Origin of the sequence: Marinobacter sp. MIT930201 (genome assembly GCF_047122665.1) — a bacterium.
In the GTDB taxonomy this organism is placed as follows: Bacteria; Pseudomonadota; Gammaproteobacteria; order Pseudomonadales; family Oleiphilaceae; genus Marinobacter; species Marinobacter salarius.
In genome coordinates, this window is the sequence record NZ_CP138916.1 from 1 (window position 1) to 57,671 (window position 57,671).

Sequence of the window (57,671 nt, forward strand, 5' to 3'; positions counted from 1 at the left end):
GAAGTTCGTGGTTGGAAATGCCCATTACCTCGTCTCCTTCTTTTCGCAGAGTGGTTAGTCAGGATGCCATTCATCATCGGGAGTTGTGAACCGTTAAAACGGTATAAAGCAGCTCCCTATAAATCCGAATCAAGCCGCTCCAATCCGAGAGTAGCTTTAAACTCAAGATACTCGTCACGATAGACAATGGCACCGAGAGCCATCGCAGCCTTGGTGGCCATGCGATCAAAGCTCTCCCGGATCAGTCGTGGGATCCTGGCTTTTGGTCTCACGCTGGCCGTTTCAATCAGCACGGCGCCCATAACGAGCAGTGCATCAATTCGACGGTTATCACGGTCGCCATCCATTATGTGGCGGGCGACCGATTGCGCATCATTCAATATCACCTTCTCGTCGTCGTTCAGTGTGGCGCCGTCGAACGCCATAAAGCTTTGAAAACGACGTGCCCGCTTCAGCATGAAGGCCTCGCGCACTGCAGGGTCCGGTTTGCCGGAATCCGGTTTGGTGTTGAGAAGTCCGTGAAGACGGAAATCCACCTCCCCCGCTTCCCGTTTTTGTTCGAAGACGTGCTTGATATCTGCTCGCGCGATATCGGACGTGGTTTCCAGGGCCTCGGCGATCACGGCATCGAACGTGGTTTTCTCGACCACATCCAGGACGCGCCGAATGGTATGGATAGATTTCATAAGCTCCGGCCACAGGCGCGGGTCCGCCTGGCCAGGTTCGTCCGGCATCCTGCTTTCGAGGGCCCGGGCACAGAAAAACGCCTTTTCAACGTCACGAATCGCAATGCCCGGTTCGTTCGCAATCCATTTGACGCCATAGTCATTGAGGTCTTCAATCAGGCTTGAGGTGAGAATAAGCAGGTAATACTTCATACCAAGGGGAAGGTCTGTCATCAGCAGCACTCCTTCACAACAAGAGTTCCTGTCTACAGGTATAGCTGATTACAGGCTGAGTACCAGCTTTTCCGGGGTATCTCCCGCTCATCTTTGACAAAACGCTAATAGCTGGGGGCGATCAATACGGTATAGGATGATTGAAAGAATCTGAGTATTGATCCGTTCACCTGAGGAAACTAGCACATGACGTACGCGCGAATTGTCGGCACGGGCTCCTATCTGCCTGAGAATGTCATGACAAACGAAGACATGGAGAAAATCGTCGACACCAGCGACCAGTGGATTCGTGAGCGTACCGGCATTGAGCAGCGACACATCGCTGTAGAAGGTGAAACCACCGTCGATCTTGCTGAAAAAGCATCCCGCAGGGCCATTGAAGCCGCCGGACTTCAGCCTGCCGACATCGACCTGATTGTGTTCGCCACATCCACCCCTGACAAGATCTTTCCCAGCTCGGCGTGCATTCTACAGGCGAGACTCGATATCCATGGCTGCCCGGCTTTCGATATCCAGGCTGTTTGCAGCGGGTTTGTCTATGCGCTATCGGTTGCTGACAAGTTCATCAAAACCGGCAGCAGCAAGAAGGTTCTGGTGGTTGGCGCAGAGCTGTTCTCCCGCATTCTGGACTGGGAAGACCGAGGCACCTGTGTGCTGTTCGGTGACGGTGCCGGCGCCGTAGTGTTGGAGGCCAGCGAGGAAACCGGCATTCTCTCGACCCACATCCATGCTGACGGCAAATACGAAGACCTGCTCCACGTACCCTTTGGTATTGGCGATGGCTTCGACCAGGTTCGGGCCGGCAAAGGCCATGTTCACATGAAGGGCAATGAAGTGTTCAAGATTGCCGTGAACACCCTGGGCAGAATTGTGGACGAAACCCTTGAAGCCAACCAGATGAAGAAATCCGATGTGGACTGGCTGGTACCGCACCAGGCGAATTTGAGGATTATCGCGGCCACGGCTCGCAAGCTGAACATGTCCATGGACCAGGTGGTGGTGACCGTCAACAAGCACGGTAACACCTCTGCTGCGTCAATTCCGCTGGCGCTGGACGTTGCCGTTCGCGATGGTCGCATCCAGAAAAATGAGGTGCTTCTGTTGGAAGCCTTTGGCGGCGGGTTTACATGGGGTTCTGCGTTAATCCGGTTCTGACCATCTACCGCAAGTCGCGTCAGACGTATACTCTACCCGGTATCCGAATTCCCATAATAACGTCAAAGGGAAGATTCCGTGAACGAGAGTGTCCGCAGTACCACACCGTCTGTGATCATCATTGGCACCGGTTTTGGCGGCCTGTGCATGGCCATCCAGCTCCGGAATGCCGGAATAGAAACCTTTACCCTCCTGGAAAAGGCGTCCGGGGTTGGAGGCACCTGGCGAGATAATACCTACCCCGGTGCGGCCTGTGATGTTCAGTCTCACTTGTACTCCTTCTCCTTTGAGCCCAAACACGACTGGTCAAGAAAGTTCGGATTGCAGCCGGAAATTCTTGATTATATGCAGCACTGCGTTGAGAAATATGATTTGGCGGGGCATATTCAGTTTAATAACGAAGTCGCCAGCGCGGTTTTCAACGAAGCCACCAACACCTGGACCGTCACCACTACCGACGGAGAGTCTCAGACAGCCGATATCATTGTTACCGCTACCGGCCAGTTGAATCAGCCAGCATGGCCAAATATTCCCGGCCTGGATACCTTTGCAGGCACGACGTTCCATTCCGCCCGTTGGGACCATAACTACGACCTGAGTGGCAAGAATGTTGGCGTGATTGGCACCGGTGCCAGCGCCATTCAATTCGTGCCGGAAATAGTGCCAAAGGTAAGAGCTCTCAGCCTTTTCCAGCGCTCCGCTGCCTGGGTGCTGCCGAAACCCGACCGACCGTTCTATAAATGGGAGCAGGCACTGTTCCAGAAGGTTCCGGCCTGGGACCGCATCTACCGCTCTCTGATCTATTGGAAGAATGAAAGCCGCGCCCTGGCGTTCACCCGCTTTAACAGCTTGCTCGAGCTTTTTGCCTGGCAGGCAAAGCGCTTTGCCAAACATCAGGTTCGCGATCCCGAGAAGTTCAGGCATCTGATTCCGGACTACAAGATCGGCTGCAAGCGGATACTGATTTCCAACGACTGGTATTCAGCCGTTGATCAGTCTCACGTCGAGCTCGTCACCACTGGTATAGAACGTGTCGTGGAGGAAGGCCTGATTACCACCGACGGCGCTCTGCACCGGTTGGACACGATAATCCTGGGGACCGGATTTGCGGCTTCGGATTTCCTGTCACCGATGGAGATCAGCGGCCGCGACGGCGTGTCGCTCAACCAGGCTTGGGCCACTGGGTCGGAGGCCTACAAAGGCATCACGGTGTCCGGGTTCCCCAACCTTTTCATGCTCTACGGGCCCAACACAAACCTCGCCCACAACAGCATTGTGTACATGCTGGAGTCCCAGGTCCGGTATGTGCTCGGTTGCATCAATACATTGAGCGCAACACCCGGCACGGCTATGGATGTAAAACCAGATCGGCTTCGAGCGTTCTCTGAGGGCGTTCAGACAAAACTTAAAGACAGCGTTTGGGAATCCGGTTGCCATTCCTGGTACCTGGACAGCGATGGCAAGAACACGGTGAACTGGCCCGGTTTCACCTTCACTTACCGCAAGGCCACGGGAGAGGTGAACCCGGACGACTACGAGTTCCTGCAACCTTCCGTTTAGCCTTTATTTGCTCCCTCCAGGCTCGTCCATTTGACAGCCCGGACATATTCATAGGATGATTGGGTCATCATTTATCAGGATCTTAAACATGCACCTTGCCAGAATCTCCAAGGGCTCTCTCGTCGAAACCGCCATCGAAAGCCTGCGCCAGGCCATTGAAAAAGGCCACTGGGCGATTGGCGAACGGCTGCCCGTTGAAGCGCAACTGTCGGAGTCCCTCGGCGTCAGCCGTAACACCGTTCGTGAAGCGGTCAGGGTCCTGGTGCATGTCGGCATGCTGGAGACACGTCAGGGGGATGGCACCTACGTTCGAGCCACAAAGGATGCGGGAGAAACCCTGCGGAGAATCAACCGGGCCCAGTTAAGAGACAAGCTCGAAGTACGGATCATGCTTGAAACCGAGGCTGCAAAGCTCGCTGCAGAGCGTCGGGACGCACAGGACCTGGAGAGAATGACGCTCGCCCTGGATGAACGGGCGAAGGCCGGTGACGATGTTGAAAGCCGAATCCGTCACGATCATGCCTTTCATACGGCGCTGGTTGCAGCGTCACACAACCCTGCCCTGTCAGAGCTGTACGACTATTTTGCCCATGCGGTAACACAAACCATTGAACTGACCGAACTCGATTCAGAACTTCCTGAACCTTCCCAGGAGGACCATGAACTGCTACTGGCAGCGATTCGACGACAGGACACCGTGAGGGCGGAAACGCTGTCGAGGGCTTTACTGCAGCCAAGCCTTAAAGCCCTGGGGAAAAGTCGTCCATGAAATTCAGGCTCGATACCTTCACGCTATTGCTTTTGGGGGCGATTGTCCTTGCCACGTTCCTGCCGGTGCGTGGTGATGCCGCCAACGCCCTGGCAACTGCAGGCACTGTGGCCGTGGCACTCCTGTTTTTTCTGCATGGCGCGGCGCTTTCACGTGAACAGATCGTGGCCGGGGCCACCCATTGGCGCCTGCACATCATCATTACCGCTTTCACCTTTGTTTTCTTTCCCCTGGTGGCATTACCCATCAATGAAATCAGTCGCTTTGCGCCTCAGTGGATGCCGCCTGATCTGGGGCTGGGATTCCTCTATCTCGGTGTGCTGCCGTCGGCCGTTTCTTCCTCGATTGCCTATACCGCCATGGCCAAGGGCAATGTGCCTGCCGCCATCTGCAGCGCTGCCGCTTCCAACGTGTTTGGCATGATGCTGACACCGTTCCTGCTGTTGCTGCTGGTGAGCACATCGGGAGACGGCGGCTTTTCCGTGGCCGAGGCGCTCAAAGACATCGTGCTGCAACTGCTTCTTCCGTTTGCGGTTGGCCACGGCCTGCGTCCCTTGTTGGGTGGTTTCCTGGCACGGCACGAAATGCTTGCTTCCCGCTACGACAAATTCGTGATCTGGCTGATCGTGTATTCCGCTTTTTCCCATTCCGTTGCAAGCGGCCTGTGGCAAAACCTGCCGTTGAAGGCGATTCTGCTGGCCATTGGATTGTGCTTCGCGCTGCTGGGATTTTTTATGGTACTGGCGATGTTTGTGGTTCGCCGGCTTGGGTTCAGCCTGGAGGACGAGGCCGCCGTGGTATTCTGCGGCTCAAAGAAGAGTCTGGCGTCCGGCCTGCCCATGGCCAAGGTGCTGTTCTCCGGGCACCCCGGGTTTGGCATGATCGTGCTGCCGATCATGTGCTACAACCAGATTCAGGTCATTGTGGGAGCCATGCTGGCTCAGGCCTATCGCCGCAGGATTGAGGCCGCGTCAGCCGCCGCCCCCCATACCACTGAATAAGGTTGCCAATACAGCCAGGCCGACGATCCAGCCAATGACCGCTGGCCAGAAGTTAACCATCTGGGGTGGCAGCTCTTCCTGTGGCTGTTGCTCACCCACTGGTTTTTCCGCCTCCATGTCGTCCTCGTCGGCGTCGCGCAAGCTATACCAGTCGAACCACCCTGACAGAAACTGCACAACCGGCGCCGGGAAGCTGCCGTTTTCTGCCATCGGCCGAACCTGAGGCTCCAGCGCGTCGGCAATTTCCTTGCGAACATGAGGCTGATCCGCAGGAGGCTCCCCGAGTATGGCTTTCCAGATCTGCTCATCCTTGCTGCGGCTGGAATCATTCAGCAGGGCTCGAACCTGAATCACCACCTCTCGCACCACCTGTCGTTCCGAGGCATCCAACCCCTCGGCCTCCTGGCTTACCGTCGCAGGGGCATCAGAAACCTGAGGCAGTCCTTCATTGCTGACATCGGATGGACCGTTGTCTATTTGCGGCTCGTCGCCCGTCGCTTCCTTGAAAGCCTGCCGCAGCCGTTCCAGTTCCTCGCCAGAGGCAAACTTTTCCTGCCGCTCATAAGCCGCCCTGATACGGGCATGATCACCGGTGGGCTCGATACCCAATACTTCCCAACAATTCATAGAGTTGTAACTCATTCATCAGACTTTCATTAAATTTTAGAGAGACAAATGTAATCTGGTCACCTAGGATATGAAAAAAGCGTTCACCATAAAAAATCCCACACTCGGCAAAGTATAAAACGACACTCATGCCCGTTACGACCTATCTCATTAAAATTCCGGGGCTTGTTCGCCCTGATACTTATCGCAGTCGCCTGATGTCGGTGTTTGCGGGCACGTTCATTGCCGTTGTTCCGGTGGTAGCGGAGGAAAGCAACGACCAAATCTTCCAGCTGGCAGCGTTTGGTGATTCACCGGAAGCCTTTGAAATGGATTCCAGAATTCCAGAGGTGCTTACCACAACCCGCCTCAGGCAACCGAAGTCACGTGTGCCCGGCACGACCACCATCATCACCGGCGAAATGATCCGGGATCTCGGCATCATGAACCTGGTGGAGGTGTTTCGCCTGGTCCCCGGCATGACCGTCGCGGAGGTCGGCAGCAACAACCCGGTGACCAGTTACCACGGTACTGTACATTATGAGCAGCGCCGATTGCAGGTTCAGGTCGATGGCCGTACGTCATACCGCCCTAACCTGTCCGACATGGACTGGAATACCATGCCGGTTCCCCTGGAGCTGATAGAACGAATCGAGGTCAGCCGCGGCCCAAACAGCGCCGCGTATGGCATCAATGCCTTCCTCGGAACCATCAATATCATCACCCGCGCGCCCGAGGATACGGCCGGCGTTGAAACCCGCGCCATTACCGGTTCCAGAGGCTATAAACGGGTGTTTGGTTCCGTCGGCAACGTCTCAGGTGACTATAACTGGCGACTGGCCTACGAGAAACGCAAATCTGACGGTTTTGACGAGCAAGTAGACGACGACATCTACTACCCTTTCCATGATGGCTATGACATCAACACCTTTAACTACGACAGCAGTTTGTTCCTGAACAGCCAATACAGTTTGGACCTGCGCGGCGGTGTGGTGGATGGCGTCAATGAGGAGGACCAGATCAAGAACGGTAAGCTCGGCGCCGATGACCATCCTGACATCATCGTCGACGACTACTATCTACAAACCCGCCTGAACGTGACGACCTCCGAAAACCATTTCTATCATGTTCAGGCCAGCTTCCAGAACTATGATCGGCGGCAGCGCTGGAGCATATGCATTCCCGGGGATACCTTTAACAATATTCTTCAGGGAAACAGCTTTGATCTCGAACCCTGCACTGCCAACGAAGTAGACCCTTTCAGGGCAAATTTGAATGAAGACATTGAGGAATCCCGCCTGGAGTTCGAAATCCAGGATACCCTGTTGTTCAACCGGGATCTGAAGCTGGTATCGGGTCTTGGTTATCGTAAGGATACCTATCGATCAGAGACCTATTTCAATGGGCGAGGTAACAACTATCAGTCACAGGTTTTTGCGAACCTTGAGTACTCGCCTTTACGTTGGCTCACCCTGAACGCCGGCGGCAACTGGGAAAAAACCACCACCACGGACGAAGGCTACTTCTCGCCCAGGGTAGCCGCCAACTTTATCCTGGCCAACAACCACACGCTCCGATTTGTCTACTCCGAGGCAGTACGCACACCGGATGCGTTCGAACAGAATCCGGACTGGTCCTATCGTCCCAGGAATGTTCAGCCACCATACGCCTTTCTTGAAGGGCAACGATTCCTGGTCGCGAATCTGGTCGACCCCGCCACGTCGACGTATGGTAAAACACTTGAAGAAGAGCACATAATTTCCCGGGAAATAAGCTATTTTGGCCAGTACTACCTGGGCAGTTCCACCTTGTCACTGGAAGTTCGCTATTTCAACGACAAGCTTCGGGACATGATCAGCGGTATCATCAATGAAGAAGACTGGACCATCGACAACAATGTCGCACTCGATCAGAAAGGCTTTGAAGTAGAGGCGTCACTGGACTTTCCCGGTACAAAACTGAGGATGAGCTATGCTTATCTGGATCAGGACGGCCGCTATACCGGCGCCAATGATCGTGATGCCGGTGACAAACAATATGCCATTGACCTGTTGGGGCGTTTGTCAGTCAGGCATTCAGGAAGTTTTGCGTGGATACAGGATCTGCCTTTCAACCTGACCTCATCGGCGGCATTCTATTTTGCGGATGAATTCCGGCGTTCACAGTTCGAACGTCTGGACCTGAGGCTGGCAAGGCACATTTTCAAAACCGGCTACAGCTATGAGTTTGCCGTTACCATGCAACACTATCTGGATAAGGACACGACGGATCTGAGTCCTGATAACATCATCAGGGATCATAACCAATTCTTCGCTGAAGTCGGCGTAAGATTCTAAAGGCATCACACGGACGATACCCGACCCTGGACGGTATGAAACCAACGTACAACACCAAAATGGGGAAAGAATCAGGCGACCATGCCAGTCGGCGCGCCCTGGGCAGTGCCGTACTGTTCCTGCTTTTCGTGTTGTCTGTGCCTTTTCAGCCTGTTTACGCGCAATCCTCGTCAGGTTCCCAGGTCTATCTGGCCGGTTCCGAGAACTCCGCTCTGAACCGCCGCATGCTCACCCTTCTTAGGGAGGCGCTGGGCAGCACCGTCAACATTCGCTCCTTCAGCAGCGGCCAGACGTCTCAGGACGAAACCACACCCGTTATTACGCTCGGGCCAGAAGCCTTTACTCGAGTCCGGCAAGAGAATCGTGATGTGCCTATCCTGGCTTTGCTTGTGGATCAATCGTTTATCGGTGGATATGCGGGACGCTCTGAAGGTTCGGTTTCAGGCATATTGTACAACCCCCCTTTAATCAGGCAGGCCGTCGCTGGAAAGGAGATCCTGCCTCATGCCACCCGGGTGGCGATGCTTGCCCGTCCCGAGACCGTCGAACTCTACGAGTCCCTGGTTGATAAACTTCCAGCTTATGGGCTCCGGGCGCGAGTATTTGTCGTCAGTTCCGACAACGACCTGATACCAACACTCATTCACGCGCTGAACTACGGTGACTTTATTCTGGCCGCGCCGGACAGCGGTATATACAACCCCCGAACCATCAAGCACATCCTGTTGACGGCCTACCGTCGCAACCGGATTGTCATCGGCCCGAGTCAGGCTTATGTCAAAGCGGGATCGCTGGCATCCACCTACACACCTTTAACCGAGATCTCCAAACTCGCAGCAAAATACATAGAACAATACCGCAGTGATGGTCAGTTTCCCCCGCCCGCCTATCCCGATGTCTTCAGAATTGAGCTAAACGACCAGGTTGCGCGTTCCCTGAACATTCCGCTGCCCGAACGTCAGGAGATTATTAACTCTATTAGCGAGCGGTTGGCTGGGTCCGAGGAGGCGTCTGATGAGTAAGCGTATGGGCAGGCCAGTCCCCCTCACGCGGAAGCTGCTGCTATTGGGTGCCGCTCCAGCAATCGTCATGTTCATCGTATTGATGGTGTTCTTTACGTCTGCTCGGCTTGATGACGCCCGCAAGGACCTGGCTGACAGCAGTCAGATGCTGGCTGACAGCCTTGCGCCGGCGGTTGAATACGCCGTCGTTTCGGGGAACACGGCGTCCCTTGAACAGATACTGTCGCAATCGTTGCGGCGCAGCCGCGCCCAATGGATACGCGTCTCCAACGTGGTCGGCGACGAGGTTGGATTTGTCTCCACGGACGACCCGGGCAATATCAGTGCTGAGGAGACCTTCGACGTCTTCGAATCTGAGATACTGCAGCAACCGCTTGATCTGGGCGAAGATCGCCAGACCGAATGGTTCGAACCCAACTACGGGTTCGGGTCAGGAGCGCTTCGCGTCGGTACTGTTCAGGTGGGCGTCAACAAAGCCCAACTCGCAGCACGCCGGCAGGACATCCTCTGGACATCACTGGCAGTTGGGTTTTCGTTGCTACTGTTTACGCTACTAATCGTCAAACACTCGCTGAACAGTATCGTCTCACCGATCCATGGCCTGTCCCGTCGGGTTGCAAAACTGATTAATCGGGAATACGAGGAAGTTGAGGTAGGCCTTGCCGGCGCTACCCGCGAAACTCGGGAGCTGGAGGAAAGCCTCAATGCTCTCTCCAGGCACCTGAGGAACCTTAAGGCATCCCGGGACGAGACCCTGGCCTCTTCTGAAAAAGCCCGGGAACGGGCGGAAATGGCGAATCGAGCCAAATCCGAGTTTCTTGCCACCATGAGCCATGAGTTACGGACACCGCTCAATGGTGTTCTGGGGATGATTGAACTCGTGACCGATGAGGCCCTGAGCGCTCGGCAAAAGGACTATCTCCAGACGGCGCGGCAGTCCACTGAGGACTTGCTGACGGTCATCAATGACATCCTGGACTATTCCCATATTGACCGGGGTACGCTGGAACTGGATAACCGCGAGTTTGACCTGAAAGAGCTCATCACCAACTGCACCGCCAGCTACCGTCATGTCGCCGAGCAGCAGGGTTTGGCGCTGTCCACCAAGTTTATCGGAGACTGGCCGGATCGTCTGCTTGTGCTGGGAGACTCCCCGCGCCTGCGCCAGATCCTGGCGGGCCTTATCGATAATGCAATCAAGTTCACGGGCGACGGCTTCATCAAAGTACAGGCCAGCTTTTTCTCTCTTGAGGATAACTGCCTGGTGCTCAACTGCACTGTCAGTGATTCCGGCTGCGGCATTCCTGTTGAACGAATTCACGATATCTTTAACTCATTTGAGCAGCTTGATACGGGTGATTCACGCAGTTATGGCGGAACCGGCATGGGGCTTTCGCTGGTCCAGAGGCTGGTTGAGCTGATGGGCGGTCACGTCAAAGTCGAGACCGACATTGGGAAAGGGTCGCAGTTCCGCTTCGAGCTGCCCTTTGAATTGGCAAACCGGGTCGATCATGTTGAGGCCGCGGAACAGGGCCCTGTCAAAACCGGCGGCGAGCAAGCCCGTGCTCTTGTGGTGGAGGACAACATGGTGAACCAGAGGGTCGCCACTGCCCTGCTCCGGCGGCTGGGCTTTGAGACAGACGCAGCGGCCAATGGTGAGGAGGCACTGGACCTGGTTCGAACCAATCACTCTGGCTACGACGTTATCCTGATGGATTGCCAGATGCCGGTGATGGACGGCTACGAAACCACCCGCTGCATCCGGGAATGGGAAAAGAGCAACGGCCAGGGCGGAACCCCGATTATCGCGCTGACAGCGGACGCCCTTCCGGGAACCGAGACCAGCTGTCGAGAGGCGGGCATGAACGATTACCTCGCCAAGCCTGTGAGAAAAGAACACCTGAGAACGGTACTCAGCCGCTGGATACGGGTGTAACCAGCGACTTTTAGCAAGATTACGCGACGGGCTCGCGCATGGTGACGAACTCTTCAGCGGAGGTCGGATGAATACCAATCGTGCTGTCGAACTGCGCTTTGGTCGCGCCAGCTTTCAGGGCAACCGCTATCCCCTGGGTTATTTCTCCGGCATCGGGACCAACCATATGAGCACCCAGCACCCTGTCAGTGTCAGCGTCCACCACCAGTTTCATCAGTGACCGCTCATCCCGCCCACTCAGGGTATGTTTCATCGGTTTGAACTCCGACCGGTAGATACGGAGCTTATGCCCTGCTTCCCGCGCCTCTGCTTCCGTCAGGCCGACCGTTCCGATATTGGGCTGGCAGAAGACTGCCGTAGGAATGCAGGTATAGTCCATCTCGCCCTGGCCGTCTCCGAACAGTCGGCGGGACAGTACCATGCCCTGGGCAAGCGCCACCGGCGTCAGTTGCGGGGTGCCGATAACATCGCCAAGAGCTGTAATCGAGGGCACGGCGGACTGAAAGTGATCGTCCACAACCACATGGCCCGAGGCACTGAGCTGAACCCCAAGCGCCTCAAGTCCGAGGCCATCCACCAACGCACGGCGCCCGGTCGCCGCCATCACAAGACCGGTATTCAGCCGGGAGCCATCGGTCAGGTTGACGTTGTAGTGAGTGTCCTCGCTCTCGATGGATTCGATATTGACGCCAAAGCGCAGGTCCACGCCCTTTTTCCGCATTTCCTGAGCGGTAAACTCACGAACGTCGTCATCGAAGCCCCGGAGGAACAGATCACCGCGATAGAGAAGTGTTGTCTCAACGCCAAGCCCGGCAAGAATACCGGCAAACTCCACCGCGATGTAGCCACCGCCCCAGACCACTGCCTGCCGCGGCAGTTGCGGCAGATAGAACATCTCGTTCGAGGTAAGAACACATTCCTTGCCTGGCACATCCGGGACCACGGGCCAACTGCCGGTGGCAATAGTGATATGCTTCGCGGTATAGGACCGCTCTCCCACTACCACCGTATGGGCATCGCTCAATGTCGCGGTGCCTTCGATAACCGTGACGCCGGCATTGGCCAGCATGCGCCCATAGATACCGTTAAGACGTTCGATTTCGGCGTTTTTGTTGGCAACCAGCCTGGTCCAGTCAAAACTGACCTGATCCCCTGGCACGTTCCAGCCATAGCCCGCAGCGTCCTCGATGTCTTCACCCGCGTGAGAACCATAGACAAACAGTTTCTTCGGCACGCAGCCCACATTCACGCAGGTTCCACCGAGATAGCGCGATTCCACCACAGCCACACGAGCGCCCTTGGCAGCGGACATGCGTGCCAGCCTGACACCACCGGAACCGGCACCCACAATAATAAGATCAAAATCCTGTCTGTCAGACACAGCGTCTCCTGTCTTTTTCGACAATCTGTTCGTTCAACCGGAAACCGCCGCCTGTTCGTCGGGGCGGACCTCACGGAATAGTATGTGGTCCTCAAAGCTTCCCAGGCGAATGGTGCCAAGGCTTCGAAACCCTTCGGACTCGTAGAACGGAAGGTAACGGCTGTTGCCTGTATCCAGGACAAGCCCGCTTCCCCGGGGATTTTCCGCACAGAGCTTCTCAACCGTGGATAACAGCAGTCGCCCATACCCCTTGTTCTGATAGTTCGGGTTCACTCCCATCAATGGCAACTGGTGAGCCAGAGGCTGGGGGAGCATTTCCCGAATTTTCTCATGGTAATCCAGGTAACGACGGGTAGAGGCAAACCCGGCTGTCAGGACCATGCGAATACGCCAGCTAAGCTGCTCCGCGAGGTTCAGCCGGAGCTCCGGCTCGCCAATGAAGGCAACGGCAACAAGTGTATCGTTCACCAGCACACCCACCGCATCCTGATTCAGACCAAAATAGAGGTCAATCAGCTCCCGCACCGTAGCCCGCACACGCTGCTGATAGCCAGGCCGACGATGATCAAACAGGTGCTGGAACGTCGGTTCATCCCGGTACGCATGGACTAGTATGGAAATTGCCTCATTTCGGGCACTTCCGTCGAGTCGAACAATGACTGGCTCCTGGCTATTCTTGTTCTGTGTGCCGTCACTCATCACATATTCTCCAGTGTCTGCCTCAAATCGTTAACGTCAGACGTACGGATACGATCCCTGGATCGTTCTGTCGGTCCATGGACGCTTGATCTATCTGAACACCGTGGCTGGTGTTCAGACGTTCCAGCCAGCTGGCCACCTCAGTGAACGGTGCACCCTCGAGCCAGACGCGAATGGCGTTCTCACCGCTGGGCTCGAAGCGCTGAAGCGAAAGGCCCGATTCGCTGGCACTGCGCGTCACCAGCGCCATAAGTGCTCTACCGTCTACCGGCGTATCAGAACCAGCGCCCCCCTGAGGCGAACTGGCACTGGACAGACGCTCCAATGACTGACGATTAGCCTCAAGCCACGCCAACAGTTCAGTGGCACGCTCCCTAGACTCGACAGCTTCGTTGTGGAAACCCGTAGCGGGGCGCCAGACTCCAAAGTAGAGAATGCCGAGGAGAACGGCCACCGCAAGAACAGACAGAGCCTGCTGGTCCCTGCGAGGCAACTGGTCATACTGGGCGATGAGCTTTCCGACGGCTGGCTGCTCCTTGATCCTGTTTAACATGCCATTATCCTCCGGAAACCGTCAGGCGTCCGCGGGCGCCATTGGATTCATTTACCACCGAGCCGATCTTCGCTTCCAATCCGCGACTGGTCAGGCCGTTTCTCAGGGTGCTGAGCTTGTCATAGCTGTCTGCGCGCACATCGACCACAAGTTCCCCGCGATTCTGGCTGTAATTCACCGAATTGAAGGTGACAGCGCGTGAATCGGGAATCTTCGAGTACTGTTCACCCGTGTACTTCATCAACGTGAGAAAACCGGCGTTTGGCCCTTCCGCCTGAAGTTGACGCAACTGCCCTTCAACAACCCGGCGCACGTTACCGGAATGGGTCCTGGTATCCCCCGGGAAGGCTTCACGATAAACCGCCATCGCCTGCTCCCGGATCTCGTCGGCTTGCTGCTGATAGTAGAATCCCATGCCCACTTCCACGCCAATCTGGATCACAAACCATACGCAGGCCACGGCAACCAGCGGCTTCCATGCGCCCAACGCACTCGATTTGCCCGTGCGGATGCTGTAGGTCCCCTGGCACAGGTTGATCGGCTGGCAAAGGTGATGATGGTGGGAATGTGCCAGCAGTTCCAGCGGCATCAGTTCCAGCGTTTCCTCGCGAACCACCAGGCGCCCTGACGATTTCAGCTCGCTCAGGTCCGCCTGCTGGTGTTCAAATTCCTGCTCAGTTCCATAAATCGTCACCGGCACCTCGGCAACGACTTCATCAGAGGGCGGAAGCGCCAGCGTCTGTGCAAACATCGCGAGATTTCGCGCATGAACACTGAGCCACTCCCCCTGATCACTGGAGAGCATGGCGGAATCGCCATCCAGGCACACCGACCAGCCGCCCTCAGTCAACGGTAGCAAGCTTGAATCCGGGTAGATCGCATCCAGCTTAAGGTGATTCCAACCACTGAACATCATCACCCATTCGGCCATTTGCCCGTGATCTATGGCCGCCACCCGAAAACCTTTCTCCGTGCGGTTACCCAGGGCGAGATGAACACTTTCGATGTCCTGGGCAACCTGCTCCTCAACCGCGTAAGGGAGCGCCTGATGAACAAATCGCGTCTGTTTGGCGGGAATGTCCGCTACGCAGAAAAGCGCCTCATCGCCGGGAATGAGCCCCACCAACAACACGTTATCGAGATCGTTCTGGGTCAGAGTCTGCTCGATGGTGTCTCGTGAATCCGCGGTTCCCCGGGCCTGGGCATCTCCACTGGCATCCACCAGCACCCAATTGTATAACTGGGCTTCCGGGTTGGCGTCGGGGTCCGCGAACGGTGGCCGCGGCCTGACGTAGAGGCGATATGACATTCTGAACAGTTTCCTTTTTCGAAACCCTCTGGGGGTTATCGGTTCTTTTTGTAACGGTTTTCCGGCTCCGGACTTCCCTATTCCCCGGAGATCGTGAACGGTTCCTTGGTTATACGATTCTTTTGCCCGGTGTCACGAGACACGGTCTGCATCTCGCCTTCCGGGCTTCGATAAACCGTGCTGACCAGGTTGGCAACCCGGTTATCGTAGGTAATCCGCGATACTACTTCAAAAAAACGGGTTTGCAGACCGAGGCCCGTGGGTTTCATCCCCCTCCCCGCAAATTCATCCAGTGCCAGGAAGTCCTGTACATTCTCGAAGCGCTCTTCCGTGCGTCTTTCCAGAATAGCGTCTGCCTGAGCCTGTGTCAGTTCCTCATGGAGAGACCTGAGCACTGGTGCCGTCGCAGTGTTGACGTTGACGCCCAACCCCGTCACCGGTAACGCCGTTACGTGTGGTCTCAGTGCCCGATAAGCTTCCTCGGTCATACCATCAATCATGCGAAGCTCGGAAACATCAACAAAGGGTTGATTGCCGGCCCGGTAGGCCGGATCCGCGGAAAGGTACTGACCGTCCTCGGCCCCATACGCGCTGACGGTCTGGTCGTTCGGGTCGATCCAATCCACCAGCGCATCGACATTGACCGTGGTGATTTCGAGCACCTGGAGCAAACGGGCGATTCGATCACGAACAATGGGGTCGACCTGCCCGTTGGCGCTTACCAGGTCGTTGAGATTGATCCTGCCACCGAGATCATCAATCTGGACCTCCGCCACGCCGTTGTCGTCCAGCGGGAGGATGGCGGCATTCTTTGCCCAGAATTCGTCCAGGCTGTCGACCATGAGGTTGTTCTCCTTGTCGTCCTCAAAGTCGCGCACCAGAATCTGGCGGGCAAAGGCTTCCGCACCCAGGGCCACGCTGTGCCCCTGCTGCTGGGCAAGGTAGTGGCTGGCTCGGAATACCCGCACGCTTTGCTGCTGGGTCATGCCTGTTGCCAGCATGACCACAAGCGCCATGGCGAGGAGCACCATGATCAGTGCAACGCCACTCTGGCGACCACCGTGCCTACCAATGAATGGATGCTTAGCCACCCGTCACTCCTGTCCCCGATGAGTCCTGGCCAGGGTTTGGATTCTGATCCTGATCCTGTTGTTGATCATCGTCCTGATCGTCTGCGGCATCGTTGACGCTATTCACCACACCCTGGGCAACGTCGTTGTCAAAATCAGGAAGCGTGAAGGTTCTTACCAGCTCTCCAAAACGTTCATGCTCAATGGTGACCTCAATACCCAGCGGTAAGGGAATATCGGGGCGCGTACCCGGTGTCATATTGGCCATACTCTCTTCATCAGGCCATTCATCCCGCCAGTTTCGCTGATCATCGAGAAAGCGAACCGTGAATTCAGTGACGTTGGACAGCAGAAGAAGGTCCTGGCTGTTGTCTTCCTGCCCCCTGTCGACGGTTACCCAGTACCGCCGGCGCAATTCATCCCCGGTGTATTCCCAGCCCACCCGCTGCAGACTGCTGCGGCGAGTGCCCAGTGGGTTGCGCCAGCCCTGGCGGGTAAGAATCAATGAAAACTCTTCTTCACGGCTGGTCAGCGCTGGACGGAAATCGCCGTAGATGTCCCGGGCGGACCGGTTCACCACCTGGGTAATGTCTCGCTCCAGCAAGAGCATGGTGCGTTGAATATCATCAAACTGTTCCGCGACTTCGTTGACCCGGTCCCTGGACGAGACCACATTGCCCAACACCTGCCATACCCCGAGGCCGATAACTGCGGTGATGGTAACCGCGATAAGCACTTCCATCAGGGTAAAGCCAGCTTGAGCGGAGGGACGAGACCTGTGTTGGGCAATGATCATGGGGGCCGACATCAGTTCTCACCAATAAACGCAGACAGCGTGTGGATCGGGGCGGGCTCAGTTCTGTTGCCGCGATATTGAGCCACGGTCACCTCAACACGAAGAATGGAGGGGTCTTCGGTGGCAAGGACAGCGGTGGTTACCTGCCATTGATACGAGCCGTATTCGATGTCGTCCGAGTTCTCTGAAATAGAAGGCAGATCTTCCTGAAGCCGGATTTCGTTGATGCGATTGTCCGCCACCCAGCCCGCCAGGGTTTTGTCGCGAATTCGCTCATAGCTGGAAATATACTGACTACCCACCTCAGCCGCTGCGGTGGCAATGAGGCCGAAAACCAGCAGAGCCACCAGGACCTCAATCAGTGTGAAACCGCGCTGGCCTTTCATTCTTCTTCGGCCTCCTCGCTCCCGGGATGGCGCCATTCCAGGGGAGAAACGCCATCAGACGCAATGGTGTGCATCCGGGAATCGTCGCGGCCAACAAGGAACTCAATCTCAAAGGGCGTGGTTTCACCGCTGGAGAAAAACACCACATCCGGCCTCAGTTCATCTTCGTCAGACGCCAGGCGTGGGGTATCGCTTTCGATGTATTCAGTCACCGTGATCCATTCCGGAAAGCTCCGTGTCCGGAACATCCGCTCGGCTGGTTGCTTCCATTCGCCACTCACCTCTTCCCAGGCGACGAAACGATAGCTGTCTTCCTCGAGGATCAGGCCCAGCTCAGTATTGTTCAGTATCGCCTGCTCCGAGGCAGTCTGCATCAGCAGGTAGAGCTCGCGGACTTCATTTTCCATCTCGCGATCACGCGAGCTACCACCCATCGACATAACCGCAAGCGCCGCGAGCAGTCCAACCACCACCAGGACAACGAGTATTTCGATCAGTGTGAAGCCCGACTGTCGCGTCCTGGAGAGCACAATCAGTCCCTGACCTTCCATACACTGATGTCGGCGTTATCACCGTCGCCGCCCTCACGGCCATCGGCACCGTACGAGTACAGATCATAAGGGCCTTCCCTGCCTGGGTTCACATACTGGTATGGCGCACCCCAGGGATCTTCGGGAACGCTGTTCAGGTACCCCTCCGGATTCCAGTTCTTCGGCTCGGGGCTGCCACTGGGTTTGGACACCAGTGCCTCAAGGCCCTGCTGGGTTGACGGGTAATGGCTGTTATCAAGGCGGTAAAGGTCCAGCGCGTTCGCGATGTTGCTCATCTGGGTTTCGGCGACGGTCACTCGGGCCTGGTCACTTCGTCCCATGATGTTGGGTGCCACAATGGCTACCAGCAAGCCCAGAATAACCATGACCACCATGATTTCGATCAGGGTAAAACCCCGTTGTGCCACTTGATGTTTCATTGTTTCGCTCTTCATCTGTCCCTATCTCTGGGTTTGGAAATGGGGTTGGCCTGCCGGTCCTGGCCTAGCCAACCAGGTTGCTCATATTCAGGATCGGAAGCATGATTGCCAGCACGATAATCAACACAACCACGCCCATTAACAGCAGCATCATCGGCTCGAACAGGCCCACGATGGCAGCAATCTTGGATTGCAGGGTGTTCTCCTGCATCGTCGCTGTCCGCTCCAGCATGCTGTCCAGCTCGCCGCTGGCTTCACCGCTGGCGATCATGTGCAGCATCATCGGTGGGAAGTACCCCGTCTGGTCGAGTGAGCGATGCAGGGAGCCGCCTTCACTCACCTTTCTTGCTGCATCCCGCAGTTCCTGACGCAGGTGGTCATTTGAGAGCACCTCACCGGCAATACGCATGGCTTCCACCAACGGCACACCGCTGGTGGTCAGAATGCTCAGTGTACTGGCATAGCGTGCGGTGTTGACACCGCGAACCATGCCTGAAAACAGCGGCATATTCAGTAGGCTTTTATGGAAGCGGAGCCGGAACGAGGGTTTCTTCAATGACCACCGGAAAACAACCAGTGCCATAATGATCAGTATCAGCAGATAAATACCGTAGTTGCCCAGAAAATCAGAGACTGCCAGCATGGCGGCCGTCAACGCCGGAAGCTCCTGCCCCTGCTTTACAAACACCTCGATGATGTCCGGCACAACATAGGTCAACAGGAACACCACAATGGCGATGGCCACAACGCTGAGAATGATTGGGTAAATGGCCGCCAACTGGATTTTCTGACGGGCCTCCTGCCGGGCTTCGGTATAGTCCGCCAGCCGGTTGAGCACCAAATCCAGATGGCCGGCGTGCTCTCCCGCCGCAACGGTGGAGCGATAGAGCCGTGGAAATGCCCGTGGGAACTCACCCAGGCTGTCCGCCAGGCTGTAACCCTCCATAACTTTTGCACGTATGGCGATCAGCATGCTGCGAATGCGCGGCCTGGAAGACTGCTGGGCGGCCGCCGAAAGCGCCTGTTCAATGGGGATGCCGGACTGGATAAGCGTCGCCAACTGACGGGTCACCAGAGCCAGGTCCGCCGTTGCCAGGCTGCCCCGGCTGCTCAGTGGGTTGCTCCGCGCCTGTTTCTCCGAGGCCGGCTCCACCGCCAGGGGCGTCAGGCCCCGTTCCCGTAATTGCTGGCGAACCGCCCTTGGTGCATCGGCCTCGACAACGCCCTGTTTCTGTTTGCCGCGACTGTCGAGTGCCTTGTAATCGAATGCTGGCATGGAGTTACCTGCTCCGGTGGGTCACGCGAAGGACCTCTTCAACCGTGGTCACCCCATCCAGGATTTTCTGGACGCCATCGGCATGGATGCTCGGCCCATGAAGTCTGGCTTCGTGTTCGAGATCCAGCTCCCCTGCCCGCTTATGGATCAATGAGCTGATCTCCTCGTTGACCTCAACGACTTCGTAGATACCAATACGGCCCCGATACCCCAACTGGTTGCAGTGTTCGCAGCCCTTGGCGCGATGAATCGTCGGCGGATTGGCCGGGTCCTGCTGCAGGAATTCGCAATGCTCTTCGCTCGGTGTGTAGGGTTCACAACAGTCCTTGCAGAGCACGCGCACCAATCGCTGGGCCACGATGCCCACCAGACTGGAAGAAATCAGGAACGGCTCAATGCCCATGTCCATCAAGCGGGTAATCGCGCCCACGGCGGTGTTGGTGTGGAGAGTCGACAACACCAGGTGCCCGGTCAAACTGGCCTGAACAGCGATTTCCGCCGTTTCCAGGTCACGGATTTCACCGATCATGACCACATCCGGGTCCTGACGCAGAATGGCCCGGAGCCCTCGGGCGAAGGTCATATCCACCTTGGTGTTGACCTGGGTCTGGCCGATACCGGGCAGGTTGTACTCGATCGGGTCCTCAACGGTCAGTATGTTCCGGCTACGATCGTTGATTTCCTGCAGCGACGCATACAATGTTGTGGATTTGCCGGAACCGGTGGGACCGGTTACCAGCAGGATGCCATAGGGCCGATAGATCAGCCGGCGCAGTATTTTAAGATCGCCGCCCGCCATACCAAGGGATTCCAGGCGAATGCTCCCGGCCTGTTTGTCCAGAAGACGCAATACCACCCGTTCACCGCTGGATGAGGGCATGGTGGACACACGAATGTCGACTTCACGTCCGGCAACCCGCAGGGCGATACGACCATCCTGTGGCACCCGTTTCTCCGCGATGTCCAGCTTGGCCATAACCTTGATCCGCGACACCAGCAAGGGCGCCAGCGCTCGCTTGGGCTGTACCACTTCCCGCAGAACACCATCCACCCGGAAGCGAACCACAAGTCGTGTTTCGTAGGTTTCAATATGAACATCAGAGGCGCTGGTTTTGACCGCCTCGGTAAGAATGGCGTTGATAAGCCGAATGATCGGGGCGTCGTCTTCCTGCTCCAGCAGATCTTCGGTTTCGGGCACCGAATCCGCCAGCGACGCCAGGTCCATATCATCGCCAATACCTTCCACCATCTGCATGGCTTCGGCGGAATCATTCTGGTAAGCGGCGTTCAGCGCGGCGTCGAACCGGGCCGGATCAATGGGAGAAAACCTTGCACGCCCCCCGCTGATGCGGTTGGCTTCCGCCAGCGCTGAGTGACCCGCCCCGGGCCGTACCAGGATTACAGGGTCGCCATCGTCGTCACGGGTCAGAATCACACCGTTGCGTTTGGCGAACGTGAAAGGTAGACGGCCCAGCGGAGCATCCTGCGGCTGAAGTTCTGTGTCTGTGTCCACGGTCGTCCTCGTTTTGTTGCCGGGGCGGGAAGAAAAAAGTTCCGGAATCCCTTTCTATTCAATTAATTCAGAAAGGCTACCATAGGATATGGAACCGCTGAATAACTCTATACACTATACTGCCAATAAATCGTTGCAGTCTGATAACCTGTGAGCCTTTTGCCGGCCCACACCTGCTCTTTTCGGGACATTCAATGCTTTTTACCAGTTCAAGGTTACCACTGATACTCACCATCGTCGCAGGCATCGCCATGATCACTGTGACAGCGTGGCAGGGCGTTCGTTTCTGGCAGAATGAAACCAGTGCCGGCGACACCACTTCCACTGCTGACATGACAACGGCGGAAACCGACACCCGGAAGGTGCCAGAGGTAAACCTGGCCTCTTTTGCCTTGTTTGGAGAACCCGGTAAAGAGGCGCCCCAAACGGAACCCGATACTGAAAACCTGCCGGAAACCAATCTGCGGCTGTTTCTTCGCGGTGTGCTGGCCGCCTCGGGCGACTTTCCTGGTAGCGCGTTGATTGAAGACGACAAGCGAAACACCGAAGCCTATCTGGTGGGTGATGAGTTGCCTGGCAATGCGACCCTTCGTTCTGTTCGCCCCAATCGCATCATCATTGAGCGCAGCGGCAAACTCGAGAACCTCTATTTTCCCGAAGATGAAGACAGAACGGGGCTCTCCATGGCTTCCACGCAAACCTCCAACGAACAGGAGGAACCCAGTGGCACGCAAATTCGTTCAACTGGTGTGGACAGACGATCTACCTCCACCAACACAGACACCAGCGACCAACGCCGCGAGGAAATCCGGCAGCGCCTGGAACAACTTCGCGAACGCCTGAGAACCAACAACTGAGGACAGCCATGGAGACGGCCGCATCGAATCCTCGCCGCAGCGGCTCCCTGCTTTCCATGCTACTCATGGTCATCACGTTAACGGTGGCCGCCTTCGAACTCAGCGAACGGCTCATGACCTACGTGCGTTCGGAATTCGGCCAGGAGGCCCAGGACCGGCTGGAAACCTGGCAAAACCTTCACGATATGGCTTCCCGGGCAGCGGTCGACCGCCAGCTCCGGCTCGTGAATTCCTTCTTTAACCGGGTCCGGTTTGTCAGCGACATTGCCCACTGGGGCGAGGAAGACTACTGGGCGACACCTGTTGAACTGCTGACCACCAATGGCGGCGATTGCGAGGACTTCTCCATCGCAAAATACCTCACCCTTAAATCCATGGGCGTTCCCGACGAGCAACTCCGCATCGTTTATGTCAAAGCCCTCAAGCTGAACCAGGCGCATATGGTACTGGCGTGGTATCCCGAGCCCGACGCTGATCCACTGATCCTCGACAACCTTATCAACGAGATCAAACCCGCGTCCCAGAGGCAGGACCTGGAACCGGTCTACAGTTTTAACGGCGACGGTCTGTGGCTGAACCGTTCCAGTGGTGACTCCGAACGAATCGGAGAAGCGAGAAAACTGGAGCAATGGCAGAGCCTCAATGATCGCATGGTGGACAGCCTTCGCTAGACTCACCGCTGTCGGCATAAGACACAAGACTTGTCGCCAGGCGACACTGCGTTAACAGTACCCGGCGGTACAATCTGCCCCACGAGTATTCACACGCACACACATTTACCAACAAGGAACAGCCAACATGCGACGCTGGAACGGCTGGGGAGATGACCAGTTCAATCTTGAATTACCCAAAGAGGGGCGGCGGTTTCTGGACGAGCGCATAGGAAGCGCCTCTCCGTTGGCGGATGTATCTCTGGAACGGGTTTGTGCCCAGGTGCCAGACAGTAGGCTGCCGCCAAATCCGGCCTGTATCGACACGGCCGAAGATCGGGTGCGTCACGCCCGCGGCCAAAGCCTCGCAGACTGGCTCGCCATGCGCAGCGGCGACTTTGGCGTATTTCCCGATGGTGTTGCCTATCCGGAGTCGTCCCTGGATGTTCAGGCTCTGCTTCAGTATGCCGAAGAGAACGATGTTGCCCTCATTCCCTATGGCGGCGGCACCAGCGTGGCCGGCCACATCAACCCCGTGGCCAGTGATCAGCCGGTGCTGACCGTTGATATGGGGCGGATGAACCGCCTGACAGACCTGGACAGGGAAAGCCAGATCGCCACCTTTGGGGCTGGCACCCCGGGCCCCTTGGTGGAGTCACAGTTACGGGCGCTGGGTTATACCCTGGGGCACTTTCCGCAGTCTTTCGAACTGTCCACCATTGGCGGCTGGGTCGCCAGCCGATCCAGTGGTCAACAATCACTCCGTTACGGTCGTATTGAGCAGCTGTTTGCCGGGGGCCGCATCGAAACCCTGAAAGGCACGCTGGACATCCCCACGATTCCCGCCTCCAGTGCCGGCCCGGACATCCGCGAGATGATCCTGGGCTCCGAGGGTAGGATCGGCCTTATCACCGAAGTGAAAGTGCGCGTCACGCCACTGCCTGCCCATGAAAGCTTCCATGTCATGTTCTTCCCGTCGTGGGACAAGGCTCGAACAGCGTGTCGCAAGCTAGTGCAGAACCGCACCCAGCTCTCGATGCTGCGCCTGAGCAACGCCACCGAAACTGAAACCCAGCTCGCCCTGGCGGGTCACCCCGGGATGATTGGCCTGCTGGAGTCCTATCTGGGCCTGCGGGGCGCCAAAGACGGCAAATGCATGATGACGTTTGGCGTCACAGGCAGCAAACGCCAATGCCGGAACGCCCTCACGGAAACCCGGGAACTCTGCCGCGAGTTTGGTGGGATCTACACCGGTAAAAAACTGGGCGAGAAATGGGCCGCCAAACGCTTCACCATGCCCTACCTGCGAGAAGCCCTCTGGAAACTCGGGTATGCCGTCGACACCCTGGAAACCGCCACCGACTGGGACAACGTCGACAAACTCTTAAACCAGATTGAAGAAAACCTCCGTAACCAGCTGAATGAAAAGAAGGAGCTGGTTCACGTTTTCACCCATCTTTCGCATTTCTATACCCAGGGCTGCAGCCTCTACACCACCTATGTGTTCCGGGTGGCCGACAGTTACGAGGAAACCCTGGCCCGCTGGCAAACGCTGAAAACCAGCACGTCGGGCATTATCGTTAACAACCGGGGCACCATTAGCCATCAGCATGGCGTTGGCAAGGATCACGCGCCCTTCCTGCCGGTCGAAAAAGGCGAGTTGGGCATGCTGGCCATCGGATCTCTTTGCCAGACATTCGATCCCGCCGGCTTGATGAATCCACAAACACTGGTTCAGAAGTAATGCCTCTAACGCGCGAACAAAAGCTTGACCAGCTGGCCCGTGGCGACGCCGCCTTCGATGTGGTTGTGGTCGGCGGGGGCATCACCGGAGCGGGCATCGCTCGCGAAGCCGCCGGCAGCGGCTTGAGCACCTTACTGGTGGAGCAACGGGACTTCTCCTGGGGGACCTCCAGCCGTTCTTCGAAAATGATCCACGGTGGTCTGCGCTACCTCGGCAGCGGGCACTTTCGCCTGACACGGGACGCGGTGCGGGAACGGGAGCGCCTGCTGGCAGAGGCGCCGGGGCTAATCGACCCCCTGCGCTTCATAATGCCTCACTACCAGAAACAGTTCCCCGGCCCTAAGCTGTTCCAGCTGCTGCTGCGTCTGTACGACCGACTTGCGGGCAAGCCGTCCAGGCAGCGACTCAGCCCGGCAGACACATTGCAGTGGGTGCCGGGCCTCTCCACCAGCCATCTGACCGGTGCCAGCGGCTTCACCGATGCCGTTACCGACGATGCGCGTCTGGTGCAACGTGTACTCGAAGAAGCCGAGGCCGATGGTGCGATCTGCCTGAACTATATGCAGGCGCAGGCAGTTCTCCGCAACAGTGAGACCAACGCCGTCACAGGCGTTCACCTTCTGGACACCAGCACGGATTCCCAAACGCTGGAAATGACCGTCAACACCCCACTGGTTATTAACGCCACGGGTGCCTGGGCGGACCAGCTGAAGCAGACCGACAGTACTGACACCCGAATACGTCCCCTGAGGGGAAGCCACTTGGTTGTTCCCTATTCGCGGCTTCCGGTGTCCTGTTCGGTGTCGCTGTTTCATCCGGAGGACCGTCGGCCGGTATTCGCCTTCCCATGGCAAGGCACGACGGTGCTGGGGACCACGGACCTCGACCACACAGAGTCGCTGTCCCGTGAGCCGGCCATCAATCGGGAGGAGCTGGACTACCTGCTGCAGATTTCCTCAAGGCTGTTTCCCGCCAGTGCCATCACCGAGCGTGACGTGATCGCAACCTGGGCGGGAGTACGCCCCGTCGTCACCCAATCACCCGTGGTCACTCAAAATAAGGAAACACGAAAACCCTCAAAGGAAAATCGGGAGCATGTAATCTGGTCCGACAATGGTCTGATCAGTGTCTCCGGTGGCAAGTTAACCACCTTCCGGTTGATTGCCCGGGAAGTACTCGAACGGGGGCAAATGCCGAGTTTTCGTCTCAGAAACGATGCGCTGCCGGTATTTGCATCGCCCCCGGACCTCGAACGTCCTGACGCCATCAGCCATCAGAACTGGCATCGTTTACAGGGCTTCTACGGCCCTGCTCTGCCAGAGGTCCTGCGTGCCGGCACTCATGAAACCGTTGCCGGCACCGACACCCTGTGGGCGGAGTTGGCCTGGGCGGCCGCCAATACCGGCGTGATCCACCTGGATGACCTGATGTTGCGCCGCACCCGGCTCGGGCTGGTGCTTCCAGAAGGCGGTAAAGGCCTGCTCCCGGACATACGTTGCCTGTGCAAAGCCATCCTGGCCTGGGACGACAACACCTGGGAACGAGAAGAGACACGGTATCTGGAACTCTGGCGCGCCAGCTATTCGCTACCGGCCACATCTCCGGCCAAACCGGGGGCCAACGGATGAACACGACCGAACCTCTCATCCTGGCTTTCGACAACGGCACACAGAGCGTGCGGGCCCTGCTATTCGACACTCACGGCAACCTCGTCGGCAAGGGCAAACAGGAGATTGAACCCTACTTCTCCGAGCAGCCGGGCTGGGCGGAACAACATCCGGAGTACTTTTGGGAAAACCTCGGTAAAGCGTGCGAACTGCTTTGGAAAAACACCGAAGCCAGGCCGGATCAAGTGGCCGGGGTAACGCTGACCACCCAGCGGGGCACCGTCGTTAATCTGGACGAACACGGAACGCCACTCCGACCAGCCATCATCTGGCTGGACCAGCGACACGCCCGGGTTGAAGGCCCTGTGCCCGGCTTATGGGGCTGGCTGTTCAAGCTGCTTCGGCTGGAGCCTACGGTTGACCGCTTTCGAGAGAAAACCCAGGCCAACTGGATTGCCCAGAACCAGCCCGAGATATGGGCGGCCACCCGGCATTTCCTGTTGCTGTCGGGCTATCTGAACTATCGGCTGACCGGCCAGTTCAGAGACTCCGTGGGCAGTCAGGTGGGGTATATCCCGTTCGATTACAAACGCCACCAGTGGGCCGGTCAGCGGGATTTCAAATGGCGCACCATGCCCGTTCGCCGTGAAATGTTGCCGGAACTGGTCAAGCCCGGCGACAAAATTGGCAATCTCACCGACGACGCAGCCCGGCACCTTGGCCTGCCGGGGCCACTCCCGGTGATTGCGGCGGCATCGGATAAGGCCTGCGAAATCCTTGGGTCCGGCGGCCTGACTCCGGAGGTTGGCTGCATGAGCTATGGCACCACCGCTACTATCAACACCACCAGCAAGCGTTACCTGGAACCGGTGCGAATGATGCCACCCTATCCGTCCGCCCTGCCCGGCCACTATTCCACCGAGGTGATGATTTATCGGGGCTTCTGGATGGTGAGCTGGTTCAAGCGCGAATTCGGCCTGCGGGAACAGAAACTGGCGGAGCAAAAGGGCGTGGAGCCGGAGGCTCTGTTCGACGAACTGGTTCGGGCTGTCCCTGCCGGTTCCATGGGGTTAATGCTGCAACCCTACTGGTCACCCGGGGTTCGCCAACCCGGGCCGGAAGCCAAGGGCTCCATCATCGGTTTTGGCGACGTGCACACCCGCTCCCACATCTACCGCGCCATACTGGAAGGCCTTGCCTACGCCCTACGCGAGGGCAAGGAACGGATCGAGAAACGCAGCGGCGTCCCTATCCGCAGACTTCGTGTGGCCGGTGGGGGTTCCCAGAGTGACGCCGCCATGCAATTGACCGCGGATGTCTTCGGGCTGCCCGCGGAACGGCCCCACACCTACGAAACCTCCGGTCTTGGTGCTGCCATCGACGCCGCTGTTGGCCTGGGGCTCCATCCGGATTTTGAAACGGCGGTGAACGCAATGACCCGAGTTGGTGATGTCTTCCATCCGCAGGCTGACACTCAGAAACTCTATGAGCGCCTGTATCGTGAGGTGTACCTGAAAATGTACTCTCAGCTTCAGCCGCTGTACCGAAAAATCCGCGATATCACCGGCTATCCGGATTAACACAACAAACCGAACAATCTCTTGAATTTAGCCGTCACTCCGGTAAAACTCTGGATCAGCCAAAAAAACAATCACCCGGTTCAGCCCCCAGAGCACAAAGGCAAGCCCGATGTCGGCCTTAGACTACCTTGTACCCTATGACTTCTCGCCGCTCACCATATTGAGTTTCGTGCTCGTTCTGGCGTTCTACGGCTACGGACTGGTCAGGATGCCTGCCGAAGACCGCCCGGGAAGCGGCCGGATACTGGTTTTTGTGGTGGGCGTCATGCTTTGTTACGGCGTGATGCAAACCCGTTTTGATTACTACTCCCAGTACATGTTTTTCGTTCACCGGGGCCAGCACCTGATTCTGCACCACCTGGGGCCGATCCTGATTGCATTGTCCAATCCCCTTCCGGTAATGCGCTTCCTCTACAGCCTGATCACTCCCGGCGTACGACGGGCATTGACGCCGCTGGGATGGGGGTACCGTTTTCTCCAGCACCCGGCGATTGCCTCATTCCTGTTTGTGGGGCTCATCTACTTCTGGCTGTGGCCGCCAATCCACTTCGACGCCATGCTCAGCCGGGATCTTTACTGGATCATGAACTGGAGCATGTTTCTGGACGGCATGCTGTTCTGGTGGCTGATCTTTGACCCGCGATCTCCTGTTATCAGCGACGCCCTGGGCTACGGCAAACGTATCCTGCTACTGGCCCTGGTTGCCATCCCCCAGATGATCCTGGGCGCCTATATCGTGTTTGCGCGAGGTATGGTGTACGACGTTTATGAGGTATGCGGGCGGGCCTGGCCAATGCCGCCAGAAACGGACCAGCTGCTGGGAGGAATGCTCACCTGGATTCCACCCGCGATGATGAGCATCCTCGGCATACTGATTATCCTTCGACGTGCCATGCGTGAAGACGGCAAAGTGTCCCCCAATTCCGAAAACCTGAAGGCCAGCCATTCATGAAAAACCGGTTCTGCTTCCTCAGTCGTAAAACGATGTCCGCCCTGGCTCTCGTCGGGGCCGTAGTGATACTCAGCGGGTGTTTTGGTGGCGATAAGAACTGGAACGGCAAGGACATCAGCGGCCTGATGCCGGAGCTGGCCTTCGAACTGACAGGTACTTCCGGCGAAACGGTGACAGCTTCGCAAACCGACGGCAATATCCGGCTGCTGTTCTTCGGCTTCACGTCCTGCCCCGATATCTGCCCCGCCACACTCCAGAAACTGTCCAGGGCGGTGAAGGATTTGCCGGAGGCGTTGCGAGCGGACACTCGGATTGTCTTTGTCAGTGTTGACCCACAACGAGACACTCCCGAACGTATCGACAGCTACGTAAGCTTTTTCAGCGACCGCGCCATCGGCCTGACCGGCAAGGAACCGGCGCTCAGGGAGCTCAGTAAGCGTTACCGCACGACCTTTGGTTACGACGAGCCAGATGCGGAAGGCAACTACAACGTCTCACACAGTGGCGCCGTGTATGTGTTCGACCGCGAAGGAAAGGCCCGCCTGTTGATCCGTCCAGAGCTAAGTGTGGAGGATATCCGCACGGATCTGGTGGCGTTGGCTGAGGAAAGCTAACGCCACCGGATCACGAGATTACACCGCGTTTCCTCAGACCCTCTATTTCAACGTTAGAAAGGCCGGCAATCTTCTCCAGGACCTGTTTTGACTGTTCCCCCAACAGCGGAGGCGCCGTCCGGTAACTTACCGGCGTCAGCTTCAGCCTGATTGGATTGCCAACCGTCGGGACATCGCCCAGCGATGGATGTTGAACAGACTGTTTCATTCCCCGCGCAAGAACCTGTGGATCCTCAAAGACCTGATCCAGGGTATTCACCGGTCCACAGGGCACTCCTGAACGCTCCAGAACTTGCACCCATTCCTGCGTTGGCCGCATCACCGTGGCCTGCCGCAGCCTTGGAATCAATTCCTTGCGATTCGCCACGCGAGCCCGGTTTGTCGCAAAACGCTCATCGCTTGCCCACTCCGCATGCCCGAGCACATCGCACAACCGGGCGAACTGCTCATCGTTACCGACCGTCAACACCATGTTGCCGTCTGCTGTAGGGAAATCCTGATACGGGACAATATTGGGATGGGCGTTACCCATCCGCCCTGGCGCCTGCCCTGTGGCCAGGTAATTCATCGCCTGATTGGCCAGGCAGGCCACCTGCACATCCAGCAGCGCGGCCTCCACATACTGCCCCTCTCCCGTACGGTCACGGTGACTGAGCGCGGCGAGCACACCGATCGTGGCATACAGCCCGGTCATAATGTCCGTCAGTGCTACGCCGACCTTCATCGGCCCGGCGCCGGGCTCGCCGTCCGGTTGCCCGGTGATACTCATCAGCCCGCCCATGGCCTGTATCAAAAAATCATAACCGGGCCGGTTCGCGTACGGGCCATCCTGGCCAAATCCGGTGATAGAACAGTAAATGAGTTTCGGGTTGATTTGCTTCAGGCTGTCGTAATCTAGGCCATAGCGCTTGAGGCCACCCACTTTGAAGTTTTCAAGAATGACATCCGATTCTGCGACCAGCTTTCGGATCAGTTCCTGCCCTTCGGGATGGGCGATATCGACTGCGAGGGACTGCTTGTTGCGATTAGCGGTCAGGAAGTAGGCGGATAGATCTGCATTGCCATCAGCCCCCTGAAGATAAGGAGGCCCCCAGGAGCGGGTGTCGTCCCCGGATTTTGGACGCTCAATCTTGATGACCTCCGCGCCGAGATCGCCCAGGAGTTGGCCCGCCCAAGGGCCGGCCAGCACCCTGGAGAGATCCAGGACACGCAAGTGAGATAGGGCACCGGACATTTAATTCTCCTTGAATACGGGGCTTAGCGCATACCACCAAGGCAGAGGTATTTGAGTTCCATGAACTCGTCCAGGCCATACCGTGACCCCTCACGACCCAAGCCGCTTTCCTTGACCCCGCCGAAGGGGGCGGCCTCGGTTGAAATTATGCCATCGTTGATGCCGATCATGCCGGTTTCCAGGGCCTCGGCCACATGCCAGATGCGCCGGATATCATTGCTGTAGAAGTATGCCGCCAGACCAAATTCCGAATCGTTGGCCATGGTGATTGCCTGTTCTTCAGTCTCAAACCGGAAAAGCGGCGCCACCGGGCCAAAGGTCTCCTCACTGGCCACCAGCATGTCCTGGGTGACGTCGGTGAGGATGGTGGGCTCGAAGAAAGTGCCGCCGAGAGCGTGTGCCTGGCCTCCCATCACCACTTTTGCGCCCCGTTCTGTGGCATCGGCGATGTGCCGCCTGACTTTGTCCAGCGCAGCCTGATTGATCAGTGGACCTTGGTGGGTTTCGCCTTCCAGGCCTGGCCCCACGACCAGCTTGCCAACCGCCGTCTTGAGCTTTTCAACAAACTCGTCATACACGCCGGATTGCACATAAATGCGGTTGGCGCACACACACGTTTGCCCGGTATTACGGTACTTGGAGGCCATTAATCCGGCTACCGCGGCATCAAGGTCGGCATCGTCAAACACGAGAAATGGCGCATTGCCGCCCAACTCCAGGCTCACTTTCTTGACCGTTCCACTGGCCTGGCGCATGAGAAGTTTGCCCACGGGCGTGGACCCCGTAAAAGACACCTTGCGAACCACGGGGCTGGTGGTCATTTCCTCGCCCACCTGTGGCGCCCGGTTTTTCGAGCAGGTAACGATGTTGAGGATCCCCGGCGGTACCCCGGCCTCCTCGGCCAACACCGCGAGCGCAAGTGCACACAACGGCGTGTCTTCCGCCGGTTTAACCACCACAGGGCAACCGGCAGCCAGTGCCGGAGCAACCTTGCGGGTGATCATGGCCACCGGAAAGTTCCAGGGCGTGATGGCCGCCACAACCCCGATCGGCTGTTTGATGACCATAATTCTTTTGTCACGACCATGACCAGGAACAACGTCGCCATAGGCTCGCTTGGCTTCCTCGGCAAACCACTCGATAAAGCTAGCGCCGTACGCAACCTCACCGCGCGCCTCGGCCAACGGCTTGCCCTGCTCTGCCGTCATCAAACAGGCCAGGTCCTCCTGATGCTGCATCACCAGATCGAACCACCGACGCAGAACACCCGCTCGCTCCTTGGCAGGACGGGCACGCCACTCCAACCATGCGGCCTCAGCTGCCTGAATGGCCTGCCGGGTATCTTCGGCGTCCATATCCGGCACATAGGCAAGGTGCTCTCCATTGGCGGGATTGGTTACCGCGAGCCGCTTGCCCGACCGCGCCTGGGCCCATTCACCGTTGATATAGGCGCTTTCGCGCAAAAGTGCCGGGTTTGTCAGTCTGATAGTCATCACATTCCTCACAGAATAGAGTCAGCGCTCTCCGAGCAGATAGCCTTCAATTACATCCCTGACAAACGCGGCATAATCGTCAACAGCGACATCCTGATCACGGTATTTCCGGCGTTTCAGGTACCAGTCCTGTAACAAGGCTTTGATCATTGAAGCAACAAGGCGGGCATTTCTCGAGCGATAGACCTTCGCCTCTATGCCACCCTCAATGAGCCGCAGAAAGATCTCCTCGATCTCCAATTCAATAGCGACAGCATCGCGTTTTTCCTCAGCCGGCAAGCTCTTCGCTTCCATGTAGGAAAAGTAGAACCAGGCCCGCATCAGCTCGCTCAGATACAGATGTGCCTTGATCGCAGAGAACATTCTGTCCCGGACATCTTCGACGTCTTCCGTGTAACGGATAAGAGTCCGACGCGTGATAATAAAACCGTGGCTCTGGATCAGGTGGATCAGGTCATCCTTGTTGCGGATATACGCATACAGCCCACCCATGCTCATGCCGGAGTCTCCGCAAAGGTCCCTCAACGTCATGGCATGGAATCCCTTGGAGTTGGCCAGCCGCAGGGTCGAGTCGATGATGCGGGTCAGGTTTTTGACCGCCGTCGCCTCCTTTTTGATACTGATGCGTTCCTTGTTCTGGCGGTACACATCGCGGATCACATCCTCCTTGGACATGCGGAGTTCACCGCGGAATGCTTCGTAATTTTCGATCATAACTGCCACGTCCGTTTGCCTCTGCGGCGGGGATTATAAGCCACGCTATGCCACGGACAAGAATCGGTCCTGGGTAGCCTGGTCCGCCTTCAGGTCCTGACTGCTCGCCTCGTGCACAACCTGGCCCTTTTCCAGAATGTAGGCTCTTTGAGCATGCTTTAGTGCGAATCGCACGCTTTGGTCGGTAAACAGGATGGTGGTGGTCTGGCTGAGATCGTCAATCAGCTCACCGATCTGCTGCACGATAACCGGGGCCAGTCCCTCGTTGGGCTCATCCAGTAACAACAGTCGTGGCTGAATCATCAGGGACCTTGCCACCGCCAGCATCTGTTGCTGACCACCGGACAGGGTCGCGCCGTCCTGGTCCGCCCGTTCGCCCAGCATCTCGTATTTCTTGAGGATGCCATCCACCGTCCAACGCGCGGCACTGCCCTTGCGTTGATAGGCGGCCACATCCAGGTTATCCCGCACCGTCAGCCCGGGAAAAATCCGGCGGTCTTCCGGTACATACCCGATGCCAGAGCGGGCAATCCTGTGTGCCGGCCTACCCTGGATCGGATTGCCCTCATAAAACACCTCACCGGATCTCGGAGGTGTCAGACCCATGATACTTTTCAGGGTGGTGCTCTTTCCCGCTCCGTTCCGGCCCAGAATGCAAACCGTCTCACCGGCTTCGAGCTGAAGAGTAACACCCTGGAGCGCCTGACTCTCGCCATAGAACGTTTGAATGTTGCGAACATCAAGAATCATGGGTTGGCCTCCTCGACCGCTTCGTCGTCTTCTTCACCCAGGTAGGCAACACGCACCTCAGGGTGGTTCTTGACCTCCTCGGGCGTACCGGCAAAAAGCTTCTCGCCACGGTGCATGACCAGAATCCGGTCCGCCAGATTGAAGACCACATCCATATCGTGCTCGGTGATCATGAAGGTGTAGTCACCGCTACCGGCAAGTTGTTTGATCAGTTGGGTGGTGCGCCGGGTTTCATCCGGAGTCATCCCGGCAGTTGGCTCGTCCAGAAGCACCAGCTTCGGTTGCGTTGCCAGCACCATGGCGATCTCCAGCAATCGCTTGTCGCCGTAGCTGATCACTTCGGCACGCTGTGCTTTCAGGCTGTCGATGCCCAGACGCTTCAGGAACCCAACCGCCTCGTGCTGGATTGCGGTATTGCGGGACGCAATATTGAACAGCTTGCGGCTGTGGCCATGATAGGCCGACAGCACCACTTCCACGTTCTCCTGCACCGTCATCTCCGGGAAGATATTATTGATCTGGAACGATCGCGATACGCCCAGTCGGCTGATCTTGTGGGGAGGCAGGCCGGTGATATCCTTGCCGTCCAGCGTGATCGTGCCTTCCGTCGGCTGCATCCGGCCGGACACCATGTTGTAGAAGGTGGTCTTGCCGGCACCGTTGGGGCCGATAATCGCGATGGTTTCCTTGGGCATGACGTCCAGGTTGATATCGGAAACCGCGGTGACGCCGCCAAAACGCTTGGTCAGGTTAGCAATGGTAAGGACTGGGTTAGTCATTTCTTCACCTCCATCCACCAGTCAATGGCGGTGCCCAACAGCCCCTTGCGGAAGAAGATGACCATCAGCGCCAGGATGATACCCAGAACCAACATCCAGGACTCTGTGTAAGTGGTGATCCAGGTTTCCAGCAATACGAACGCCGCAGAGCCGATGAACGGTCCCAGGAAAAACCCGGTACCCCCCAGGATGGCCATCAGTATGGGTTCGGCGGACATCGACCAGTGCAGAAGCTCGGGGCTCGCCACACGCAGGAATGGAGCGATCAGACCACCGGCCAGGCCCGCAAAGGTTCCGGCGATAACGAAAGCCACAAGACGATACGTCCGCACGTTCAGCCCGGCGAAGGATACCCGCTCGGGATTCTGACGGATTGCCTTGAGGATCATGCCAAACGAACTGCGGCAGATCAGATAAAGCACTATCGCGGCAATGGCCACAATACCCAGCACCACATGGTAATAGACCGAGGGATTCGCCAGAGTGAGGTCAAGCCCCAGCCCGAAGGAGCCCAGGGTAAACCCGGCGAGGCCGTCACTGCCGTTGGTCACCGAGCGCCACTGGTAGGCGATAGCAAAGACCATCATGCCAAAAGCCAGGGTCAGCATGGCAAAGTACACCTCATTGAGGCGGACGCTCAGGAAGCCGATCATCAAAGCCAGTAGTGCAGAGGCCCCCATGGAAACCATCAGACAGACCAGGAACGGCCACTCCAGGTGGATCAGCACTAGGGCCGTGGCGTAAGCGCCAATACCGAAGAACGCCGCATGCCCGAAGCTCAGCATGCCGGTATAACCGAAAATCAGGTTGAAGCTGGCCGCGAACAGACCCAGGATCAGGATTTCGGTAAAAATAAACACATAGAAATAGGAAGCAATCCAGGGCACCGCAATCAGCCCGGCAATCACCACAGCCAGAATGGCCATCAGAACCTTGGTTTTCATGCATTTGCCCCTTTGCCCATAATGCCGTGTGGTTTGAACAACAGAACCAGCGCCATGCCGACGAACGGCAACAGCAGGTTCACTTCCGGCAGGTAGCGGCCACCGAAGCCATGAATCAGGCCCAGGATGATGGCTCCAAGCAAGGCGCCCGGAAAGCTGCCCAGCCCTCCGATCACCACCACAATGAACGACTCGATAATGATCTTGTCCCCCATGCCGGGGTCCAGTGCTCGCATGGGTGCCGCCATGACGCCACCGACAGCGGCCAGCCAGGCGCCAAAGGCAAACACGCCGGTCACCACCAGCCGGGTGTTGATGCACAGCGCCTCGGCCATATCGCGATCCAGTGCCGCAGCTCGCATGATGCGGCCGACGCGGGTGCGGTTGAATAGGTACCAGAGACCAGCCAGCAATAGTAGGCCGATGACGATCACGAACAGGCTGTAGGTGGCAACGGAACTGCCCAACAGCCGCACCGAACCTGACAGCAGATCCGGCGGCTGGACCACATGGATACCACTGCCCCAGATCATCCTCACACTCTCGTTGATGATCAGCAGGATAGCGAAAGTCAGAAGCAGGCTGTCTGCCACGTCACGGGAATAGATAAAGCGCAACAGCAACCGGTCGATGATGACGGCCAGGATAGCGACGCCAATGGGCGCCAGGATCAGGGCTGCCCAGAAAGGCATGCCCGCGATATTGATCAGTGTGAAGGCCAGATAGGCCCCCAGCATGTAAAGTGCCCCGTGGGCAAAGTTGATGATGTTCAGCACACCGAACACGATATTGAGGCCCACTGCGATAATGAACAGCAGCAATCCTATATCGAGACTATTCAGCAACGCCGCTCCGATGCCAGACATGTATTACCTCATTACGTTAGGGCCGGATTCGTGGCGCCCCTGAGGGCGCCACGGCAAGCAAAAGAACAACAGTCAGATCAGAGCTTGCAACCGGTCTCTTCGACGGTGCGGGCTACTTTCTCGCCGTCAAATATCTGCAGGTTGTTCAGCGTGCGGATGCCATGCTCTGGATGCATGGAGCCGGAAACACCCCAGTTCGGGCTGACCATGGCCTGGTTATCGCCTTTGCGGAACGTCACCGTGCCGTTCGGGGCGTCCATGCTCATGCCGCTGAGCGCCTTGGCAACAGCCGGCCCCTCGGTGCTGCCGGCCGCTTCCATCGCCTGCTTGTAGGCGTAGATGGCGGCATACGCACCCTCAGCGTTATAGCTGGGAGGGTTGCCGTAGGCATCAAGGTAGGCTTTCACGAAGCGGTCATTCATGTCGTTGTCGTAGGCCTCGTACCAGTAACGTGTAGACAGGTGCACTCCCTCAGGCATTTCCTCGCCCAGTGCGGTCAGTACTTCGGTCGCGGCGCCCACGGTAAACATCACCTCCAGGTCCTCTTCGAAGAACCCGCGGGTGTTTGCCTGGCGGACAAAGTTGACCAGGTCACCGCCCCAGACAGAGATCAGAACGCCCTCGGCGTCAGAGTCCATGACCCTGTCAATGAACGGGGTGAAATCCTCGGCGCCGAAGCGCGGGAAGTTGGTCTCCGACATCAGGTTGACGTCCGGATTGATCTCTTTGAGGTAGTTTCCGAAGAATTCCCAGGACTGATGGCCGAAGGCATAGTCCGGACCGATGGTGGTCCAGTTGGTGGCATCGGTTTCTGCAGCCACCAGCGCGGCGGCCTTCATATTCTGGGCCACGTTGACACTGATACGGTAGGTGAACGAATTACACAACTTGCCGGTGACATCCGGCGTGGCAGCGTGGGTAATGATCAGGGGTTTCTGTAACTCCGGCATGGTTGGAACCATACCCTGGGCCACGCCAGAGCTGTCCAGGCCCACGAGGGCGTCCACACCCTCCGAGTAGACCAGTTTGCGAGCGGCCTGGATGGCTACTGAAGCCTTCCCCTGGGTGTCCTCATAGACCATTTCGACCTGACGACCCAGAATGCCGCCGGAGCTGTTGATTTCATCCACTGCCAGGTTGATGCCCTTCTGGGCAAACTCACCATAGGTGGCAGCACTGCCAGAGAGGATGTAGAGGCCCCCGAGCCGGATGGGCTCCTCAGCATAACTGATACCTGCGGTACCAAGCGTAGCGGTTGCGGTCATCGCAACCAGAAGTTTCTTGATGCTTGATGTTTTCATGGTAGTGCTCCTGTGTTCTTGTCTTTTTTGTCACTGGAACTTTCAGGCCTGTTAAATCAAGCCACGATTTCATTGTCATATGTTCGTCGTTCGCGTTATCGCAACCTCCTGCTGACCATGGCCAGCGCAGTCATCAGGACAACGTGTCCCTTAAAATGTTTTTGCGGATCTTGCCAGTGGCGGTCTTGGGCAACTCACCCAGCACCACCTTCCGGGGCGCTTTAAAGTGCGCCATTTGCTCCCGACAAAAGGCGATGATCTCCTCGGGCGTGAGTTCCTCACCATCATCGATCGGATTAATAAAGGCGCAGGGAACCTCGCCCCATTTTTCGTCGGCCATGGCCACCACTGCAGCCTCAGACACTTTCGGGTGCCGGTATAGCACCTCCTCCACTTCCAGGCTGGAGATGTTTTCGCCGCCGGAGATAATCACATCCTTGGCCCGGTCGCGGATTTCGACATAATGATCCGGGTGCATGACGGCCAGGTCACCGGTGTGGAACCAGCCGTCGCTGAAGGCCTTTTCAGTGGCTTCCTCATTTTTCAGGTAGCCCTTCATCACCGTGTTGCCACGAATACAGATTTCGCCCATGGCTTTTCCGTCTGCAGGTACCGCCTCCCCGCTGACCATATCCAGCACCGCAACTTCATCCAGGCCTTGCGTGGAAACACCCTGGCGGGACATTTTTAACGCCCGTTCTTCCAGCGGCAATTGCTGCCATTCCGGCTGAGGCACACAGAGCGTCGAGGGGCCAAACGTTTCGGTCAGGCCATACAGGTGCTTGATCTGGAAGCCAATTTCCTCTGCCTTGCGAATCACGCTACTGGGAGGCGCTGCGCCGCCCAGAGCAAACTGGGCCGGCCGGGAGAGTGTCAGGCTCGCGCGCCCCAGCTCCTGTATCAGCAGGTTCACCACCACGGGCGCTCCGCACATGTGGGTCACACCGTAGTCTTCGATGCGGCGGTAGATCTCCTGGCTGTCCACCTCCCGAAGACACACATGAGTGCCGCCAACGGCGGTGATTGCCCAGGTATAGGCCCAGCCATTGCAGTGGAACATTGGCAGGGTCCATAGGTAGACGGTCTCGGCCGTCATGTCGAAAGCCATGGCGTTGGTCATGGCCGCCAGGTAGGCGCCGCGATGGTGGTAAACCACGCCTTTGGGATTGCCGGTGGTTCCAGAGGTGTAGTTCAGGGAAATGGCATCCCACTCGTCTGTGGCATGCTGCCAGCCTGCGTCCGCATCGCCTTCCTGCAACAAGGCTTCGTAATCAAGCTCTGCCAGACCCTGGCTCTTCCCTGCCTTGCTATCGATGGCCACCAGCAAGGGATTAACTTCAAGCTCGGCTACCGCGGCCCGGACCTGCTCTTCCCACTGGGTGTCGTAAAACAGAACCCGGGCCTCACCATGGGCCAGAATAAATGACAGGGCCCCGGCATCCAGACGGATGTTGATGGCGTTCAGTACCGCACCCGACATAGGCACGGAGTAATGGGCCTCAAGCATTTCGTGGGAGTTGGGACACAGAATGGCTACCGTATCGCCCGTCTCGATACCGCGGCGACTCAGGGCACTGGCCATCTGGCGGCAGCGGGCGTAAAGCTCCCGGTAGGACAGGTTAATGTCATCATCAATCACCGCCAGTTTGTTCGGGTACACCCGAGCGGACCGCTGCAGCAGCGTAAGCGGGGTGAGTGGCGAATAGTTTGCGGTGGTCTTGTTCAGGTTCTTGTACTTGTTCATGTCGCACCTATGTCACACCCAGGTCACACCCGAATCACACCATCCGGGATTGTTCGGGTTATTTCAGGTAGCCCGGATTGTTTACTTTCAGCCGTGTCTCCGTCATTGCGCGAAGGACCGCCCGCAACTCACGGTCGCTGCCGTCGACAACGCGTTCACGAAGCGCCCTGGCCAGGGTCTGTTCACCCTGCTCCGACTCCTCCGGCAACGCGTGACCGGCCAGAAAACGGGAGAGCATGACGTCGGTTGATTCAGGCTCTCCCGCCTCTTGCTGTTCCTGTTCGCGGATGGCCATGCCCATGGCATTGGCGATCATTAATGCCTCGTATTTGCGCTCCCCGCCAAGTTCAGGGACCAGCGAATCGAGCAACACCTGGCGAGCCTCGGCAAGCAGGTCACGAGTCTCAGGTCGATTGATCATTGCCATCCTCCAGTTCCTGAACCTGGTTCAACAGGTCATATTCCATCTGAGCGACCATGCGGCCGGTCAACGCCAGCTCGAGCGAGCGCTGCTCACCCGACATGTGACGACGCGCCTGTTGCAAGGCGATGGCGGCCCAGCGCACCAGTGCCATGACCTCCCAGTAGTTGACGATTGCCGGACTGATACTGATTCCGGTTACCTCCTGGTAGCCGTCCAGAAGATCCTGTTTATCTCCAATTCCGCCCACTTCCCGCTCATCAGCACCGAAACGCCAACTACGACTACAGAGCCACCCCAGGTCCTCGCATGGGTCGCTCCAGGCGGCGAACTCCCAATCCAGGATAGCGGTCAGTCTGTCGCCGGTTACCATGTAGTTGCCGGTTCGAAAATCGCAGTGACATAGAACAGTCGGCCCTGGTTCCGGTGCATTGTCCTCAAGCCAGTTCAATGCCCACTCCAGCACCGGATGTGGCTCACCAATCGACTCCAGATAGCGACGGTAAAGGGCGACCCGGCTAAGAGCAGGATTGTCCGGGTTGGGCATCGCCAGGAAATCCAGCGAATCGTCCTGCGGCCGCACGCTGTGGAGCCTGGCAAGCTCAGCACCGAACCGTTGAACCAGGGCGCGGCGCTGCTCGTCAGTGAAGTCCGACTTGACCAGCTTGCGTGGTGACGCACTCCCTGCGGCACGGCTCATGACGTAGAACACCTGCCCGGTGAGCGCCGTATCCTCACACAGCCAGAGAGGTTCAGGAGTGGTCACTCCAGCACCAAATGCTGCCTGCAGCACTCGAAACTCCTGTGGCCGGCTCAAACTCTCGGCCACGCCAGACGGGGCGTCCTGACGCACGACAAATTCGTGTCGCCCGGGACGGTTACCGCCCTCCAAATCCAGCGTCAACCCGAAGTTATCCTGGATCGCCCCTCCGGACAGCTTGTCGAAAGAGACGACCTTTGCGTCGGAGGCGCCAGTCTGACGCGATATGAACGTGGCAAAGGTATCCTCAAGAACAGACATCAGGCTTCGACTCCCCAGTGCCAGAAATCTGTACGTTCAGCCAACAGCGTTTTCGAAAACACCATTTTGTGCACCTCAGACGCACCATCCACGAGCCTCGCCTGGCGGGCATAGCGGTAGATCCATTCAAGCGGGGTATCTTTGGAATAGCCACGAGCTCCACAGAGCTGAATCGCAGTATCCACTGCCTTATGAAGCGTATCGGCCACAGCAACCTTCGCCATGGACACTTCCTTGCGTGCAAAATCACCCTGGTCCAGTTTCCACGCGGCATGCATGGTCAGCAGACGGCCAATCTGTATCTCCATTGCAGCTTCGCCCAATAACCACTGAACACCTTCTCGCTGCGCCAGCGGCTGACCGAAGGACTCCCGGTTATCAACGTACTCGGTAGCAATTTCCAGGGAACGTCGGGCCAGGCCCAGCCAGCGCATGCAGTGAGTGAGGCGCGCGGTGCCCAAACGAATTTGAGTCAGCTTCAGACCATCGCCGACTTCCATCAGGCGATTCTCATCCGGAATTTCCAAACCATTGAACTTCAATTCGCAATGGCCGCCATGTTCCTCCGGCCCCATGATCGGTATCCGGCGAACGATCTCCCAGCCCGGATCATCCTTGTGGAAAAGAAAGGCGCTCAGGCCTTTGCGCGTGTCGTCAGACGTCCGTGCAATCAGAATGAAATGAGAAGCTTCGGCGGCCCCGGTAATAAAATGTTTGTGACCCTGGATCACCCACCGGTCACCTTTGCGCGTGGCAGTAGTCTGCATCATCCCGGGATCAGATCCGCAGCCAGGAGCCGGTTCAGTCATGACAAATGAAGAGCGTACCCTGCCCTCTACCATGGGTTTGAGCCAACGTTCCTGCTGTGCTTTCGTCGCCACCTTCGCCAGAACCGTCATGTTGCCGTCGTCCGGAGCTGCGGCATTGAAGACCACCGGCCCGAAAATCGAGCGGTTCATTTCCTCGTAGCACGCCGCCATACCGACGATATCGAGCCCCTGGCCTCCCAGATCCTCCGGAATCTGTAAGCACCACACGCCCTGCTGCTTTGCCTTGGCACGCATCTTCTCGAGATAGTCCGGTGCAATGTTTTCGTGCTCGTCGTAGGCCTCCGCGTTTCTTTCCAGCGGTAACAGCTCCTGTTCGACAAAATCCCGGATGCGTTTCCGGTACGACTCGTTCCTGGGGTTCAGATTGAAATCCACAGCCCGCTCCTTAAAGGGAGGATTGAAGATGACCGCCATCCACCACGAGGGTGCTGCCAGTCATGTAGTCCGAAAGTTCTGAAGCCAGAAGCAGTAAAGGGCCGCTCAAGTCACACGCCTGCCCCAGACGGCGCTGGGGAATGCGGCGAATCATCTTCTGGCCAGGTTCACTGGCGAAAAAATCACGGTTCAGATCGGTTTCGATATAACCTGGTGCCAATGCGTTAACACGGATACCGTAACGGGCCCATTCCAGCGCAAGGGCACGGGTCAGTTGCTCGACACCAGCCTTGGCGGCGGCATAGGGTGCCACGTTGCCAGCCACGCGATGACCAAGGATGGAGGAAATCATGATGATGCTGCCGCCCCGATTGATTGCCGACAGACGACGGGCGGCTTCGTTGCCAACCAGCCAGCATCCCTTGAGGTTGGTGTCGATAACCCGGTCCCAATCTTCACCGTTAAGATCCATAGCCTTCTTGCTCGTCGCGACACCGGCATTGGAAACGACGACATCCGGAATGGCGATCTCATCAGCCATGGTATTGAAGGCGTCAGCGACACTGGACTCGGTGGTGACATCCATCGTGACCACATGGATACGATCAGCATGGTCCGGAAATTCGGCCTTGAGGGACTCAAGTGCCTCTCGCCGACGGCCACTGACAATAACGCTGGCGCCGGCTTCAACGAGACAGCGGGTAAAGCTCTGACCCAAGCCGCCAGCAGCACCCGTTACCAGAGCAGTCTTGCCGTCTATTCGCAAAGACCCGTTTGCGTTGTCTGAATTCGTTTTATTGGAATTGTTCATATCGCGACCTCCGCCAACAAAATAGAACGAGCGCTCGATTTAATCAACCCTTAAATTCAAGTGTTAATAAATTGGAGGCGAAAGTGCGGCCAAAAGAAGAGGCTCTGGCTGAGACCAGCTTGCGTCTGGTGTGGGCTAAAAGCCGGATCAACGGCGCCAGTGAATTCAGGCAACAATGTACGATAGGCTTCACCACGGCCACCTTCCCCTTTTGGGAGGTCTGGCATCAAACAATAGGAATTCATTATGACGAAACTCGCCCTGGTAACCGGTGCCAGCGCTGGAATCGGCCGCGAGACCTGCGCCCTCTTTGCCCGGAAGGGCTACAGGGTTGTCGCCCTGCCCCGGCAGCCAAGTGGCGTTGAGTCCGCAGATCTGGAGATGACGCTGGATCTTGAGTCCTTTGAGCAGATTGAGGGGCTTGCGGACACGCTGGAAACCGAAATCGCAGTAGCCGAGCGGGTTGTTTTGGTCAACAACTCCGGTTACGGGCAGTTTGGGGCGCTTCGTGATCTGTCTGAAGCCATGTGGCAAAAGCAATTCAGCACCCACGTATTTGGCCCGATCAAGCTGGCTGCTGTCTGCTGCATATTCCGGCGAACGTGAACGCCCATTCTGGCTGAACGTGAACACCCTTTTTCTTAACGCATCACCCACCGGAGTTTGTACTCCGGGTGTTCACGTTCAGTCAATTTCCTGAAGTCTTTTTCTCATTGATTCTCCTTTCAGAGCCCAGCGGTGGGCGTTGTGCATGAGTCTGTCCAGGATGGCGTCAGCCAGGGTGTTGTCACCGATAGCGGCGTACCATTGATCGGTAGGCAACTGGCTGATGATCATGGTTGAGTGAGTGCCGTGACGGTCATCCATGATTTCCATCAGGTCGTTTCGCTGTGCCGGTTTCAGAGCTTCCAGCCCCCAGTCGTCCAGGATCAGCAGCTTTACTTTGGCCAACTGGCTGAGAGCTTTCTGGTAGGTGCCATCGGCTTTGGCCTGGGTCAGTTCCAGCAGTAATCGGGAGATCCGGTAATACCGGGTGCTGAGGCCGTTCAGGCAGGCCTGGTGCCCCACGGCGCAACCGAGGTAGGTCTTGCCGCTGCCGCAAGGGCCGGTGATCAACAGGTTCTGGCCCCGTTCGAGCCAGTCGGCCTGGGCCAGTTGAGCTACCTGGGCCTTTTTGAGGTTGCGCGGGTGCTGGTAGTCGATGTCCTGAACGGACGCCCGGAGCTTGAAGCGAGCCTGGCGCACCAGACGATCCTGCTTCCGGTGGTCCCGGCTTTGGAACTCCCGATCAAGTAACAGTTCCAGGCGTTCGGTGAACGATAGCTCGTCATAAGTCCCCGGCTGATTTTGTTGATGCTCCAGGGCGGCAGCCATGCCGCCGAGCTTCAGGTCTCTCAGTCGTGTCAGGGTTTGTAAGGTGTTCATACGGGGGTCCTAGTGGAAGCTCTTTGGGCCACGGATGTTCTCGTGATGCTGGGGCAGTTCGGTGTGTAAGGGCAGCTGTTCCGGCAGCTTGTCCCGGTTGCTCCGGAGGATGGCCTTGATGTGTTTCAGCCGGTCCAGGCCTTCGCGGTTGGCAATGCGGCAACTGGCATTCAGGCGCTCGGCGGGGTACGCCTTGCTCAGGTTGAGTAACCCGAGACAGACCCGATAGGCCTGCTCCGGATGTTCCCGCTCATCCATCCGGCCACTGACCCAGACCAGGGTGTCCGGTCCGATATCCCGGGCCCAGCTCTTGAGGCGTCCGGGCGTCCACTGCTGTTGTTTTTGATGGCGGGTGGGCATGTGCCCTGGCTCGGTGGTGATGCCGTACTGATGGCTGCGTGGGTGACTGGTGATCAGTTGCTGCCGGAAGTAGATCTGCACCAGTCGCTCACCGGCATGGAGGTCTACCTGCTCGCCGACATACTGGTGCGGCACCGAGTAATAATGGCGCTGGAACTCAATGTGGTAGTCGATGTTGACCCGGCAACGCCGGATCTCGACGTACTCATAGGGGTGTTTGGGTAACGCTTTCAGGGCGGGCTGATCGAGTGTCTTGAAGGCTTCCTGCCGGTTGCCCGGCAGCGCTCGGAAGGGGCGGCTGTTCAGGTCGTCCAACAAGGCCCGGATACACTGGTTCAGGTCGGCCAGAGTGAAGAAAGTGTGGTGGCGCAATCGCGCCAGGATCCAGCGTTCAACGATCTGTACGCCCACCTCCGCCTTGGCTTTATCCTTGGGCTTGTAGGGCCGCGCAGGCAGTACCGCGACCTGATAGTGCGCGGCCAGTTGCTGGTAGCTGGGGTTCAGGTCCGGATCGTACCGACAGGCCTTGTTGACACCGCTCCGGAGATTATCGGGAATGATCATCTCCGGAACGCCGCCAAAAAATTCAAAGGTGCGCACGTGGCTCATCAGCCAGTCCTGCAATACCTGGCTCCAGGTCGCCTCCGCGTAGGTGTAATTGGACGCCCCCAGCACGGCGACAAACACCTGGGCCGTGCGGATTTCGCCGGTTTGCGGGTTAATGATCGGAACGGTGGGGCCACAGTAGTCAATAAAGCACTTTTCACCGGCCTTGTGGATCTGGCGCATGGAGCGCCTTTGCTGCTTTTGCCAGTGCCGGAAGCGGTCACAGTATTGAGAATAGCTGTAACACCGGTTGGGGTATTGGGCGGTGTATTCCTCCCACAGCAACTGCTTGGTAACGCCCTTCTGTTTGAGGTTCTGATGGACGGTCAACCAGTCCGGTACCTGGTAACGGCTGGAGCTGGTGGGGTCAGCACCGGGATAGAGCATGGCCGCCAGGCGGCCATCGTCCAGATTCTCGGGTAAGGGCCAGGTGATTTCTAAAGCCTGGGCTCGGGTCAGGAGCTTCTGGATAGCCCCGACACTGGTTTTGGTACTGGCGCTGATCTGCCGGATCGAAAGCCCGGCTTCCAGCCTCAGACGAAGCACTTCTCTGATTTTGCGCATTGGATTTCTCTTTGCTGCCATGACCCTGATTCCCAAAAAAAGAACCAGAGTAGCAAGCGGTTGAATAAACAATGCGTTAAGAAGGATTCTGGTGGAACGTGAACACCGATTCCGGGAACGTGAACGCCAATTCCGGCATGGTGAACACCGATTCCGGAAATTCTTGAAAAGTGTTCATCTTCGACCAGAATGACTGTTCACGTTGAACCAGAATAGGTGTTCACGTTCGTCCGGAATGGGCGTTCATGATGGGCCGGAATATGCATCTGCCTGAGGCTCTGCGAGCAACATGGAGTACCCTTACGGGTCATCGCGGTGAGTTCCGTCTTGTCCATCGCGCCCCAGAAAATGAAAGGCGCTTATTGTGCTGCAAAGTCCGCGATGAACGCGGCTCATGACAGCTTCTGGTTTGATGAACAGGGCAGTAAAAGCCTGGAAAGTGTGTCGCTTGTGCTTCCGGGGCCCGTAGCAACCCGGTTCCGGGAGCATGCCTTGGCCGCTTTGCAGCCCCTGATTGGCTGGGCAAGTGCGGTGCACCGGGAAAAGTACAAAGCAATGGAAGCAGCGCTCGCGCCGGGCGCCAGAATCAAGCCCTTTACGGCGAGTGCGCTGGATGTCGCCGAAAAGATTTACCGGGCTGCGGAAGTGGGACGTCCTAAGCCACGTTATCTGGTTACCCCGCAGACATACATTGCCGAGTTTGTCACGCGGTTTATGCCGCACTCTGTCCAGCGGAGAATATTGAGGTAGTTGTGTATTTTGCGGTTACTTTTTGCGACTGCTCCTGTAATAACCTACGAGTCATTTCGAACTCAATCCGTGGAACTAAGCCTAAACGTCACGCTCATTGGACCGCTCCCCTCATAGCTTTGATACTCAACGGTGCCGAAATAAGTGAAGGGAGACGCTTTTCCGTTACGCTGCTTATTTTCACGAACAAATAAGTGTACTGAGAGCCCGAGCATTTTGTGGTTAATCAACTCCCGGCCCCGCTTACTTTGGGGCGTAGCCGAATTCTGACTCTGCCAGTGGAATGTATGTTCATCAATCCAGTGATCAACATAGCGGTGTTGAACCCCTTTGCCCTGCTTGTTTAACGTCACCAACAAAATATGCGCATTGGCATCTTTCAGAAAGACGTGACCACTTTGCCAATTGCCAGGATTGAAAGTCGCACCGAATAACTCCGGAATCTGCTCTCTCGGAATTTCCTGTCCGAGAGCCATTTCCAATGGATCGATAACCTCACAGAAGCGTGCGAACGTTCGAAACTGTTCTAGAAGCTCTGGAGTGACAAGAATGTCTTCATAGTCTGGATTGGCAGCCTCGAGCCGATATTCACCTACGGGGGATTTACGAACCGTCCGAAGAAGGTATTGTGTGTCACCTGCTTCATCCATCCGTTCGATCGCGAGCATTTTCCCAGTGATCGATCCAGCTTGATTCGGGTTGATCTGTTCAAGCAACAGATAATCACCGTCCTGAATCGGCTGCTTCCCGCCGTTCATTGAGCTACCGGATGCTCTGGCAATGAAATGACGACTTGGCTCGATTCGCCCGTGTCCCAATCCGATGTTCCTGTACTCCGGCTCTTCAGCGTGACTACTTCTGAAGTGACCACAAGCGATCTTCAACGATGGGAAGTAAGGTAACTCGGTTCCGGAACGCGTGAGCGGGACGATATTTCCAGACGACCACTGCTCTTGCTGGGCAGACTGCCGTGCTTCATAAGAGGCCAGGCGATAATCGATTAGCTCCTGAACCATTTCCTCGAAGGGCGATATTTGACCATCTTCCAGCTCAACAACTGGCTTGAATTGATCGTTCTCAATCTCAAAGACTGCTGGTGACTTGTTGGTCCAATGATCGACAGGGTTTTTCTTCCAGTATTGCTGCCATTGCGCCGAGGAGCCATCAACGCCCCTCACTGAAGCCGCAATTTCTTGATATAACTTGGGGCGGCGTTTCAGTGTCTCCCACGATTCTTGGGCAAGTTTCGAGAGTTTAGGCGGGCTACTCCATCCGCCTAACTGCTGGAAAGCGTCGAGCAATATCATTTTGAATGATTTGCTCATGGCCGTCGTTTCAACTTCCAGCAAAAACGTTTCGTAGCGGGACAAGAGCTCCGTCTCAAGCTCGCTGAGATCTTCCATATCCCGAACCAATCCAAACCAACTTCCGTGTAACTTGCGAGTCTTAGCGATACTGGCACCGAAACGATAGTACTCGGTGAGTGTTGGACGACGACCCAACGTATCCTTCATTACCAGATAGTCTTTTTCAGCGCCCTGGTGATCAAGACCTTTCAGGAAGTCGATTATCTGCAGATCGTAATTGATAAAGCATCCGTCTGGCAGATTCAACTGATTCTTTTCAGCTTTCCTGGCGAACTCGGCTAACTGCCGGTGATTCATCGCCTCGCCAATCAGCGCCTGGGGTTTGTGTAGGAAGCTTTGATGGTTACCCACGAAATCCAGAATCACAAGATTGTTTTTACCGGTGGCCACACTTTTACGCAGGCCCCGGCCAATTTGCTGAAGGAATAGGATCTTGGACTCCGTTGGACGCAACAGCAAAACGGTATCAATGGCGGGCAAATCGACACCCTCATTGAATAGGTCAACAGAAAAAATCACGTCGAGCTGACCATTTTCCAAATTCTCCAAGGCCTCGCCACGAGATATCTCAGATTCACCGTGAACGGCTGCCGCCTTGATCCCTTTTTTCACAAACTGGTTCGCCATAAAATCGGCATGGGTCCGTGAAACGCAAAAGGCCAAGGTCCGGCTTTGCTTCTCTTCACTCCATACTTTGAGCACATGTTTGGCACGTCCATAGGTAGCGAGCTTATTGGCAAGCAGGTTGGGATCGAACTTTCCGTTGCGCCAGGGAATCTCGGTGTAATCGACCGTCTCGTCATATATGCCGTAATAATGAAACGGCACCAGGAATTGGCCCCTAATGCCCTCAAACAACGGGTATTCGAAAACCAAGTTGTCGTCACACAAAGACAGGATATCCGAGCGGTCTGTCCGGTCTGGGGTTGCCGTTAATCCCAGGAGAAACTGCGGTGCAAAGTAACTCAAAAGCCGATGATAGACGGGCGCTGCCGCATGATGAAATTCATCGACAACAATATAATCAAAATGCCGGGGGTCAAATCGATCGAGATGCGTTTCTTTGCCGAGCGTTTGCACCGATGCACAAAGGATGTCCACTGTTCGATCACGCTGCTTCCCCATGTAGAAGCCGACGCGGCTATTTGGCTTGATCCGCAGATAGGTCTCGGCCGCTTGATAAAGAATTTCTTCACGGTGGGCGACAAAAAGAATCCGACGGGCGCCCATTTGAACCGCATCAAAGGCAGATAGCCAGGTTTTACCTAACCCCGTTGCCAACACGACCAAACCCCTTCGGTAGCCTTCTACGCGAGTCAGATCCAGGGCCTCTAGCGCTTCCTGTTGCACTTCATTAGGTGTTGGGGCTTCCTGCTTCTCATCACTGCCCGGTTCCAGTGACTGTTCTGGTGGTTTCCTCCGTTGCTCGTACTCATCGATCCAGTTGTCAGTGAGAGGCACAACATTGGGGTGCTGAAACAGTTCATCGAACCTGCTGGCGGCCTCGAGGTACCCAGAGTCGGGCGGGAAATCCACCTGATAGTTCCATTCCAACCCGTCCTGCAGCGCTTGTCGGCTGATATTGCTAGAGCCGATAAACGCCCTGCCCCACGTTTGCTGATTCTCACCATGGCCAGCGAAAAGGTAAGCTTTCAAATGAAAGCTACTCCCTTTGCTCTGATAGACACGCACCTGAGCGCCATGGTCATGCAACAGGACAAGCTTCCTTAACGCCTCCGAATCGGTAATATCCAGATAATCGCTGGTTAGAATGCGAATTTGGGCGGGATAAGATTTTCGCTGCAGGGCACCCACTAAATCCGGGAACAAGAGATTCAAGCCCGTCGTTTTCACAAACGCTACGGCCATATCTATTCGATCGGCTGCGTTAATTGCCTTGCACAATTTCGGCAGGAAATGATGTTCTTTACCGCCGGTCGTTAACTTATCCGGTAACGCCGGTACCTTGTTCAGAATTATGTTCAACCATTGCTGCTGCCTATCAGGACGTTGATCATTAGTGCGCCACATCCGACAGGACTCGGTTCCAGACAGGTCTTGGATCCACTGCTCGGCAATTGATTCATCAGCATCAGTAAAGTGCCGGCCATTGTGTTGGCGCTCTCCCTTCCCAATCTTGAAACTCATGTAAAGAGCGCCATCCGGCTTCAGAGCATTCCACAAACGGCCAATGGCTTCGGGTACCTCGACAAGGGGCAAGTGCAGAAGGCTTGCACAGGCCCATATACCATCGTAAGTACTAGATTCGTGGATATCCGAGAAATACCGGTGCTGAACCAATAAGCCGGTCTTTTCACGGGCTAGGGAGGCTATGGCGTCTGAACCATCGAACGCAGAAACACGGTATCCCTGCTGCTGGAAAAACGCTGCATCCCGCCCAGAGCCGCAGCCTGCATCAAGAATGTGTCCGTGTTTGATAACGTGCGGCAGGAACTCCTGGTAAAGCTCTTCCATGCTGACTTGAAACGTTGATTCCACAAACCCATCGGCATTTTTGTTGTAATAAGCCAGCGTATCCTTCATTCAATGTTTCCCTTACGACTAATTAGCCTGAAGTCTATCTAGACCAGGCTACCAGGCGGACAAGACGCGGCCAACATACGTTTCGGTGTTATCCACAACAAGCAGGGTTCAGGGTCTAGGCTCCCAACTCCTTCGATGCCTGAATACCTACAGGCGGCACCTCCATGTCCTGCCACTTCTCAGGATGACAGCTAAACAACCGCATCTGATGCTTACTGGCTACAAACAAAAGGATGCGCGTCATTCTAGATTGCCCGCGATTAGTTTACTGATGCGATGCGACAAACCAATTCGTGAAGGTCACGGGAAAACGACTCAGGATCGAACCAAGCGCCGACGGACGCAAGCAAATGAAGGTGTGCTTCGGTGTTGGAAGTAACCAAGGGAAATAATGGAGGCGCGGGTCGGAATCGAACCGGCGTACACGGAGTTGCAGTCCGCTGCATAACCACTCTGCCACCGCGCCGGTAAAAGTTCGAAGGGGATTCGATACTTTTATGCTCTCAGGTGGGCATTGAGAGACTGTGTTAATTGGAGCGGGAAACGAGATTCGAACTCGCGACCCCAACCTTGGCAAGGTTGTGCTCTACCAACTGAGCTATTCCCGCTTGATCAACGAGGGCGTATTCTACGGATTAGGCCGTTTGCGTCAACCATTTTTTCAACTTTCTGTTTTCGTTCAGATTCTGATCGATTGCGCTCGAACACAACAACCCCCAACACGGGAATTTGAGCTAGTATCAAGGAACACCAATTGCCAATTCTCAACAAAGGACACCGGATTACCAGATGCCCTCCCCTGGCAAGCTTGAATTCCAGAACGGCGAACTGACCGTCTCGGGCGACTGGACGCTTCCGAATTACGGCAGCTTGAAGCGGGATGTCCAAAAAGCCGCCGCAAAGGAGGTACCGAGTGGGCATTCGGTCAATCTGGCAACGATCAACGCTCTCGACACCGCTGGCGCGTCCCTGCTGGCAGACCTTCTCGGGGCGCGTCAGCTTCGTAATCTGGTTGACCAGACCACCGGGCTCTCTAGTGAACGGCAGGAACTGCTGCGGCTGGTTGCAGACGCGATGGCCAATCCTGATGGTGAAATGCCCCCTCGGCCCAACCCCATCAAAGAATTCCTGGCGCGTATTGGCGAACAGATTGAGGGGTTCTGGCATCAACAACGACTGCTGATTGGCTTTACCGGCCAGATACTCGCCACCCTGGCCAGCATTCTGGCGAAGCCCTGGAGATGGCGAATCACGTCACTGGTGGCCCATGTCCATCAGACCGGGCTGAATGCCCTTCCCATCGTGGCGCTGCTGACGTTTCTGGTGGGCGCGGTGGTCGCGTTTCTGGGCGCCACCATTCTCGATGATTTCGGCGCCACCATTTATACCGTTAATCTGGTGGCCTTCTCTTTCCTGAGGGAATTCGGTGTTCTGCTGGCCGCTATTCTTCTGGCCGGCCGCACCGCCAGCGCCTTTACCGCGCAACTTGGCTCGATGAAAGCCAATGAAGAAATCGACGCCCTTCGCACATTTGGCATGAGCCCGATTGAGTTACTGGTTATCCCACGGGTGCTGGCGATGGTGATTTCACTGCCGATACTGACCTTCGTGGGCATGATCAGCGGCATTATAGGTGGTTCGCTGGTGTGCGTCCTGGCGCTGGATATCTCCGTGCCGCAAATCCTGAATATCCTCGAAACCAAGGTAAAAGTCGTCCACCTTCTGGTTGGGCTGGGCAAGGCTCCCATCTTTGCGTTTGTGATTGCCGTGATCGGTTGCCTCGAAGGCTTCAAGGCCAGCGGAAGTGCCCAGTCCGTTGGTGAGCACACCACTTCCGCCGTGGTACAGTCGATCTTCATGGTGATTCTGCTGGATTCGATCGCAGCGATATTCTTTATGGAGATGGGTTGGTGAAGGAAGAGGCTGCACACCGGGATGTCGTGATCAGCGTGAGAGGCCTGTGCAACCGCTTCGGCCATCATGAGGTCCACACAGACCTCAATCTCGATCTCTATCACCGGGAAATACTGGGGGTGGTTGGCGGTTCGGGAACCGGCAAGTCGGTACTGCTGCGAAGCATTGTCGGGCTTCATGCGCCGGACTCAGGGGCCATTGAAGTCTTTGGCGAGCAGTTGCAGGCTCTGTCTCAACAACAACGCTCCCGGATAGAACGGCGCTTTGGTGTACTGTTTCAGAGCGGTGCGTTGTTCAGCTCCCTGACACTTCAGGAAAACGTTGCCCTGCCGCTGATTGAGCATGCCAAACTGTCCCGCACTGACGCGGAACATCTCGCCCGGATGAAGCTCGCATTGGTCGGCTTGCCAGCCAACGCGGCCGAAAAATACCCTGCCCAGCTGTCAGGTGGCATGGTCAAAAGAGCCTCGCTCGCAAGGGCGCTGGCGCTGGATCCGGAGGTGTTGTTTCTGGACGAGCCCACGGCCGGGCTCGATCCTATCGGAGCGGCCGCCTTTGACCGTTTGATTGTTACGCTCCGGGACGCCCTTGGCTTCAGCGTGTTTCTGGTGACCCACGATCTGGACACGCTTTACACCACCTGTGACCGGGTTGCCGTGTTAGCTTCGCGGAGCGTACTGGTGGCGGACCGGCTGGCGGTGGTTGAGGCCACCGACGACCCCTGGATCCGCGATTACTTCCATGGGCCGCGGGGCCGGACAGCAGCAACGACGCGAGGAGAGGCACGCTGATATGGAACCCAGAGCACATCACGTCCTGATTGGGCTGTTCACACTGGTCGCGCTTGCCGGCACCCTCGCGTTCGCCTTGTGGCTGGGCCAGGCGGGCAACGACCGCGACTATGCCTGGTACGAAATCATTTTCGACCGGGGCGTCAGCGGGCTCTCTGAAGGCAGTCCGGTCAAATACAGCGGCATTGAGGTGGGCGATGTGGCCGAACTGAGCCTCGACCCGAGTGACCCTCGCAACGTCAGGGCGCTCATTCGGGTCTACGACGATGTGCCCATCAAGGAAGACACCCGGGCAGGCCTGGCGTTGACGAACATTACCGGCAGCATGAACGTTGAACTGAAGGGCGGCACCCCTGGAAGCCGAAAGCTAACGGGAAACCGCGAATCCCCACCGACCATTCCGGCCGAGCCATCGGCCTTTACTACCCTGATGGCTTCCAGTGAGGAGCTGTTTGCCAAGCTCGATCAATTCCTTTCCAACGCAAATGCCATGGTGTCTGAGGAAAACTCCCGAAACCTCACCCGTAGCCTCAAGAACATCGAGGCCGTGTCGTCAGGATTGATGGATCAACGCAGCGAACTGAGCAATCTGGTAACGAGTTTCGATCAACTCAGCGTACAAACCAGGGCCACGCTGGAGACCTTCCGTCGATTTGGCAACACAGCAAACAATCTGCTCGATAAGGAAGGCCGCCAGTTGATGACCACTGCGCAAAGCGCCATGGACTCACTGGAAACCGCTACTGCGCGGCTGGAAGCGCTCACCGCCCGAAACGAGGGCTCCCTCGACCAGGGAATGCAGGGCATCGGTGAACTGGCGCCAGCCATGCGGGAACTGAGATCAACTCTGCAAAACATGGATAGCCTTATCCACCGCCTGGAAGACGACCCGGCCGGCCTTCTGCTGGGCCGCGAACCGATACAGGAGTTCAATCCATGACACTGATAGCATTACGGGCACTGCTCTGTGTAACCGTCGCAGCCATGTTATCCGCTTGCACCCTGTTCCCGGATCGACCGGCCAATCGGTTATTCCAGTTACCCGCTTCCACGGTTGAGGAATCCATCACTGGCGACAAACCGTTCAGCACGACCCTCCGGTTCGTAACGCCCCTTGCCGAAGGCCCTGTTGATAGCTCGCGAATCCTGGTGAAACCGGAGGGCAACGAAATAAAGGCCTATCAGGGCGCGCGCTGGAGCAACAAGTCCCCTATTCTGGTTCGGGACCAACTGATCGACGCCTTTCGACGGGATGGCCGCTTCGCTGGCATTATTACCGGGACCAGCCCTGCCCGTAGTGATCTGACCATGGCCGGTGAACTCAGTGCGTTCCAGAGTGAGTATCAGGACGGCATGCCAGTAGCGCTAATAAGACTGGACCTGCATCTCATCGACGAGCGCACCCGCAATACCCTTGCCAGCAAACGCTTTGAGTACCGGCATCCGGCGAGAGGGGAGCAAGTGGAGGCAATCGTGGAGGCGTTTGGCGAGGCCAGCAACGCGCTGGCCCAAGAGGTAATCCGATGGACGGCTGAGCAGCGCCCTTAGCCCGTCAACCCTGGTGCTTGTCCGGGAAAAGGTCCGGCCAGGCGGCCTTGAGATAGAGAATCATTGACCAGAATGTCAGTACCGCCGCCACGTACAACAGCACCGTGCCGGCCTGGGCCCAGACGACACCGGGAGGGAACGCCAGCAGCATGATAATGGCCACCATCTGCGCCGTTGTCTTGATCTTGCCAATGTAGGAAACCGCCACACTTGCGCGGCTGCCAATTTCCGCCATCCACTCCCTCAGCGCTGAAATCACGATTTCCCGCCCAATAATTACCGTGGCGGGAATTGTCAGAATGAAACTCGCGTGGGCTTCAATCAGCACAGTCAGTGCTACAGCCACCATGAGTTTGTCAGCAACAGGGTCCAGAAAGGCGCCGAAAGGTGTGCTCTGGTTCAGTTTCCGGGCCAGGTAACCATCCAGCCAGTCCGTTGCCGCCGCCAGCGCAAACAGGCCGGCGCTGACAAGATAGCTCCACTGCGCCGGCAGGTAGTAGATAATCACGAAAACCGGGATCATCAGAATCCGGGAAAGGGTGAGAATGTTCGGTAAATTCATGCTATCCCTACTCGTCATGCAGTACTGCGTAGATGGTTTCTGCCAGGTTCCTGCTGATTCCCTGAACCTTGGACATTTCGTCGATACTGGCCTTGCGTAGCTCCTGGATTCCGCCAAAATAACGTATCAGATCGCGGCGGCGCTTGGGCCCTACACCCTCGATTCCTTCAAGGGTGGATTGCCGGCGTTTCTTGTCACGTCGAGCGCGATGGCCTGTGATGGCGAAACGGTGCGATTCGTCACGAATATGCTGGATCAGGTGCAGTGCCGGTGAGTCCGCGGGAACCCGATAGAGATCACCGGTCATGGCATCAATCAACTGTTCCATGCCCGCACGCCGGGTGACACCCTTGGCAACACCAATCAGCGGAATGTCCGTAACACCAAGCTCATCAAACACTTCCCGGGCAATGTTCAACTGGCCCTTACCACCGTCGATGAACACCAGGTCCGGGCGTTTGCCCTCACCTGCCACCATGCGTTTATATCGGCGCGTCAGAACCTGGCGCATGGCTCCGTAGTCATCGCCGCCAGTGACACCCTCGATATTGTAGAGCCGGTAGTCGCTTTTCAGCGGCCCATTCTCGTCGAAAACCACGCAGGATGCGACTGTGTTTTCACCATGGCTATGACTGATGTCAAAGCACTCCATGCGTGACGGCGTTTCCGTCAGATCCAGCAGGTCACGCAGGGCCAGCAGGCGGCGATAGACCGTTTCCTTGCTGGCCAGGTGGGTCAGCAGTGTCTGGCGGGCATTGGTCATTGCCAGATCCAGCCAGCGCCGACGCTCCCCGCGCACGTTCTTGCGTACCCGGGTGTCACGACCGGCGGATTCTGTCAGCGCCTGGGACAGCAGTTCCTGGCCGTCGACGTCCACCGGCACCAGGATGTCCGGTGGAATTTCCCGGCGGGTGCTACCGCCGAAATAATACTGCCCCAGAAAAGCACTTAACAACTCAGCTTCTGACTGCTCAATACTGTATCGCGGAAAATAGTCCTTGGTACCGAGCACGCGCCCACCGCGTACGATGATCACCACGATGCACACCACACCGGCATCTTGAGCAATGGCAACCACATCAGCATCACCCCCTTCGCCGTCCACGCTTTGCTGCTCCTGAACGTGCCGCAGGTGATTTATCTGGTCGCGGTAGGCACCGGCTTTCTCAAATTCCAGATTCTTCGCCGCGGTTTCCATGGCCGCCATCAGATCCTGCAGGATCGCGGGGTTCTTGCCTTCGAGGAACATGGTGGCGTGGCGCATGTCCTCCCGATAATCCTCGGGGGAAATATAGTCGACACAGGGTGCCGTGCAACGGTTGATCTGATACTGCAGGCAAGGTCGGGTTCTGTTTCTGAAATAGCTTTCACTACAGGATCTTATACGGAAAATCTTTTGTAGAATGTTAAGACTTTCCTTGACCGCTCCAGAGCTCGGAAATGGTCCATACCAGGTACCACCGCCTTTCTTCGTGCGCCCCCTGCGAAACGTCAGGGAGGGATAATCGTCGTGTGAGGAAAGGTAGATATAGGGATAGGATTTATCATCCCGCAGCAGGATATTGTAAGGCGGCCGCAGGGATTTGATCAGGTTCTGTTCAAGCAGCAGCGCTTCGGTTTCACTGCTGGTGATGGTGACTTCGATGGAGTCAATTCGGGAGACCAGGGCTTCGGTCTTGGGCGCCAGGCCGGACTTGCGGAAGTAGCTGGTCACCCGTTTCTTGAGGTTCCGGGCCTTACCCACATACAGCACATTGCCAGCGGCGTCGTACATGCGGTAAACGCCGGGCCGCTCGGTCAACTGTTTCAGGAAGCTATTGGTGTCGAACTCCCTGTTGTTCCCTGCCTCGGCAGAATCAGCCGGTGCGTCAGACCTTGTCGGCATCGAGCAACCCGAGCCTGACCGCCATCAGCGCCAACTCAACGTCACTGGAAATTTCCAGCTTCTCGAAAATGCGGTAGCGGTAACTGTTTACAGTTTTTGGGCTGAGGCAAAGCTTGTCGGAAATGTCCTGCACTTTCTGGCAGTCCACCACCATCATGGCAATCTGCATTTCGCGCTCGGACAAACGGTCAAACAGGGATAGCTCGCCGTCTTCGTCCCTCGCATCGCCGCCTCCAAGCTGCTTGAGCGCCATTTTCTGGGCAATTTCCGGGCTGATGTAACGCTGCCCGGAATGCGCCATGCGGATGGCACGCACCATTTCCTTGATGTCGGCGCCCTTGGTGATATAAGCCGATGCGCCGGCCTGCATCACCCTCGTTGGATAGGGGTCATCAGCACAGGCAGTCACCACGATCACCCGCACAGCGTCGTCAATGCGCAGGATTCGCCGTGTCGCTTCCAGCCCCCCGATACCAGGCATGCGGATGTCCATCAACACGATATCCGGGCTGTCTTTACGCACAGAATCAATAGCATCCTCGCCTGAAGATGCTTCGCCGATGACTTCAATATCGGGGTTGTCCGCCAGCATCCGGGTAATACCGGACCTGACCAGTTCATGGTCGTCTACAACCAATACCCTGATCAAAACTCACCTCGCACGCGGCTTTTATGGGAATTTACGAATTGTACCGGTTAAGGGTTCCCGACGGTAGATGCATCCATCAATACCGGGACCCACTGCTCAGGACACAATCATCAGCGGGGCACGCCCAGGCTTGCGGTATTCTCTACCGGATCGAACCAGACCACCAGATCCCCCCGCCGAGC

Annotated in this window: 53 protein-coding genes and 2 tRNA genes (1 of these 55 running past the window's edge); 20 read left to right on the forward strand and 35 right to left on the reverse strand. The window is 56.9% G+C overall.

All coding sequences use genetic code 11. The annotated features are described in order from the left end of the window. Nucleotides 1-116: 116 nt before the first annotated feature. Nucleotides 117-899 carry a hypothetical protein gene (locus SIC19_RS00005; protein WP_075194820.1) on the reverse strand — a complete coding sequence of 261 codons (783 nt, stop codon included), beginning with the start codon at nt 897-899 and terminating at the stop codon, nt 117-119. Nucleotides 900-1,085: 186 nt separating this feature from the next. On the opposite strand from SIC19_RS00005, the gene SIC19_RS00010 reads away from it, so the two are divergent. The 4 genes from SIC19_RS00010 (at nt 1,086) to SIC19_RS00025 (ending at nt 5,384) form a co-directional block, all read left to right on the forward strand. Beyond that, nucleotides 1,086-2,054 (forward strand): beta-ketoacyl-ACP synthase III, encoded by a 969-nt coding sequence (locus SIC19_RS00010; protein ID WP_075194819.1) that lies wholly within the window; start codon nt 1,086-1,088, stop codon nt 2,052-2,054. Between the two features lie 78 nt (nt 2,055-2,132). After that, nucleotides 2,133-3,614, forward strand: coding sequence for a flavin-containing monooxygenase (locus SIC19_RS00015; protein ID WP_127401225.1), 1,482 nt, complete (start codon nt 2,133-2,135; stop codon nt 3,612-3,614). Between the two features lie 88 nt (nt 3,615-3,702). Continuing rightward, nucleotides 3,703-4,383 carry a FadR/GntR family transcriptional regulator gene (locus tag SIC19_RS00020; RefSeq protein WP_127401223.1) on the forward strand — a complete coding sequence of 227 codons (681 nt, stop codon included), beginning with the start codon at nt 3,703-3,705 and terminating at the stop codon, nt 4,381-4,383. Further along, a complete protein-coding gene (locus tag SIC19_RS00025) occupies nt 4,380-5,384 on the forward strand; it encodes a bile acid:sodium symporter family protein (RefSeq protein ID WP_127401221.1) in 1,005 nt (334 codons plus the stop codon). Before SIC19_RS00020 ends, SIC19_RS00025 begins: the two co-directional genes overlap by 4 nt. Here the strand turns inward: SIC19_RS00025 and SIC19_RS00030 are convergent. Next, nucleotides 5,355-6,011, reverse strand: a complete 657-nt coding sequence (locus tag SIC19_RS00030) for a J domain-containing protein (protein ID WP_127401219.1) — start codon at nt 6,009-6,011, stop codon at nt 5,355-5,357. The genes SIC19_RS00025 and SIC19_RS00030 overlap by 30 nt on opposite strands. Before the next feature lie 128 nt (nt 6,012-6,139). On the opposite strand from SIC19_RS00030, the gene SIC19_RS00035 reads away from it, so the two are divergent. The 3 genes from SIC19_RS00035 to SIC19_RS00045 are packed head-to-tail and all read left to right on the forward strand — an operon-like array spanning nt 6,140 to nt 11,284. Further along, nucleotides 6,140-8,326, forward strand: a complete 2,187-nt coding sequence (locus SIC19_RS00035; RefSeq protein WP_127401218.1) for a TonB-dependent receptor plug domain-containing protein — start codon at nt 6,140-6,142, stop codon at nt 8,324-8,326. A 35-nt stretch (nt 8,327-8,361) separates the two neighbouring features. Further along, nucleotides 8,362-9,348 carry an ABC transporter substrate-binding protein gene (locus SIC19_RS00040; RefSeq protein ID WP_127401216.1) on the forward strand — a complete coding sequence of 329 codons (987 nt, stop codon included), beginning with the start codon at nt 8,362-8,364 and terminating at the stop codon, nt 9,346-9,348. Next, a complete protein-coding gene (locus SIC19_RS00045) occupies nt 9,341-11,284 on the forward strand; it encodes an ATP-binding protein (protein ID WP_127401214.1) in 1,944 nt (647 codons plus the stop codon). The genes SIC19_RS00040 and SIC19_RS00045 overlap by 8 nt, the downstream gene beginning before the upstream one ends. Nucleotides 11,285-11,303: 19 nt before the next feature. On the opposite strand, the gene gorA is transcribed toward SIC19_RS00045, so the two are convergent. From gorA to gspE, 11 genes are all read right to left on the reverse strand, one after another. Continuing rightward, nucleotides 11,304-12,665 (reverse strand): glutathione-disulfide reductase, encoded by a 1,362-nt coding sequence (gene gorA, locus SIC19_RS00050; protein ID WP_075194814.1) that lies wholly within the window; start codon nt 12,663-12,665, stop codon nt 11,304-11,306. Nucleotides 12,666-12,698: 33 nt separating this feature from the next. After that, a complete protein-coding gene (locus SIC19_RS00055; RefSeq protein WP_127401212.1) occupies nt 12,699-13,364 on the reverse strand; it encodes a GNAT family N-acetyltransferase in 666 nt (221 codons plus the stop codon). Nucleotides 13,365-13,386: 22 nt separating this feature from the next. Beyond that, nucleotides 13,387-13,917, reverse strand: coding sequence for a type II secretion system protein GspM (gene gspM, locus SIC19_RS00060; protein ID WP_127401210.1), 531 nt, complete (start codon nt 13,915-13,917; stop codon nt 13,387-13,389). Between the two features lie 4 nt (nt 13,918-13,921). After that, nucleotides 13,922-15,226, reverse strand: a complete 1,305-nt coding sequence (gspL, locus tag SIC19_RS00065; protein ID WP_091643784.1) for a type II secretion system protein GspL — start codon at nt 15,224-15,226, stop codon at nt 13,922-13,924. 77 nt (nt 15,227-15,303) lie between these two features. Further along, nucleotides 15,304-16,317 (reverse strand): type II secretion system minor pseudopilin GspK, encoded by a 1,014-nt coding sequence (gene gspK, locus SIC19_RS00070; RefSeq protein ID WP_185906438.1) that lies wholly within the window; start codon nt 16,315-16,317, stop codon nt 15,304-15,306. Beyond that, a complete protein-coding gene (gspJ, locus tag SIC19_RS00075) occupies nt 16,310-17,104 on the reverse strand; it encodes a type II secretion system minor pseudopilin GspJ (RefSeq protein WP_228712239.1) in 795 nt (264 codons plus the stop codon). The genes gspK and gspJ overlap by 8 nt, the downstream gene beginning before the upstream one ends. Beyond that, a complete protein-coding gene (gene gspI, locus SIC19_RS00080; RefSeq protein ID WP_127401208.1) occupies nt 17,104-17,478 on the reverse strand; it encodes a type II secretion system minor pseudopilin GspI in 375 nt (124 codons plus the stop codon). The genes gspJ and gspI overlap by 1 nt, the downstream gene beginning before the upstream one ends. Continuing rightward, nucleotides 17,475-18,029 (reverse strand): type II secretion system minor pseudopilin GspH, encoded by a 555-nt coding sequence (gene gspH / locus SIC19_RS00085; protein WP_127401206.1) that lies wholly within the window; start codon nt 18,027-18,029, stop codon nt 17,475-17,477. Before gspH ends, gspI begins: the two co-directional genes overlap by 4 nt. Next, the gene (gspG, locus tag SIC19_RS00090) at nt 18,011-18,448 is read right to left on the reverse strand and encodes a type II secretion system major pseudopilin GspG (RefSeq protein ID WP_185906437.1); all 438 of its coding nucleotides are present in this window, start codon (nt 18,446-18,448) and stop codon (nt 18,011-18,013) included. The genes gspH and gspG overlap by 19 nt, the downstream gene beginning before the upstream one ends. Nucleotides 18,449-18,512: 64 nt before the next feature. Next, complete coding sequence (gene gspF / locus SIC19_RS00095; protein WP_127401202.1) at nt 18,513-19,724, reverse strand: type II secretion system inner membrane protein GspF; 1,212 nt, start codon at nt 19,722-19,724, stop codon at nt 18,513-18,515. Between the two features lie 4 nt (nt 19,725-19,728). After that, nucleotides 19,729-21,237 (reverse strand): type II secretion system ATPase GspE, encoded by a 1,509-nt coding sequence (gene gspE / locus SIC19_RS00100; RefSeq protein ID WP_036207103.1) that lies wholly within the window; start codon nt 21,235-21,237, stop codon nt 19,729-19,731. Between the two features lie 194 nt (nt 21,238-21,431). Here gspE and SIC19_RS00105 point away from each other — a divergent pair, with 194 nt between their 5' ends. The 7 genes from SIC19_RS00105 (at nt 21,432) to SIC19_RS00135 (ending at nt 29,241) form a co-directional block, all read left to right on the forward strand. Further along, nucleotides 21,432-22,094 carry a type II secretion system protein N gene (locus tag SIC19_RS00105; protein WP_127401200.1) on the forward strand — a complete coding sequence of 221 codons (663 nt, stop codon included), beginning with the start codon at nt 21,432-21,434 and terminating at the stop codon, nt 22,092-22,094. An 8-nt stretch (nt 22,095-22,102) separates the two neighbouring features. After that, a complete protein-coding gene (locus SIC19_RS00110) occupies nt 22,103-22,765 on the forward strand; it encodes a transglutaminase-like cysteine peptidase (protein WP_041334914.1) in 663 nt (220 codons plus the stop codon). A gap of 127 nt (nt 22,766-22,892) precedes the next feature. Further along, complete coding sequence (locus SIC19_RS00115) at nt 22,893-24,488, forward strand: FAD-binding oxidoreductase (RefSeq protein WP_127401198.1); 1,596 nt, start codon at nt 22,893-22,895, stop codon at nt 24,486-24,488. Further along, nucleotides 24,488-26,116, forward strand: coding sequence for a glycerol-3-phosphate dehydrogenase/oxidase (locus SIC19_RS00120; RefSeq protein WP_127401196.1), 1,629 nt, complete (start codon nt 24,488-24,490; stop codon nt 26,114-26,116). Before SIC19_RS00115 ends, SIC19_RS00120 begins: the two co-directional genes overlap by 1 nt. Then, nucleotides 26,113-27,675: an FGGY-family carbohydrate kinase gene (locus SIC19_RS00125; RefSeq protein WP_127401194.1), complete on the forward strand. Its 1,563-nt coding sequence runs from the start codon at nt 26,113-26,115 to the stop codon at nt 27,673-27,675. Before SIC19_RS00120 ends, SIC19_RS00125 begins: the two co-directional genes overlap by 4 nt. Before the next feature lie 109 nt (nt 27,676-27,784). Next, a complete protein-coding gene (locus tag SIC19_RS00130) occupies nt 27,785-28,627 on the forward strand; it encodes a cytochrome c oxidase assembly protein (RefSeq protein WP_127401192.1) in 843 nt (280 codons plus the stop codon). Beyond that, a complete protein-coding gene (locus SIC19_RS00135; RefSeq protein WP_127401190.1) occupies nt 28,624-29,241 on the forward strand; it encodes an SCO family protein in 618 nt (205 codons plus the stop codon). The genes SIC19_RS00130 and SIC19_RS00135 overlap by 4 nt, the downstream gene beginning before the upstream one ends. 10 nt (nt 29,242-29,251) lie before the next feature. Here the strand turns inward: SIC19_RS00135 and SIC19_RS00140 are convergent, their stop codons facing one another. The 13 genes from SIC19_RS00140 to SIC19_RS00200 all read right to left on the reverse strand — a co-directional run bounded on the left by SIC19_RS00140 (nt 29,252) and on the right by SIC19_RS00200 (nt 42,524). Next, nucleotides 29,252-30,475: a CaiB/BaiF CoA transferase family protein gene (locus SIC19_RS00140; protein WP_127401188.1), complete on the reverse strand. Its 1,224-nt coding sequence runs from the start codon at nt 30,473-30,475 to the stop codon at nt 29,252-29,254. Nucleotides 30,476-30,498: 23 nt separating this feature from the next. Next, nucleotides 30,499-31,962, reverse strand: coding sequence for an NAD-dependent succinate-semialdehyde dehydrogenase (locus SIC19_RS00145; RefSeq protein WP_127402379.1), 1,464 nt, complete (start codon nt 31,960-31,962; stop codon nt 30,499-30,501). Between the two features lie 27 nt (nt 31,963-31,989). Next, nucleotides 31,990-32,682 (reverse strand): TetR/AcrR family transcriptional regulator, encoded by a 693-nt coding sequence (locus SIC19_RS00150; RefSeq protein WP_127401186.1) that lies wholly within the window; start codon nt 32,680-32,682, stop codon nt 31,990-31,992. Between the two features lie 45 nt (nt 32,683-32,727). Next, on the reverse strand, nt 32,728-33,432 hold the full coding sequence (locus tag SIC19_RS00155) for an ABC transporter ATP-binding protein (RefSeq protein ID WP_127401184.1): 705 nt from the start codon (nt 33,430-33,432) through the stop codon (nt 32,728-32,730). Next, the gene (locus tag SIC19_RS00160) at nt 33,429-34,211 is read right to left on the reverse strand and encodes an ABC transporter ATP-binding protein (RefSeq protein WP_127401182.1); all 783 of its coding nucleotides are present in this window, start codon (nt 34,209-34,211) and stop codon (nt 33,429-33,431) included. The genes SIC19_RS00155 and SIC19_RS00160 overlap by 4 nt, the downstream gene beginning before the upstream one ends. Then, nucleotides 34,208-35,155, reverse strand: coding sequence for a branched-chain amino acid ABC transporter permease (locus SIC19_RS00165; protein ID WP_127401180.1), 948 nt, complete (start codon nt 35,153-35,155; stop codon nt 34,208-34,210). The genes SIC19_RS00160 and SIC19_RS00165 overlap by 4 nt, the downstream gene beginning before the upstream one ends. Continuing rightward, on the reverse strand, nt 35,152-36,021 hold the full coding sequence (locus tag SIC19_RS00170) for a branched-chain amino acid ABC transporter permease (RefSeq protein ID WP_041334926.1): 870 nt from the start codon (nt 36,019-36,021) through the stop codon (nt 35,152-35,154). Before SIC19_RS00170 ends, SIC19_RS00165 begins: the two co-directional genes overlap by 4 nt. A 77-nt stretch (nt 36,022-36,098) precedes the next feature. Then, nucleotides 36,099-37,322: an ABC transporter substrate-binding protein gene (locus SIC19_RS00175; RefSeq protein ID WP_127401178.1), complete on the reverse strand. Its 1,224-nt coding sequence runs from the start codon at nt 37,320-37,322 to the stop codon at nt 36,099-36,101. 133 nt (nt 37,323-37,455) lie between these two features. After that, nucleotides 37,456-39,066, reverse strand: coding sequence for a long-chain-fatty-acid--CoA ligase (locus SIC19_RS00180; protein WP_041334929.1), 1,611 nt, complete (start codon nt 39,064-39,066; stop codon nt 37,456-37,458). 58 nt (nt 39,067-39,124) lie between these two features. Further along, complete coding sequence (locus SIC19_RS00185; RefSeq protein ID WP_091643843.1) at nt 39,125-39,487, reverse strand: DUF6285 domain-containing protein; 363 nt, start codon at nt 39,485-39,487, stop codon at nt 39,125-39,127. Beyond that, nucleotides 39,471-40,508 (reverse strand): phosphotransferase family protein, encoded by a 1,038-nt coding sequence (locus tag SIC19_RS00190; protein WP_127401176.1) that lies wholly within the window; start codon nt 40,506-40,508, stop codon nt 39,471-39,473. The genes SIC19_RS00185 and SIC19_RS00190 overlap by 17 nt, the downstream gene beginning before the upstream one ends. Then, complete coding sequence (locus SIC19_RS00195) at nt 40,508-41,713, reverse strand: acyl-CoA dehydrogenase family protein (protein ID WP_127401174.1); 1,206 nt, start codon at nt 41,711-41,713, stop codon at nt 40,508-40,510. Before SIC19_RS00195 ends, SIC19_RS00190 begins: the two co-directional genes overlap by 1 nt. Nucleotides 41,714-41,723: 10 nt before the next feature. Beyond that, entirely contained in the window at nt 41,724-42,524 is an 801-nt protein-coding gene (locus tag SIC19_RS00200) for an SDR family NAD(P)-dependent oxidoreductase (protein ID WP_127401172.1), read from the reverse strand. A 246-nt stretch (nt 42,525-42,770) separates the two neighbouring features. On the opposite strand from SIC19_RS00200, the gene SIC19_RS00205 reads away from it, so the two are divergent. Next, nucleotides 42,771-43,130: an SDR family NAD(P)-dependent oxidoreductase gene (locus SIC19_RS00205; RefSeq protein WP_228712238.1), complete on the forward strand. Its 360-nt coding sequence runs from the start codon at nt 42,771-42,773 to the stop codon at nt 43,128-43,130. 78 nt (nt 43,131-43,208) lie between these two features. Here SIC19_RS00205 and istB read toward each other — a convergent pair whose 3' ends face one another. Both istB and istA read right to left on the reverse strand, forming a co-directional pair. Continuing rightward, on the reverse strand, nt 43,209-43,949 hold the full coding sequence (gene istB, locus SIC19_RS00210; RefSeq protein WP_127400812.1) for an IS21-like element helper ATPase IstB: 741 nt from the start codon (nt 43,947-43,949) through the stop codon (nt 43,209-43,211). 9 nt (nt 43,950-43,958) lie between these two features. Next, nucleotides 43,959-45,500, reverse strand: coding sequence for an IS21 family transposase (istA, locus tag SIC19_RS00215; RefSeq protein WP_127401805.1), 1,542 nt, complete (start codon nt 45,498-45,500; stop codon nt 43,959-43,961). Nucleotides 45,501-45,794: 294 nt separating this feature from the next. Between istA and SIC19_RS00220 the strand changes: the two genes are divergently transcribed. Further along, on the forward strand, nt 45,795-46,229 hold the full coding sequence (locus SIC19_RS00220) for a hypothetical protein (protein WP_228712237.1): 435 nt from the start codon (nt 45,795-45,797) through the stop codon (nt 46,227-46,229). Nucleotides 46,230-46,291: 62 nt separating this feature from the next. Here SIC19_RS00220 and SIC19_RS00225 read toward each other — a convergent pair whose 3' ends face one another. The 3 genes from SIC19_RS00225 to SIC19_RS00235 form a co-directional block, all read right to left on the reverse strand. Beyond that, nucleotides 46,292-50,140 (reverse strand): DUF3427 domain-containing protein, encoded by a 3,849-nt coding sequence (locus SIC19_RS00225; protein ID WP_127401170.1) that lies wholly within the window; start codon nt 50,138-50,140, stop codon nt 46,292-46,294. 392 nt (nt 50,141-50,532) lie between these two features. Next, nucleotides 50,533-50,606, reverse strand: a tRNA-Cys gene (locus SIC19_RS00230). Nucleotides 50,607-50,672: 66 nt separating this feature from the next. Continuing rightward, nucleotides 50,673-50,748: transfer RNA gene (locus tag SIC19_RS00235), tRNA-Gly, on the reverse strand. Between the two features lie 181 nt (nt 50,749-50,929). Here SIC19_RS00235 and SIC19_RS00240 point away from each other — a divergent pair. The 4 genes from SIC19_RS00240 to SIC19_RS00255 are packed head-to-tail and all read left to right on the forward strand — an operon-like array spanning nt 50,930 to nt 54,393. After that, nucleotides 50,930-52,054: an MlaE family ABC transporter permease gene (locus SIC19_RS00240; protein WP_127401168.1), complete on the forward strand. Its 1,125-nt coding sequence runs from the start codon at nt 50,930-50,932 to the stop codon at nt 52,052-52,054. After that, nucleotides 52,051-52,845 carry an ABC transporter ATP-binding protein gene (locus SIC19_RS00245; RefSeq protein WP_127401166.1) on the forward strand — a complete coding sequence of 265 codons (795 nt, stop codon included), beginning with the start codon at nt 52,051-52,053 and terminating at the stop codon, nt 52,843-52,845. Before SIC19_RS00240 ends, SIC19_RS00245 begins: the two co-directional genes overlap by 4 nt. A gap of 1 nt (nt 52,846) precedes the next feature. After that, on the forward strand, nt 52,847-53,785 hold the full coding sequence (locus SIC19_RS00250; RefSeq protein WP_127401164.1) for an MlaD family protein: 939 nt from the start codon (nt 52,847-52,849) through the stop codon (nt 53,783-53,785). Continuing rightward, complete coding sequence (locus tag SIC19_RS00255) at nt 53,782-54,393, forward strand: ABC-type transport auxiliary lipoprotein family protein (RefSeq protein ID WP_127401162.1); 612 nt, start codon at nt 53,782-53,784, stop codon at nt 54,391-54,393. Before SIC19_RS00250 ends, SIC19_RS00255 begins: the two co-directional genes overlap by 4 nt. Nucleotides 54,394-54,397: 4 nt before the next feature. Here the strand turns inward: SIC19_RS00255 and pgsA are convergent, their stop codons facing one another. From pgsA to SIC19_RS00275, 4 genes are all read right to left on the reverse strand, one after another. After that, a complete protein-coding gene (gene pgsA / locus SIC19_RS00260) occupies nt 54,398-54,955 on the reverse strand; it encodes a CDP-diacylglycerol--glycerol-3-phosphate 3-phosphatidyltransferase (RefSeq protein WP_127401160.1) in 558 nt (185 codons plus the stop codon). A gap of 7 nt (nt 54,956-54,962) precedes the next feature. After that, the gene (uvrC, locus tag SIC19_RS00265) at nt 54,963-56,840 is read right to left on the reverse strand and encodes an excinuclease ABC subunit UvrC (RefSeq protein WP_127401158.1); all 1,878 of its coding nucleotides are present in this window, start codon (nt 56,838-56,840) and stop codon (nt 54,963-54,965) included. After that, nucleotides 56,824-57,489, reverse strand: coding sequence for a UvrY/SirA/GacA family response regulator transcription factor (gene uvrY / locus SIC19_RS00270; RefSeq protein WP_036207973.1), 666 nt, complete (start codon nt 57,487-57,489; stop codon nt 56,824-56,826). The genes uvrC and uvrY overlap by 17 nt, the downstream gene beginning before the upstream one ends. 110 nt (nt 57,490-57,599) lie before the next feature. Then, nucleotides 57,600-57,671: the 3' portion of a hypothetical protein gene (locus SIC19_RS00275; RefSeq protein ID WP_036208476.1), read on the reverse strand. Its footprint extends 180 nt past the window's final position; 72 of the gene's 252 nt are visible here — the last part of the coding sequence; its start codon lies beyond the right edge, outside the window; it ends in the stop codon at nt 57,600-57,602.

Excerpts from the sequence above, each read along its gene's own strand:
- SIC19_RS00005 (WP_075194820.1), bottom strand. The coding sequence starts at position 899 with ATGACAGACCTTCCCCTTGGTATGAAGTATTACCTGCTTATTCTCACC.
- SIC19_RS00010 (WP_075194819.1), top strand. The coding sequence starts at position 1,086 with ATGACGTACGCGCGAATTGTCGGCACGGGCTCCTATCTGCCTGAGAAT.
- SIC19_RS00020 (WP_127401223.1), top strand. The coding sequence starts at position 3,703 with ATGCACCTTGCCAGAATCTCCAAGGGCTCTCTCGTCGAAACCGCCATC.
- SIC19_RS00025 (WP_127401221.1), top strand. The coding sequence starts at position 4,380 with ATGAAATTCAGGCTCGATACCTTCACGCTATTGCTTTTGGGGGCGATT.
- SIC19_RS00030 (WP_127401219.1), bottom strand. The coding sequence starts at position 6,011 with ATGAATTGTTGGGAAGTATTGGGTATCGAGCCCACCGGTGATCATGCC.
- SIC19_RS00035 (WP_127401218.1), top strand. The coding sequence starts at position 6,140 with ATGCCCGTTACGACCTATCTCATTAAAATTCCGGGGCTTGTTCGCCCT.
- SIC19_RS00040 (WP_127401216.1), top strand. The coding sequence starts at position 8,362 with ATGAAACCAACGTACAACACCAAAATGGGGAAAGAATCAGGCGACCAT.
- SIC19_RS00045 (WP_127401214.1), top strand. The coding sequence starts at position 9,341 with ATGAGTAAGCGTATGGGCAGGCCAGTCCCCCTCACGCGGAAGCTGCTG.
- SIC19_RS00055 (WP_127401212.1), bottom strand. The coding sequence starts at position 13,364 with ATGAGTGACGGCACACAGAACAAGAATAGCCAGGAGCCAGTCATTGTT.
- gspM (WP_127401210.1), bottom strand. The coding sequence starts at position 13,917 with ATGTTAAACAGGATCAAGGAGCAGCCAGCCGTCGGAAAGCTCATCGCC.
- gspL (WP_091643784.1), bottom strand. The coding sequence starts at position 15,226 with ATGTCATATCGCCTCTACGTCAGGCCGCGGCCACCGTTCGCGGACCCC.
- gspJ (WP_228712239.1), bottom strand. The coding sequence starts at position 17,104 with ATGTCGGCCCCCATGATCATTGCCCAACACAGGTCTCGTCCCTCCGCT.
- gspI (WP_127401208.1), bottom strand. The coding sequence starts at position 17,478 with ATGAAAGGCCAGCGCGGTTTCACACTGATTGAGGTCCTGGTGGCTCTG.
- gspH (WP_127401206.1), bottom strand. The coding sequence starts at position 18,029 with ATGGAAGGTCAGGGACTGATTGTGCTCTCCAGGACGCGACAGTCGGGC.
- gspG (WP_185906437.1), bottom strand. The coding sequence starts at position 18,448 with ATGAAACATCAAGTGGCACAACGGGGTTTTACCCTGATCGAAATCATG.
- gspF (WP_127401202.1), bottom strand. The coding sequence starts at position 19,724 with ATGCCAGCATTCGATTACAAGGCACTCGACAGTCGCGGCAAACAGAAA.
- SIC19_RS00105 (WP_127401200.1), top strand. The coding sequence starts at position 21,432 with ATGCTTTTTACCAGTTCAAGGTTACCACTGATACTCACCATCGTCGCA.
- SIC19_RS00110 (WP_041334914.1), top strand. The coding sequence starts at position 22,103 with ATGGAGACGGCCGCATCGAATCCTCGCCGCAGCGGCTCCCTGCTTTCC.
- SIC19_RS00115 (WP_127401198.1), top strand. The coding sequence starts at position 22,893 with ATGCGACGCTGGAACGGCTGGGGAGATGACCAGTTCAATCTTGAATTA.
- SIC19_RS00120 (WP_127401196.1), top strand. The coding sequence starts at position 24,488 with ATGCCTCTAACGCGCGAACAAAAGCTTGACCAGCTGGCCCGTGGCGAC.
- SIC19_RS00125 (WP_127401194.1), top strand. The coding sequence starts at position 26,113 with ATGAACACGACCGAACCTCTCATCCTGGCTTTCGACAACGGCACACAG.
- SIC19_RS00130 (WP_127401192.1), top strand. The coding sequence starts at position 27,785 with ATGTCGGCCTTAGACTACCTTGTACCCTATGACTTCTCGCCGCTCACC.
- SIC19_RS00135 (WP_127401190.1), top strand. The coding sequence starts at position 28,624 with ATGAAAAACCGGTTCTGCTTCCTCAGTCGTAAAACGATGTCCGCCCTG.
- SIC19_RS00140 (WP_127401188.1), bottom strand. The coding sequence starts at position 30,475 with ATGTCCGGTGCCCTATCTCACTTGCGTGTCCTGGATCTCTCCAGGGTG.
- SIC19_RS00150 (WP_127401186.1), bottom strand. The coding sequence starts at position 32,682 with ATGATCGAAAATTACGAAGCATTCCGCGGTGAACTCCGCATGTCCAAG.
- SIC19_RS00155 (WP_127401184.1), bottom strand. The coding sequence starts at position 33,432 with ATGATTCTTGATGTTCGCAACATTCAAACGTTCTATGGCGAGAGTCAG.
- SIC19_RS00160 (WP_127401182.1), bottom strand. The coding sequence starts at position 34,211 with ATGACTAACCCAGTCCTTACCATTGCTAACCTGACCAAGCGTTTTGGC.
- SIC19_RS00165 (WP_127401180.1), bottom strand. The coding sequence starts at position 35,155 with ATGAAAACCAAGGTTCTGATGGCCATTCTGGCTGTGGTGATTGCCGGG.
- SIC19_RS00170 (WP_041334926.1), bottom strand. The coding sequence starts at position 36,021 with ATGTCTGGCATCGGAGCGGCGTTGCTGAATAGTCTCGATATAGGATTG.
- SIC19_RS00175 (WP_127401178.1), bottom strand. The coding sequence starts at position 37,322 with ATGAAAACATCAAGCATCAAGAAACTTCTGGTTGCGATGACCGCAACC.
- SIC19_RS00180 (WP_041334929.1), bottom strand. The coding sequence starts at position 39,066 with ATGAACAAGTACAAGAACCTGAACAAGACCACCGCAAACTATTCGCCA.
- SIC19_RS00185 (WP_091643843.1), bottom strand. The coding sequence starts at position 39,487 with ATGATCAATCGACCTGAGACTCGTGACCTGCTTGCCGAGGCTCGCCAG.
- SIC19_RS00190 (WP_127401176.1), bottom strand. The coding sequence starts at position 40,508 with ATGTCTGTTCTTGAGGATACCTTTGCCACGTTCATATCGCGTCAGACT.
- SIC19_RS00200 (WP_127401172.1), bottom strand. The coding sequence starts at position 42,524 with ATGAACAATTCCAATAAAACGAATTCAGACAACGCAAACGGGTCTTTG.
- SIC19_RS00205 (WP_228712238.1), top strand. The coding sequence starts at position 42,771 with ATGACGAAACTCGCCCTGGTAACCGGTGCCAGCGCTGGAATCGGCCGC.
- istB (WP_127400812.1), bottom strand. The coding sequence starts at position 43,949 with ATGAACACCTTACAAACCCTGACACGACTGAGAGACCTGAAGCTCGGC.
- istA (WP_127401805.1), bottom strand. The coding sequence starts at position 45,500 with ATGGCAGCAAAGAGAAATCCAATGCGCAAAATCAGAGAAGTGCTTCGT.
- SIC19_RS00225 (WP_127401170.1), bottom strand. The coding sequence starts at position 50,140 with ATGAAGGATACGCTGGCTTATTACAACAAAAATGCCGATGGGTTTGTG.
- SIC19_RS00240 (WP_127401168.1), top strand. The coding sequence starts at position 50,930 with ATGCCCTCCCCTGGCAAGCTTGAATTCCAGAACGGCGAACTGACCGTC.
- SIC19_RS00250 (WP_127401164.1), top strand. The coding sequence starts at position 52,847 with ATGGAACCCAGAGCACATCACGTCCTGATTGGGCTGTTCACACTGGTC.
- SIC19_RS00255 (WP_127401162.1), top strand. The coding sequence starts at position 53,782 with ATGACACTGATAGCATTACGGGCACTGCTCTGTGTAACCGTCGCAGCC.
- pgsA (WP_127401160.1), bottom strand. The coding sequence starts at position 54,955 with ATGAATTTACCGAACATTCTCACCCTTTCCCGGATTCTGATGATCCCG.
- uvrC (WP_127401158.1), bottom strand. The coding sequence starts at position 56,840 with ATGCCGACAAGGTCTGACGCACCGGCTGATTCTGCCGAGGCAGGGAAC.